General features: G+C 63.0%; 46 protein-coding genes, 4 tRNA genes and 1 pseudogene (1 of these 51 only partly in view). 35 read left to right on the plus strand and 16 right to left on the minus strand.

What is annotated here, in order from left to right:
- The 7 genes from EN862_RS21650 to EN862_RS21680 form a co-directional block, all read left to right on the plus strand.
- Positions 1-897: the 3' portion of a penicillin-binding protein 1A gene (locus EN862_RS21650; protein WP_127867914.1), read on the plus strand. It extends 1,560 nt beyond the left edge of the window; the window shows 897 of its 2,457 coding nt (coding positions 1,561-2,457); its start codon lies beyond the left edge, outside the window; its stop codon occupies positions 895-897.
- 184 nt (positions 898-1,081) lie between these two features.
- Positions 1,082-2,213, plus strand: a protein-coding gene (prfB, locus tag EN862_RS21655) for a peptide chain release factor 2 (RefSeq protein ID WP_127867915.1) whose coding sequence is annotated in 2 segments (ribosomal slippage) — positions 1,082-1,147 and positions 1,149-2,213 — 1,131 coding nt in all. Because the reading frame shifts where the segments join, the coding sequence is not laid out codon by codon here.
- 31 nt (positions 2,214-2,244) lie between these two features.
- The gene (locus tag EN862_RS21660) at positions 2,245-2,649 is read left to right on the plus strand and encodes a GFA family protein (RefSeq protein WP_127867916.1); all 405 of its coding nucleotides are present in this window, start codon (positions 2,245-2,247) and stop codon (positions 2,647-2,649) included.
- Between the two features lie 285 nt (positions 2,650-2,934).
- Positions 2,935-3,312 carry a hypothetical protein gene (locus EN862_RS21665; protein ID WP_127867917.1) on the plus strand — a complete coding sequence of 126 codons (378 nt, stop codon included), beginning with the start codon at positions 2,935-2,937 and terminating at the stop codon, positions 3,310-3,312.
- Positions 3,313-3,475: 163 nt separating this feature from the next.
- Positions 3,476-3,844 carry a GFA family protein gene (locus tag EN862_RS21670; RefSeq protein ID WP_127867918.1) on the plus strand — a complete coding sequence of 123 codons (369 nt, stop codon included), beginning with the start codon at positions 3,476-3,478 and terminating at the stop codon, positions 3,842-3,844.
- Positions 3,845-3,980: 136 nt separating this feature from the next.
- Complete coding sequence (locus EN862_RS21675; protein WP_127867919.1) at positions 3,981-4,631, plus strand: OmpA family protein; 651 nt, start codon at positions 3,981-3,983, stop codon at positions 4,629-4,631.
- 247 nt (positions 4,632-4,878) lie between these two features.
- A complete protein-coding gene (locus EN862_RS21680) occupies positions 4,879-5,487 on the plus strand; it encodes a hypothetical protein (protein ID WP_127867920.1) in 609 nt (202 codons plus the stop codon).
- Between the two features lie 81 nt (positions 5,488-5,568).
- On the opposite strand, the gene EN862_RS21685 is transcribed toward EN862_RS21680, so the two are convergent.
- The 7 genes from EN862_RS21685 to EN862_RS21720 form a co-directional block, all read right to left on the minus strand.
- Positions 5,569-7,107 (minus strand): DEAD/DEAH box helicase, encoded by a 1,539-nt coding sequence (locus tag EN862_RS21685; RefSeq protein ID WP_189401287.1) that lies wholly within the window; start codon positions 7,105-7,107, stop codon positions 5,569-5,571.
- Positions 7,108-7,400: 293 nt separating this feature from the next.
- A complete protein-coding gene (locus tag EN862_RS21690; RefSeq protein ID WP_127867922.1) occupies positions 7,401-8,174 on the minus strand; it encodes an NAD kinase in 774 nt (257 codons plus the stop codon).
- A gap of 432 nt (positions 8,175-8,606) precedes the next feature.
- Positions 8,607-9,365, minus strand: a complete 759-nt coding sequence (locus EN862_RS21700) for an MBL fold metallo-hydrolase (RefSeq protein WP_127867924.1) — start codon at positions 9,363-9,365, stop codon at positions 8,607-8,609.
- A 3-nt stretch (positions 9,366-9,368) separates the two neighbouring features.
- Complete coding sequence (locus EN862_RS21705; protein WP_127867925.1) at positions 9,369-10,433, minus strand: ABC transporter ATP-binding protein; 1,065 nt, start codon at positions 10,431-10,433, stop codon at positions 9,369-9,371.
- On the minus strand, positions 10,430-11,212 hold the full coding sequence (locus EN862_RS21710; RefSeq protein ID WP_127867926.1) for an ABC transporter permease: 783 nt from the start codon (positions 11,210-11,212) through the stop codon (positions 10,430-10,432). The genes EN862_RS21705 and EN862_RS21710 overlap by 4 nt, the downstream gene beginning before the upstream one ends.
- Before the next feature lie 2 nt (positions 11,213-11,214).
- Positions 11,215-12,060, minus strand: coding sequence for an ABC transporter permease (locus EN862_RS21715; RefSeq protein ID WP_127867927.1), 846 nt, complete (start codon positions 12,058-12,060; stop codon positions 11,215-11,217).
- Between the two features lie 8 nt (positions 12,061-12,068).
- Entirely contained in the window at positions 12,069-13,145 is a 1,077-nt protein-coding gene (locus EN862_RS21720) for a spermidine/putrescine ABC transporter substrate-binding protein (RefSeq protein ID WP_127867928.1), read from the minus strand.
- Positions 13,146-13,238: 93 nt separating this feature from the next.
- Here EN862_RS21720 and EN862_RS21725 point away from each other — a divergent pair, with 93 nt between their 5' ends.
- Complete coding sequence (locus EN862_RS21725) at positions 13,239-13,853, plus strand: TetR/AcrR family transcriptional regulator (RefSeq protein ID WP_127867929.1); 615 nt, start codon at positions 13,239-13,241, stop codon at positions 13,851-13,853.
- A 149-nt stretch (positions 13,854-14,002) separates the two neighbouring features.
- Here the strand turns inward: EN862_RS21725 and EN862_RS21730 are convergent, their stop codons facing one another.
- The gene (locus tag EN862_RS21730) at positions 14,003-14,365 is read right to left on the minus strand and encodes a hypothetical protein (protein ID WP_127867930.1); all 363 of its coding nucleotides are present in this window, start codon (positions 14,363-14,365) and stop codon (positions 14,003-14,005) included.
- Positions 14,366-14,559: 194 nt separating this feature from the next.
- Positions 14,560-14,635 (minus strand) — tRNA-Thr (locus tag EN862_RS21735).
- Positions 14,636-14,786: 151 nt separating this feature from the next.
- Between EN862_RS21735 and EN862_RS21740 the strand changes: the two genes are divergently transcribed.
- Both EN862_RS21740 and EN862_RS36955 read left to right on the plus strand, forming a co-directional pair.
- Positions 14,787-14,954: a hypothetical protein gene (locus tag EN862_RS21740; protein WP_127867931.1), complete on the plus strand. Its 168-nt coding sequence runs from the start codon at positions 14,787-14,789 to the stop codon at positions 14,952-14,954.
- A gap of 29 nt (positions 14,955-14,983) precedes the next feature.
- The gene (locus EN862_RS36955; protein WP_245519663.1) at positions 14,984-15,475 is read left to right on the plus strand and encodes a BA14K family protein; all 492 of its coding nucleotides are present in this window, start codon (positions 14,984-14,986) and stop codon (positions 15,473-15,475) included.
- Positions 15,476-15,530: 55 nt separating this feature from the next.
- Here the strand turns inward: EN862_RS36955 and EN862_RS21750 are convergent, their stop codons facing one another.
- On the minus strand, positions 15,531-15,896 hold the full coding sequence (locus EN862_RS21750) for a hypothetical protein (protein WP_245519664.1): 366 nt from the start codon (positions 15,894-15,896) through the stop codon (positions 15,531-15,533).
- A gap of 205 nt (positions 15,897-16,101) precedes the next feature.
- On the opposite strand from EN862_RS21750, the gene EN862_RS21755 reads away from it, so the two are divergent.
- Entirely contained in the window at positions 16,102-16,461 is a 360-nt protein-coding gene (locus EN862_RS21755; protein WP_127867933.1) for a hypothetical protein, read from the plus strand.
- On the opposite strand, the gene bhcR is transcribed toward EN862_RS21755, so the two are convergent.
- Entirely contained in the window at positions 16,458-17,279 is an 822-nt protein-coding gene (gene bhcR / locus EN862_RS21760; protein WP_127867934.1) for an HTH-type transcriptional regulator BhcR, read from the minus strand. The two genes, EN862_RS21755 and bhcR, sit on opposite strands and share 4 nt — an antisense overlap.
- 203 nt (positions 17,280-17,482) lie before the next feature.
- Here bhcR and gcl point away from each other — a divergent pair, with 203 nt between their 5' ends.
- The 3 genes and pseudogenes from gcl to EN862_RS21775 all read left to right on the plus strand — a co-directional run.
- Positions 17,483-19,264, plus strand: coding sequence for a glyoxylate carboligase (gene gcl / locus EN862_RS21765; RefSeq protein ID WP_127867935.1), 1,782 nt, complete (start codon positions 17,483-17,485; stop codon positions 19,262-19,264).
- 25 nt (positions 19,265-19,289) lie between these two features.
- On the plus strand, positions 19,290-20,087 hold the full coding sequence (gene otnI, locus EN862_RS21770) for a 2-oxo-tetronate isomerase (RefSeq protein ID WP_127867936.1): 798 nt from the start codon (positions 19,290-19,292) through the stop codon (positions 20,085-20,087).
- Positions 20,088-20,135: 48 nt separating this feature from the next.
- Positions 20,136-21,077 (plus strand): annotated as a pseudogene (locus tag EN862_RS21775) (2-hydroxy-3-oxopropionate reductase); the annotation flags it as partial.
- Positions 21,078-21,177: 100 nt separating this feature from the next.
- Here the strand turns inward: EN862_RS21775 and EN862_RS21780 are convergent.
- Complete coding sequence (locus EN862_RS21780; protein ID WP_127867938.1) at positions 21,178-22,041, minus strand: RNA methyltransferase; 864 nt, start codon at positions 22,039-22,041, stop codon at positions 21,178-21,180.
- 199 nt (positions 22,042-22,240) lie between these two features.
- Between EN862_RS21780 and EN862_RS21785 the strand changes: the two genes are divergently transcribed.
- A tRNA-Tyr gene (locus tag EN862_RS21785) sits at positions 22,241-22,325 on the plus strand.
- An 88-nt stretch (positions 22,326-22,413) separates the two neighbouring features.
- Positions 22,414-22,487 (plus strand) — tRNA-Gly (locus tag EN862_RS21790).
- Positions 22,488-22,560: 73 nt separating this feature from the next.
- On the opposite strand, the gene EN862_RS21795 is transcribed toward EN862_RS21790, so the two are convergent.
- Positions 22,561-23,016 (minus strand): YidB family protein, encoded by a 456-nt coding sequence (locus EN862_RS21795; protein ID WP_127867939.1) that lies wholly within the window; start codon positions 23,014-23,016, stop codon positions 22,561-22,563.
- Between the two features lie 127 nt (positions 23,017-23,143).
- On the opposite strand from EN862_RS21795, the gene EN862_RS21800 reads away from it, so the two are divergent.
- Together EN862_RS21800 and EN862_RS21805 are read left to right on the plus strand one after the other, a co-directional pair.
- Positions 23,144-23,401, plus strand: coding sequence for a GlsB/YeaQ/YmgE family stress response membrane protein (locus tag EN862_RS21800; protein WP_127867940.1), 258 nt, complete (start codon positions 23,144-23,146; stop codon positions 23,399-23,401).
- 120 nt (positions 23,402-23,521) lie between these two features.
- Entirely contained in the window at positions 23,522-24,328 is an 807-nt protein-coding gene (locus tag EN862_RS21805; protein WP_127867941.1) for a sulfotransferase family 2 domain-containing protein, read from the plus strand.
- A gap of 107 nt (positions 24,329-24,435) precedes the next feature.
- Here EN862_RS21805 and EN862_RS21810 read toward each other — a convergent pair whose 3' ends face one another.
- Complete coding sequence (locus tag EN862_RS21810) at positions 24,436-25,323, minus strand: DMT family transporter (protein WP_127867942.1); 888 nt, start codon at positions 25,321-25,323, stop codon at positions 24,436-24,438.
- Between the two features lie 227 nt (positions 25,324-25,550).
- On the opposite strand from EN862_RS21810, the gene tuf (EN862_RS21815) reads away from it, so the two are divergent.
- The 13 genes from tuf (EN862_RS21815) (at position 25,551) to EN862_RS21875 (ending at position 42,672) form a co-directional block, all read left to right on the plus strand.
- The gene (tuf, locus tag EN862_RS21815; protein WP_126082815.1) at positions 25,551-26,726 is read left to right on the plus strand and encodes an elongation factor Tu; all 1,176 of its coding nucleotides are present in this window, start codon (positions 25,551-25,553) and stop codon (positions 26,724-26,726) included.
- A 284-nt stretch (positions 26,727-27,010) separates the two neighbouring features.
- Positions 27,011-28,549 (plus strand): hypothetical protein, encoded by a 1,539-nt coding sequence (locus EN862_RS21820; protein WP_127868904.1) that lies wholly within the window; start codon positions 27,011-27,013, stop codon positions 28,547-28,549.
- A gap of 145 nt (positions 28,550-28,694) precedes the next feature.
- Complete coding sequence (locus EN862_RS21825) at positions 28,695-29,180, plus strand: group II truncated hemoglobin (RefSeq protein ID WP_127868903.1); 486 nt, start codon at positions 28,695-28,697, stop codon at positions 29,178-29,180.
- 146 nt (positions 29,181-29,326) lie between these two features.
- Positions 29,327-29,402, plus strand: a tRNA-Trp gene (locus EN862_RS21830).
- A gap of 348 nt (positions 29,403-29,750) precedes the next feature.
- Positions 29,751-29,954 (plus strand): preprotein translocase subunit SecE, encoded by a 204-nt coding sequence (secE, locus tag EN862_RS21835; protein ID WP_127868902.1) that lies wholly within the window; start codon positions 29,751-29,753, stop codon positions 29,952-29,954.
- Positions 29,955-29,981: 27 nt separating this feature from the next.
- A complete protein-coding gene (nusG, locus tag EN862_RS21840; RefSeq protein WP_095818149.1) occupies positions 29,982-30,509 on the plus strand; it encodes a transcription termination/antitermination protein NusG in 528 nt (175 codons plus the stop codon).
- Positions 30,510-30,693: 184 nt separating this feature from the next.
- Positions 30,694-31,122 (plus strand): 50S ribosomal protein L11, encoded by a 429-nt coding sequence (rplK, locus tag EN862_RS21845; protein WP_042642146.1) that lies wholly within the window; start codon positions 30,694-30,696, stop codon positions 31,120-31,122.
- Positions 31,123-31,126: 4 nt separating this feature from the next.
- Entirely contained in the window at positions 31,127-31,825 is a 699-nt protein-coding gene (gene rplA, locus EN862_RS21850; RefSeq protein WP_112131437.1) for a 50S ribosomal protein L1, read from the plus strand.
- Between the two features lie 409 nt (positions 31,826-32,234).
- Positions 32,235-32,753, plus strand: coding sequence for a 50S ribosomal protein L10 (gene rplJ, locus EN862_RS21855; RefSeq protein ID WP_127868901.1), 519 nt, complete (start codon positions 32,235-32,237; stop codon positions 32,751-32,753).
- A 54-nt stretch (positions 32,754-32,807) separates the two neighbouring features.
- Positions 32,808-33,188, plus strand: coding sequence for a 50S ribosomal protein L7/L12 (gene rplL, locus EN862_RS21860; RefSeq protein WP_042642152.1), 381 nt, complete (start codon positions 32,808-32,810; stop codon positions 33,186-33,188).
- Positions 33,189-33,451: 263 nt separating this feature from the next.
- Complete coding sequence (gene rpoB, locus EN862_RS21865; RefSeq protein WP_127868900.1) at positions 33,452-37,588, plus strand: DNA-directed RNA polymerase subunit beta; 4,137 nt, start codon at positions 33,452-33,454, stop codon at positions 37,586-37,588.
- A 129-nt stretch (positions 37,589-37,717) separates the two neighbouring features.
- On the plus strand, positions 37,718-41,914 hold the full coding sequence (gene rpoC / locus EN862_RS21870; RefSeq protein WP_042642156.1) for a DNA-directed RNA polymerase subunit beta': 4,197 nt from the start codon (positions 37,718-37,720) through the stop codon (positions 41,912-41,914).
- A 92-nt stretch (positions 41,915-42,006) separates the two neighbouring features.
- Entirely contained in the window at positions 42,007-42,672 is a 666-nt protein-coding gene (locus tag EN862_RS21875) for an O-methyltransferase (RefSeq protein ID WP_112131441.1), read from the plus strand.
- A gap of 297 nt (positions 42,673-42,969) precedes the next feature.
- Here the strand turns inward: EN862_RS21875 and EN862_RS21880 are convergent, their stop codons facing one another.
- Together EN862_RS21880 and EN862_RS21885 are read right to left on the minus strand one after the other, a co-directional pair.
- The gene (locus tag EN862_RS21880) at positions 42,970-43,899 is read right to left on the minus strand and encodes a Gfo/Idh/MocA family oxidoreductase (protein ID WP_127868899.1); all 930 of its coding nucleotides are present in this window, start codon (positions 43,897-43,899) and stop codon (positions 42,970-42,972) included.
- Between the two features lie 86 nt (positions 43,900-43,985).
- The gene (locus tag EN862_RS21885; RefSeq protein ID WP_040983044.1) at positions 43,986-44,267 is read right to left on the minus strand and encodes a hypothetical protein; all 282 of its coding nucleotides are present in this window, start codon (positions 44,265-44,267) and stop codon (positions 43,986-43,988) included.
- Positions 44,268-44,728: 461 nt separating this feature from the next.
- On the opposite strand from EN862_RS21885, the gene rpsL reads away from it, so the two are divergent.
- The 4 genes from rpsL to tuf (EN862_RS21910) all read left to right on the plus strand — a co-directional run.
- Positions 44,729-45,100, plus strand: coding sequence for a 30S ribosomal protein S12 (rpsL, locus tag EN862_RS21895; RefSeq protein ID WP_006202128.1), 372 nt, complete (start codon positions 44,729-44,731; stop codon positions 45,098-45,100).
- Positions 45,101-45,109: 9 nt separating this feature from the next.
- Positions 45,110-45,580 (plus strand): 30S ribosomal protein S7, encoded by a 471-nt coding sequence (gene rpsG, locus EN862_RS21900; protein ID WP_027170372.1) that lies wholly within the window; start codon positions 45,110-45,112, stop codon positions 45,578-45,580.
- 27 nt (positions 45,581-45,607) lie between these two features.
- Positions 45,608-47,698, plus strand: a complete 2,091-nt coding sequence (fusA, locus tag EN862_RS21905; RefSeq protein WP_127868898.1) for an elongation factor G — start codon at positions 45,608-45,610, stop codon at positions 47,696-47,698.
- Positions 47,699-47,763: 65 nt separating this feature from the next.
- Positions 47,764-48,932, plus strand: a 1,169-nt coding sequence (gene tuf, locus EN862_RS21910) for an elongation factor Tu (protein WP_127868916.1), incomplete at its 3' end; no start/stop codon positions are given.

Consider the following 48,932-nt stretch of genomic DNA (forward strand, 5'->3'; position numbering starts at 1 on the left):
GACGGCACGGTCGCTGGCCCCGCCACCTTGCGCTCCGGCATCGAGAAGTCGCGCAACCTGATGACGGTGCGGCTTGCCAACGACATGGGCATGAAGCTGGTCGTGGAATATGCCGAGCGCTTCGGCGTCTACGACCACCTGGCGCCCTATCTGCCGATGGCGCTGGGCTCCGGCGAGACGACCGTCATGCGCATGGTCTCGGCCTATTCGATCATGGCCAATGGCGGCAAATCGATCAAACCCTCGCTCATCGACCGCATCCAGGACCGGTACGGCAAGACGGTGTTCAAGCAGGATGAGCGCGGCTGCGAGGGCTGCAACGCCACCGAATGGAAGAACCAGCCCGAGCCGGAGCTGGTCGACAATTCCGAGCAGGTGCTCGATCCGATGACCGCCTACCAGATCACCTCGATGATGGAAGGCGTGGTCCAGCGCGGCACCGGCGCCACCATCGGCGAGCTCGGCCGCCACATCGCCGGCAAGACCGGCACCACCAATGACGAGAAGGACGCCTGGTTCATCGGCTTCACGCCAAACCTCGTCGTCGGTCTCTACATGGGCTACGACACGCCGCGCGGCCTCGGCAAGGGTGCCACGGGCGGCGGTCTCGCCGCGCCGATTTTCAAGGACTTCATGCGCGTGGCGCTCGACGGCAAGCCGAACACCGACTTCCAGGTTCCGGACGGCATGAAACTCATCGCCATCAACCGCAAGACCGGCATGCGCGCCGCCGAGGGCGACCCCAACACCATCGTCGAGGCGTTCAAGCCCGGTACCGGCCCGGCCGACAGCTATTGGGTGATCGGCATGGGCGCGGATGGCTCCAATGGTTCGGGTGGCGCGCTGTCGCCACAAGCCAACCAGGCCATCCAGGACGGCGGCGGCGGGCTCTACTGACGTCTCGATAGCTCTCGAATGGGCTGGCGTCTTATTCCTTGACCGTGACCTTTTCCGAAAACCGGATTCCACTTTTCGGGGTCACGGTTGAGCCGGCCCATTTCGCTTTACAGGCGGCGATGCCGTGCCTATGTATCGCGCCTAATCCGAAAAGACCGAAAAGAACAGGACCGAACGAAAAGCCATGCGCGCGGAAACGCAAAACATTGTCGACGAGATCAGGCAGGCGATAACCCTGCTGAGGAGGCATCTTTGACTGGGATCAGGCTGTAAAGCGGCTTGAGTACCTGAATTCGCGCGCCGAGGATTCTAGCCTCTGGAATGATCCGATCGAAGCGCAGAAGCTGATGCGGGAGCGCCAGGAGCTGGAGGACGGCATCGCCGCCGTCAAGGGAATGACACAGGCGCTGGACGACAATATCGGCCTGATCGAGCTCGGCGAGGAAGAGGGCGACGACGGCATCATCGCGGAAGCCGAGGCTGCGCTGCGCTCGATGCAAGGCGAGGCCAAGGCCCGGCAGGTCGAGACGCTGCTCTCCGGCGAAGCCGACGCCAACGACACCTATCTCGAAATCCATGCCGGCGCGGGCGGTACCGAAAGCCAGGACTGGGCCTCGATGCTGCTGCGCATGTACACGCGCTGGGCCGAGCGCCGCCGCTTCAAGGTCGAGGTGCTGGAAGTTCACGACGGCGAAGAGGCGGGCATCAAATCCGCAACCGTGCTGATCAAGGGTCACAACGCCTATGGCTGGCTGAAGACCGAGTCCGGCGTCCACCGCCTGGTGCGCATTTCGCCTTACGACAGCAATGCGCGGCGTCACACCTCCTTCTCTAGTGTCTGGGTCTATCCTGTCGTCGACGACAAAATAGAGATCGATGTCTCGGAATCTGACGTGCGCATCGATACCTATCGCTCCTCCGGTTCCGGCGGCCAGCACGTCAACACCACCGACTCGGCGGTCCGCATCACCCATCTCGCGACCGGCATCGCGGTTGCCTGCCAGGCCGAGCGCTCGCAGCACAAGAACCGCGCCAAGGCATGGGAAATGCTGCGCTCGCGCCTCTACGAGGAAGAGCTGAAGAAGCGCGAGGCGGTCGCCAACGCCACGGAGGCGTCGAAGAGCGACATCGGCTGGGGCCACCAGATCCGCTCCTACGTGCTGCAGCCCTATCAACTCGTGAAGGATCTGCGCACTGGGGTCGAAAGCACCTCGCCGTCGAGCGTGCTCGACGGCGACCTAGACGAGTTCATGGAAGCCTCGCTCTCGCATCGCATCGAGGGCGGCGCGGGCGAAGCGGTGGCGGACCTCGAGTAGGGTTCCCGGCGCTGCACGACGGAGGATGCCGGTGACGCGCAAACTTACCGGGAAGTGTTTCTGCGGCGCCGTCCGCTATGAAGTGGCGGACGAATTCGTCTATGCCGCGAACTGCCACTGCTCCAACTGCCGGCGCACGACGGGGTCGGCGTTCAAGCCCTTCGCCGGCATCGAGCGCGGCAAGTTCCGTCTCACCGCGGGCGATGACAGGCTGCTGATTTTCGGCGACGAAAGCGGCCATGACGCGCATTGCGGCCGATGCGGCTCGCTGCTCTATTCGCTGGTCCGCGACGGTGCCTATGTCCATGTCGCCATGGGAACCTTGGTCGACGATCCGAGCATACGGCCGACCGCGCACATCTTTGTCGGCTCCAAGGCGAAGTGGTTCACAATCGCCGACGACCTGCCGCAGTATGATGGGCATGTTCCCGGCTGAACGTCCGGAACCAGCTTGAGCCGTTTCCCGTTGTCGGGCACCGGCACCGTGCGGCTAACTGGTCGTTAGCCAGGCCGGCACACGGTTCTGGATGGCAGAGGCTGGTGCAAAACGCCGCATCGCCGGTTGCTTGCGTCAGTCGAGGAATCAGCCCAGTTTTCGCACTGGGGTTAAAAGCATTTATGGCCGGCTGCGGCTTATCTGCGACCGACGATCCGGCCACTGGGAAGATACGTTCCGGGAACGGGCAAGCGAAAACGCTTGATGCTCGAAAGGAACGCTTCGATGTCTGCTGCCATATCAAGATCGGCCCAAGCCGTTCGACCGGCTGGCCGACTTTTGTTCTCCCTGCTCGCAGTTGGGGCCATCTCGGTGCTGGCGCCGCCGGCCATCGCGCACGACGCCCAGCCGACGGCGGCCACGCCGCAAGGCTGGAAATACCCCTTTGCCTGCTGTGCCAACTTCGATTGCAAGGAAGTGCCGCAGTCATCGATCAGCGAGCGGCCCGAAGGCTATGTCATAAAAGGCACGGGCGAGGTGGTGGCCTACAGCGACAAGCGGGTCAAGAATTCGCCCGACGGCGAATATCACTGGTGCGCGCATCAGGCCGGGCTCGACGCCGGCAAGACCATCTGCCTGTTCGTGCCGCCGCCCTCTTACTAGCCTTCGAGCGCGCCAGCATCTCTGCCGAAGCTGCTGACAGACAGTTGTCAGGACTGCTTCTTTATGTTGCCTTGCCGCCGAGCAATTCCAGGAAAGTGCGTAGCGGCTTTCCGTTCGGAATTGCGTGCAATATGGGCGCGGCGGACAATGGAGAGGTGAGTTCATGACCATCAAAGGCAGTTGCCACTGCAAGGCGACAACCTTCGAGGTTGCCGAGGCGCCGCAGACGGGGACGCAATGCACATGCTCGTTCTGCTCGAAGCGCGGGTCGCTATGGGCCTACTATGTGCCGTCGCAATTCAAGCTCACAAGCCCGCCTCAGAACGTCTCCTTCTATCGCTGGGGCTCGAAGACCGTGAAGCATGGTTTCTGCGCCATTTGCGGTTGCGGCACCTTCACCGAGACGCCTGACTGGTCGACCGGAAAGCCGGATTTCGACAACCCGAAGATCAGCGTCAATTCGCGCCTGTTCGACGATTTCGACCTGGACAAGGTCGAGGTGGTGGTCATCGACGGCAAGAATCTGTGGTAGAGGCGAAGCGGGAACGGCCAGCGACTTTTGCGGCTGCATTCCCGTTCCGTTTTTCGCCGCATTTCATGCTACAAGGCTGCGGAAGGGCTGATTTGGCGTGGCCGCAAGGGCCGCGAGTTGGAGAGGGACCAATCTCATGAAGAAGACTGTGCTCGTCGTCGTGGCGACGGCTTTGCTGGTGAGCGCCTGCACCACCACCGATCCGTATACCGGCGACCAGAAGATCTCCAACACGGCGGCCGGCGCCGGCCTTGGCGCGCTGGCAGGCGCCAGCCTTGGTCTGCTGGCCGGCGGCAATGACCGCCGCAACGCCTTGATCGGCGCCGGCATCGGCGCGCTGGCCGGCGGCGCGATCGGCGCGACGATGGACCAGAACGAGGCCGAGCTTCGCCGTCAGTTGCAGGGCACCGGCGTCAGCGTCACCCGCAGCGGCGACCAGATCATCCTCAACATGCCGTCCGACATCACCTTCAACGTCGACCAGGACGCGGTGAAGCCGGGCTTCTATCCGGTGCTGAACTCCGTTGCGCTGGTGCTGAAGAAGTTCCGCCAGACGACGGTGGATGTCTTCGGCCACACCGATTCGACCGGCGGCGACCAGCACAATTTCGACCTGTCGCAGCGCCGCGCGCTTGCCGTCGCCAACTACCTGGCCGGCCAGGGCGTCGATCAGCGCCGCTTCGCCGTCACCGGCTTCGGCAAGACGCGCCCGATCGCATCCAATGCGACGGCCGCCGGCCGCGAGCAGAACCGGCGTGTCGAAATACAGCTGTCGCCGCTCACCTGAGAAAACTTGCCAGCAGCGAATTGCCACCAAGCAGAACGGCCCCGAGCGGGGCCGTTTTTTGTTGGCTCGGTCCGAAGATGGGCGAAGGTCTTAGGACATTAGCTTATTCTAATTGATACTTTCCAAATCCAGGGAAAGGACTACCATTCGGCTGTTCCAGAGGGGATGGGGCGGTTAAACCGGCCGCGCAATCGCATCTGCCGCCCCGGTCTTGCACGGCCAGATCAAGGGAATCTGGGAGGAATGCATGACAAGAACAGCTCGCATCGGACGCTGCGGCGCCCTCGTTTTGACTGGCCTTTTGGGCGCGTGGCTCGGAGCCGCCACGGCTCGGGCAGAGGATGCCAATAAGGCCGATATCGAAGCCCTGAAGAAATCCCTGGCCAAGTATGAAGATTACACGGCCGCCATCCGCGACCTCTATCTGTCGACCGAAGGCTGCGTCTACTACAACGGGGAAAAGATAGACGGCGCGATGTACTATCCTAAGGGCGCCATGGGCGTCCATTTCGTCAACGTCCCGAGCATCGGCAAGCCGCTCGATCCGATGAAGCCCAACGTCCTGATCTACGAGCCGACCAGGAAAGGTCTTAAACTGGTCGGCGTGGAATGGCTGGTGCCTTTGACGCCGGATGTGAAGGAGGTTCCGAAGCTGTTCGGCCAGAAATTCATGGGGCCGATGGAAGGACACTACCCGCTCATCCCGAGGGAGTTCGTTCATTACGACCTGCATGCCTGGCTGTTCAGGGACAATCCAAACGGCATGTTCACTCCGACCAACCCGAAGGTGACGTGCAACAAGGCCGAATTCCCGATGCTGGAGAAGCCGACCAAGATGATGCCTGGGCCGATGTAGGGCAGGGCGGGCAAAGCAGCGCAAAAAAGAAACGGCCCGGAGAACCGGGCCGTTTTCATGTCTGCTTCTAAAGATGGAAGCTCAGACCTTGGCGACGATCCGCATGAAGGCCGGCACATCGTCGCCGAAACCGACCGTGGCGTCGTCTTCCTCGCGATGGCGGCTGGGGCGGTCGCGCTGCGGACGAGCGTCGCCGCGCTGCTCGTGACGGTTGCCCGAACCCTTGCGCTCGTTCTCGGAACGGATCGCGTCCTTGCGGGCGCGGCGTTCGGCGATATCGGCCACTTCGGCAATGGTCTGTTCCTCGCGGGCGAGATCGGGCGCTTCGTCGCGCTTGGCGTGGCGGTCCTTCTTGCGCTCGCCGCGGTCCTTGCGGTCCTCGTCCTTGCGGCCGGCCCGGCGGGGGGCGCCGCGGCCACGGCGCGGCTCTTCCCCGCCTTCGCTTTCCGTCACGGTCGACAGGTCGCCGTCATGCCATTCGATCTTGGTGCCGATCAGCCTCTCGATGGCATCGACATATTTGGTGTCGGCGCGCGTGGCGATGGTGAAGGACTTGCCTGCACGTCCGGCGCGGCCGGTGCGGCCGATGCGGTGGACATAGTCCTCGGCATGGATCGGCACGTCGTAGTTGAAGACGTGGCTGACATCGGGAATGTCGAGGCCGCGCGCGGCGACGTCCGAGGCAACGAGGTAGCGCAGCTTGCCGTCGCGGAAATTGGCGAGCATCTGCATGCGGGCGCGCTGGTCCATGTCGCCATGCAGGGCGCCGGCGTCGAAATCATGCTTCAACAGCGAGCGGAACAACTCCGACACCTCGACCTTGCGATTGCAGAAGATGATGGCGTTCTTCAGGTCGGCGTCTTCGGCCTTGATCAGATTGCGCAGCGTCTCGCGCTTTTCCCAAGGCTTGTTGCCGGACTTCACCAGGCGCTGCGTGATGCTGGTCGCGGTGGACGCGGCCTTGGAAACCTCGACGCGCACCGGCGCGTGCAGGAATTTCTCGGTCAGCTTGGTGATCTCCGGCGGCATCGTCGCCGAGAAGAACAGCGTCTGGCGCGTGAACGGGATCATTTCGCAGATGCGCTCGATATCGGGAATGAAGCCCATGTCGAGCATGCGGTCGGCCTCGTCGATGACGAGGATCTCGACGCCGTTGAGCAGAAGCTTGCCGCGCTCGCGGTGATCGAGCAGGCGGCCCGGTGTCGCGATCAGCACATCGGCGCCACGTTCGAGCTTCTTGTCCTGCTCGTCGAAGGAGACACCGCCGATCAGAAGCGCGATGTTGAGCTTGTGGTTCTTGCCGTATTTGATGAAGTTTTCCTCGACCTGCGCGGCGAGCTCACGGGTCGGCTCGAGGATCAGCGTGCGCGGCATGCGCGCGCGGGCGCGCCCCTTTTCCAAGCGCGTCAGCATCGGCAGCACGAAGGAAGCGGTCTTGCCGGTGCCGGTCTGGGCGATGCCCAGCACATCCTTGCCGAGCAGCGCATGCGGGATGGCGCCAGCCTGGATCGGAGTCGGCTTGGTGTAGCCGGCATCTGAGACTGCGGAGAGGACTTTCGGCGACAGGCCGAGGTCCGAAAAGGTCAACGCTTCTTGAGCGGTCGTGGTGTCTGAGGACAAGTGTTTGATGTCTTTGGCTGGTTCGGGAAAATCGCAACATGTGTTGCGGCAGGCGCCGCGCGCTTGCAAGATCGCGGTTGCAGTTAGGCGCAAGTCCGCGATTTGTCAACAGAAACAGCCGGGAATCCCGGTGATTGTGAAGACGTAACCTTAATCGCGATGCTTAAAGCGCGTCGCGTCGAAACGGAATCAGGCTACGCGCTTTGAATCTTAGCTTGATGCATGTCGTGTTCCCAAAACCGCTGCGCACTTTGGGCGACATGCATTGATCGAAACAATATCGCCGCGCCGGCTCAGTAGCGGAACTGCTCGGCAAGGATGCGTTCGTTCCAGGAATGGTTGGGATCGAACAGCAAAGTTGCCGTCGCCGTCGGCGATTCCCGCACGGTGACGGAGGCCACCGCCTTGACCTCGGTATGGTCCGCGGCGGCATTCACCGGGCGCTTTTCGGCCTCCAGTATGTCGAAACGCACGGTCGCCTTGTTGGACAGCAGCGCCCCGCGCCAGCGACGCGGCCGAAAAGGGCTGACCGGCGTCAATGCCAGGAGCGGTGCATCGAGCGGCAGGATCGGCCCGTGCGCCGACAGATTATAGGCCGTGGAGCCGGCAGGGGTGGCGATCATGACGCCGTCGCAATTCAGCTCCTCCAGCCGCACCTGGCCATCGATGGTGATGCGGATCTTCGCCGTCTGGTAGGACTGGCGCCACAGCGCCACCTCGTTGATGGCCGGCGCCGCAACGGATTCGCCGTCATGTGTCACGGCGACCATTTCCAGCGGCCGGATCGTCTCGGCAACGGCGTTGGCGATGCGTTCATCGAGACCGCCGGCGCGATATTCGTTCATCAGGAAGCCGATGGTGCCGCGGTTCATGCCGTAGACCTTCTTGCCTGTGCTCATCGTCTCGCGCAGCGTCTGCAGTAGAAAACCGTCGCCGCCGAGCGCGATGATGATCTCCGCTTCAGCGACAGGCACCTGCCCATAACGCGCCGACAGGCTTTCCCGCGCGGCGAGGGCGTCGTCGGTGTCGGAAGAGACGAAGGCGAAACGGCTGGCGGCTTTGCTCATGGCTCCCGGAGGGCGACCGTCTGCGGGGCCGCGCCGGCGACGGCGTAGCATGCGTCGCCCATATCTGTGAAGGGTGCAGCGCTCGCCGGCGGGTGACACCCCGGCAGTCGCGCTTCGTGACAGAAGCGACATGAATGTGATGGCCACAATGGTTAAGAGGAAGCTTAAACACTCGTAAAGCCAGATCGATCATGTTAGCCGACAGTGGATGGGTTGGCGGGGGCTGGCCAGTCGAGAGACCTGTCTATTGCCGGTAACGCGTCTGATCATAGTCTTCCTGATGATGGGAAGCTTCGCGCTGATGTTCGCCGAACTCGTGCGTCATTCGGAAGAGATGAGCCAGCGGCCGCAGCCGGCAGTTTCCCGTTGCGGTGACGCCACGGGAACGCCTTGCCCGCAACGGGCGCTGTAGGCTCCGCTTCGCCTTATCGCTCAGCCGCCCTGCAAGTGGCAGCCCGCTTTGCGTTTGCCAGCGACATACTCGTCGATGAGTTGCCGGTATCGCACCTTGCCGAAGCTTGGGAAATGGCCGCCATGGACGATCGACACGTCGAGATCGCGCATGGCGAGCAGCGTTCCGACATAATCCTCAATGTCTGAGTGGTAGACGTCGTCGATCAGCGGCCCGTCATAGACGATGTCGCCCGAAAGCAGGATGCCAGTCTTCTTTTCATAGAGCGCGATGCCGCCAGGCGAATGTCCAGGCGTGTGGATGACCTCGAAGGCGCGGTCGCCGAGATCGACGACGTCGCCATGTCCGAGCAGCCGGCCGGCCGGCGCCGGCGGGATGCGATAGCGCGCCGTGTCCCAGCCCTGTGGCGAGCGATCGAACATCTTCTCATTGGCGTAACGGTCCGCGACCGTCCATTCGTTGCGTGGATCGGCGAGGATCGCCGCCTCGGCCGAGTGCACGCAGCGGTCCGGAAACTCGTGATGGCAGCCGATATGGTCGAAATGCGTGTGGCTGGCGACGCAGGTGAGCTTGCGCTCGCTGACAAGCGGCACGTGGCTCCTCAGGCTGAAATGGCCGAGGCCAGTGTCGAACAATAGGTCGCGGTCGCGGCCGCGCACATGCCAGATGTTGCAGCGGAAGAACGGCTTTATCCACGGCTCATGGATGAGCGTGACGTCGTCGCCCATGCGGATGGTTTCGTACCAGTCCGGAGCCTCGATGACCGGAAGCATGCTCATGGATCAGTCCGCCAGCAGGATGATGTCTTGAGCGTTGCATGAAACCGGGATCGTGTCGCCTGCCTGGACGGTGGCGGAAGCGGGCGCCTTGGCGATGAACTGCAGTACCGGATCCAGCATCGACGTGGCCAGCACGCGCTTGAAGCTGCCCTGGAAGACGACATCGCCGACCTTGCCGGCGCCGAGCGCGACATCGCCTTTCGCGTCGCCGAGAACCAGGTGCTCGGGCCGGATGGCGAGCGCTACCGGGGCGCCGGCAGGTGAGGCGCCCTGCAGCGAAAGCGAGCCCACTGCCGTCGAGACCATGACGATCCCGTCCCTCGCTTCGGTCACGGTGCCGGCAAGAATGGTGCTTTCGCCCATGAAGGTGGCGGAGAAGCGTGTCTTCGGCCGCGCATAGACGCGCTCGGGCGGGCCCTCATCCTCGATGCGGCCGTCATTCATCACCACGCAGTGGTCTGCCAGCGCCATCGCTTCTTCCTGGTCGTGGGTGACATGGACAAAGGCGGTGCCGACGCGCTTCTGGATCGCCTTCAGCTCATCCTGCATCTGCCGCCGCAGCTTGAGATCGAGCGCGCCGAGCGGCTCGTCGAGCAAAAGCACCGCCGGTTCGATGACCAGCGCACGGGCCAGCGCCACGCGCTGGCGCTGGCCGCCGGAGAGCTGATGCGGTTTCTTGTCGAAGGCGGCCGCCAAGCCGACAAGGGCAAGCGCATCGCGCGCCTTCGCCGCCCGCGTCGCGCCGTCGATCCCCCGCATGCGCAGGCCGAAACCGACATTGCCGCCGACGCTCATATGCGGGAACAGCGCATAATCCTGGAACACGGTGGTCGTCGGGCGCTTGGCCGGCGGCACGGCGGTGCAGTCCTGGCCACGAATGAAGACCTTGCCTTCGCTCGGCGTGACGAAGCCGCCAAGGATCGACAGCAGCGTCGTCTTGCCTGAGCCTGACGGCCCGAGCAGGATCGTGTAGCTGCCGGGGTCGATCGCCAGCGAGACGTCTTTCAGCACCGGCAGCTGGCCGAATCGGTGCGAGACGTTGCGGATGTCGACCAAAGGCGCGCTCATGCCGGCTTTCTCCGCAACAGCGTCAGTTCGAAAAACACTACCAGGACAATGGAGACGGCAAAGACCAGCGAGCCGACGGCATTGGTCTTGGGGTTGAGGCCGGAGCGCAAGAGGTTCCAGATTTCCACGGGCAGCGTCGTCTCGAAGCGGGTGAGCAGGAAGGAGATGACGAACTCGTCCCAGGAGAACGTCATCGACAGGAAGAAGCCGGCGAAGATCGCCGGCGCCATCACCGGCACGGTGATCAGGAGCAGCACCTTCCATTCGGCGGCGCCGAGGTCGCGCCCGGCGCGCTCGATGTTGATCTGGTGGTCGCCCATCTGGCTGTAGATGATGGCGAAGCAGAGCGGCAGGTTGATCACCACATGGCCGATGCCGGCCGCAAGCAGCGATTTCGGCACCCCGGCCCAGTTGAACAGCACCAAAAGCCCCATGCCGATGATCAGATAGCTGACGGTGAGCGGCAGCGTGATCAGCCCGCGCAGCAAGGCCGAGCCCGGCAGGACGAAGCGCGCGAAACCCCAGGCTGACAGAAATCCAAGCGTGACCGAGGCAAGCGAGGAGAGGACCGCCACCATTAGCGAATTGACCAGCGCTGAGGTGAGCCTCGCGTCTGAAAGCACCGCCTGGTACCAGCGCAGCGACGGTCCGGTGAAAGGCGGGATCGGGAAGGAGGTCGCCTGCAGCGAGAACAGCACCAGCACGACCACCGGCAGGAAGATGAAACCGTAGACGGCGATGGCGTAGAGCCAGGCGGCGAGGCGGACGGCGGCGCGCATGGTCAGGCCCGCTCGATCTTCAGCCAGCGCGCGCAGGCGAGGTAGGCGATGGTGACGACCGCCATCAGGATGATCGACAGCGCGGAGGCCAGCGGGAAGTCGCCGCGCCGGCCGATCTGCAACATGACCAGCTGCGGCATGACCAGCTCGTTGTTGCCGCCAAGGATCTGCGGCGTGATGTAGTCGCCGATGCAGAGCACGAATGTGAGGAAGGCGCCGACCATGATGCCGGGCAGAGTCAGCGGCAGCACGACATGCAGGAAGGTGCGCACCGGCCCGGCGCCGAGATCGGCGGCTGCCTTGCGGTAGCTCGGGCTGAGCTGCTTGAGATTGGCGAAAATCGTCAGCGTCAAAAGCATGACGAAGAAGTGCACGAAGCCGGTGACGGTGGCGAAACGCGTGTTGGCGAGCTGCAGCGGCTCGCCGATCAGGCCGATGCCGGTCAGCGCCCGGTTGATGACGCCGTTCTGCGCCAGCACCAGCAGCCAGGAGTAGGAGCGCACGACATAGGACGTCCAGAACGGCAGCACGGCCAGCATCAGCGCCAGCCGCTGCCAGCGTTCCGGCACCATCTCGGCGAGGATCCAGGCAAAGGGATAGGCGAGCAGGATAGAGATCACGGTGACGATGGCGGTGACCTCCAGTGAGTTCACCATCGCCCGCCAATAGGACGGATCGGTGAAGAACTGGCTGTAATTGGCCAAGGTGAAACCGCCGCCTTCATGCCCCGTGAGGCTGGAAAACCCCATGGCGATGAAGGGCAGCACGAAGAACGCACACGTCCACGCCAGCGCCGGCGTGACCAGCGCCCAGGGCAGGGCACGCGGGTTGCTTCCAGAAACGCTCATCGGCCGATTTACTGCGCCTGCAGCATCTCGGTCCACATGTCCTGCATCTTCTTGTCGAGGTCGGCGTTCGGCGCCGGATAGGCCTGGGCGCGGGCTAGGAAGCCGGGCTGCTCGTCGAAGCGCAGGATCTTCTTCTGCTCGTCGGTGAGCGCCGCGGTCTTGTTCGCCGGCATGCCCCAGTAGCAGGACGAGGTGGCAAGGCGTGCCTGGCCCTCAGGGCTCATGATGTACTGGATGAATTTCAGCGCCATGTCCTTATTCTTGGAATCCTTGAACATGGCGAGCGACTGCGACCAGAGCACAGCACCTTCCTTCGGGATCGAGAAGTCGAGCGCCGGGTTCTCCTTCGCAAGGCCGGCCGTCACCCACTCGCCACCGCCGACCAGGATATCGACCTCGCCGGTGGCGAGAGCGGTCTGGCTGGCGGTGACCTCGCCGACCAGCTTGGCGTTGGCCTTCATCTTGAGGAGCTCGGCCTTCAGCGCCGGCAGGTCGGCCTCGGTGAGATCGGCGGTCTTCTTGCCGATCGCCAAAGCCGCCATGCCGATCACCGGCAGGTAGTAATCGTAGATCGCGACCTTGCCCTTGTATTTGTCGCTGGTCAGCGAGGCCAGCGACTGCATGTCGGCCGGGTCGACCTTGGTCTTGTTGAAGCCGATCGTGTTGTAGCCGAACTTTTCGGTGATGCCGTAGCGCTTGCCGTCGACGATGGTCGACTTGTCCATCTTCACTTCCGGGAAAAGATCGGCGAAGGGCAATTTATCCACGGGCAGCGGCTCGAACAGGCCCTTTTCGACGCCGCGCGGCACGTCGATGGAATCGATCACCATCACGTCCCAGTCGCCGGGCTGCGACTGGTCGACGATGGCCAGCCCCGCGCCGGTGCCCTCGAACTCCTTGACGTTGACCTTGACGTCGTTGGCCTTCTCGAATGGCTCGAGCAGCGCCGGATCGGAATGGTCGCACCAGATCAGCGCGTTGAGATCGGCGGCCTCAGCGCCGCCGGCCGCAAGAAGCAGCGCGGCGGCCGCGCAAGCGGCTGAAAGATGAGACTTCAGGGCGGAAAGCGGATTCCGAGCGGTCATCGAGTGTTCTCCCTGCCTTGCTGGCTTGTTGGAAGAAAAGTTGAACCAATTCTAAAATTGAGTCAATTATGTTTTTGTGGCAGAGAGGCCGATATGAGCGGATTGCGCGAACGGCAGAAGGCGGACCGGCACCGCCGCATCATCGATGCGGCCACCGCGCTGTTTCGCGAGGCCGGCTATGAAGGCGCCAAGATCGAAGCGATCGCTGCGCAGGCCGAGGTCTCGATCGGTACCATCTACAATTACTACCAGAACAAGGGCGACATCCTCGGCGCCATCGTGTCGATGGAAGTCAACGAGGTGCTGAATGCCGGGCGAGGTGTGGTCGCCAGCCCGCCCGCCAATGTCGGTGACGCGCTGGATACGCTGATCGGCATCTATATCGAGCACTCGCTGAACTATCTCAGCAAGGAGATGTGGCGCCAGGCGATGGCGATCTCGACGCAACTGCCCGATAGCCCCTTCGGCCAGGCCTACACCGCGCTGGACCGGGAACTGACCAGGCAGATCAGCGCGCTGATCGCCCGCCTGCAGGAGATCGGCCTGGTGAGGGCCGACATCGACGGAACTGCGGTGGGCGAGCTGATCTTCAACAACATGAACATGATGTTCATCGAGTTCGTGAAGCGCAACGAGGCGAGGATACCGGAACTGAGGGCGGCGATACGAAGGCAGAATAGGGTGCTGGTGGCGGCGATTGGGGTGTGAGTGTATCGGGAGAAGGCGGGAAATGTAATCGTTTCCCTGCCACCAGGCGGTCGCCGGCAACCGGCCCCTTGAGTTGCGGCGCGAAATTCGCAACGAACCGCCCCCATCAGCTGCACTGTAGCCGTGGGGACGGCCGTTTTGCGTCTTGCCTACTTCTGAAGAACCAGCCCGCTTGCCTGAAGCAGCTGATCGAAGGTGCCGGTCTGGCACAGCGTCCGGGCGCCGGCATCTCCGGTCTGTGATACGACGATCGATCGGCCGGTCAACTCCCTAAAGGCCTCGGCGATCTGCGACCTATCCAGACCCGAGTAGCACAATGTCATCTTTTGCGAAGGATCCAGAACAAACCGCTCCGCACCAGGAGATTTCTTCCGCGCGGAGACCGCTTGGTTCGCCGACACGACGGTGGGGTAGCATTTCCAGAACAGAACCTCGCCGTTCTCCCCCTCCCAAAGCGTACACCCGCCTGAGCCGCAGTCGAGGACCCAGTGTTCAGTTTCACATACAGACATTTTCCGCTCCATATCACACAGAGAGCACTCGCTCACGGCGCAATTCCTATCAGCGGACCACTGGGAGACAATGAAATGGATCACATCGATTTAGGCTATACAGCCGGATGATCCGAAGTAGCCGATTGCGACTACAAGAGTTTTTGGAAGACGGCAATATGAGCGAGTCTTCGCATCGTCATCTGGGGTAATTCTGGTGCCCCCGGCAGGGATCGAACCCGCGACCTTCGGTTTACAAAACCGCTGCTCTACCAGCTGAGCTACAAGGGCACGGCGCTGCGGTAGCACATTTCGTGCGCCAGTAAAGACAAAACTCCGTTTTGGCTCGCTAATGGACGGCGCGGCTTGGCCGGCATGCTGAAAAGCAGCGCGCGGCTTCCTACATCTTGCTCAGGTGCAATCGCATCGAACGGGGTGCCGCATGATCAGATTCGTCATCATCCTGCCGCTCATCGTCGTGACCTGGCTTCTCCTGGTGAAGGTTGTCAGCGATCTGAAGAAGGCCAACATCGACTGGACCGGCGTCGCCACCATCGTCGGCTTCATCGTGCTCGCGTTTTGGCTGAGGCATGTCACGGGGATGGGATGAGGTGGTGAATGGTAAATAGTGGATGGTGAATGGCGGCGCCTTCCGGACCATTCACCATTCACCATTTTACCATTCACCCGCCTCAGGCGAGCGGTTTTCAGGCCCGCGAAAAATCTGAAAAAAATCTTCGAACCTTTTTCGGCGCCGCGACGACCCATGGTCAAGAGGCGGATGGTTCGCCTCTCCAACGAAACCAGGAGATCGTCATGTTCAAGCGCACCATCGTTTCCGGCCTCATCGCCACCACCGTCGCCGCCGGCTCGCTCGTCGGCACCGTCCAGCCTTCGGCTGCTCACAACCATCACAATCGCGAGCTCGGCATCGGTATTGCCGCCGGCGTCGGCGGCTTCGTCCTCGGCAGCCTGCTCTCCCAGCAGCAGCCGCGCCCGGTCTATGTCGAGGAAGGCGGCTACGAAGGTTCCTGGCATGTTCGCCGCTGCATGGCCCGCTACGGCAGCTATGACCCGGATACGAACACCTATATCGGCTACGACGGCTACCCGCACTATTGCCATCTGTAAGAGAAGGCGGACCAGGAAAGAGGGGCTGCACGCGGCCCCTCCCACCTCGACCGATTTAGGCATTGGGCTTCAGCTCCGGCATCGCCAGTCCCGCCGCCTTGCAGGCGCCGCTGACCGAGGCATCGTTTATCGCGACGAGCTCGAAGCTGTTTCCGGCATCGGGGTAGATCTTGCCGATGAAAGGTTCATTGCCGGCGGCAGCGCCCTTGTCGTCGACATAACCGCACGCCACGATCTCATGGCGGCCGCTTATTGTGCGTTCTCCGGCAAGCAAAGGTCCAAACTTGGCGGCGACAGGGTTCTTCAAATGCTGGCGGACGCCGACGGTGATGATCTCCTCCAGGGCCAGCGAAATCGGAACGGGATCGACCACCGGGTTGCCGCTGGGGCCAGCGATGGGCTCGACCGGTGCCGTCGCCACGCATCCGCAAAGGGAAGCGACGGATAGAAGGAAGACTGTTTTCCGCATCCGTGCCCTTTCGCATGCATCCCGACGGCCCGGCAAGGCGGTCAAGTCCGTCGTCCGGCCTGGCTATTGCCCGGTCGCCTCCTGCAGGCAACCAGCGATGTACAGCGATTTTGCAAGCGTTTAGTCTGGCTTTCACGTCAGGCGAGGGAAGGGTGGCATGGACGAGCAGGATCGCAAGGAAGAACGGGTCGAACCGGTTTTCCGCAACGGCACCATCACCATCGTCGGCATCCTGCTTGCGTTTTCGCTAGGCTTCATCACGCATTGGGCGGCCAACCCGATTCCATGGCAGACCTACCATCTGATTGCCGTCCTGCCGATCCTGGTCGGGATCGCGCTGCAGATTCGGGCGCTTGCCATTCTGCTCGACATCAAATCCCTGCAGCGAACCATTCATGACCGCGCCAGTCGGATATTCATCGCCGGCCTCATCTTGGCGGCCTGCGGCGTCGGGCTGGCGATCCTGCTTGATTTCTTCGACGTAGCGGCCAAGAGCGCGTTGCCGGGCGCGTCCTAATACGCTTTCACGCCGCCGATCATCTTTGTCACCTCGACAGCCGCGTCGCGAACCAGCGGGCCGATCTCGGCCAGCCGTTCGGGCGTGACCCGGACCGTCGGGCCGGACACCGAAACGCCGCCGATCGGCTCGCCATATTCGTCGAAGATGGCTGCCGCCACGCAGCGCATGCCGGGATGGCGCTCCTCGTCGTCGACCGACCAGCCGCGATGCTTGATGGTCGCCAGATCATGGGCCAGCGCCGAGATGTCGGACAGCGTCTTGTCGGTGTAGCGCTGCAAACCCGCCTTGCGAAGGATGGCGGCGACCCGCTCCGGCTCGAGATGCGCCAGCACCGCCTTGCCGATGCCGGATGCATGGAAGGGGCTGCGCGTGCCCGGCCGAAAGAAGGCGCGGATCGCCTGATGCGTCTCGACCTGGCTGACAAAGACGACGCAATCATCCTCGGCGACACCCAGATTGGCGGTTTCGCCGGTCTTCTCCATCAGTTCCTGCATGACGATGCGGGCACGGTCGACCAGCTTGCGGCGGCGCAGGAAGGCGGCGCCCATGCGGTAGGTTTCGACGCCGACAGACCAAAGCTGGTCGGTCGTGTCGAACTCGACCATGCCGTGGTTTTCCAGTGTCGTCAGCATGCGATAGGCGGTGGACGCCGCAATGCCGCTTTGCGCGGCGATTTCGCTCAGCGACAGGCCGCTCGCCTCGGCAACGATCGCGAGGATCCGCAGCGCCCGGTCGAGCGACTGCACCGACGCTGCTTCGGAAGGACCGTTGAAGGCGCGCGGCCGGCCACGCTGGCGTTTTTCCGTCGTTTCCATAGGCGGCATTCTCGCCGATTTCTGTTTGGACGCAATGAAAAAGTTTTTCAGTCGTCGTCGAGACGGATTTTCTGGAAAACGAAAAGTGAAGCGAAATCAGTCCGTAATATCCGTTTTCTAGAAATGAAAAAATATTCTGAAAAAGTTGAAAAATCAAAGACGCGCTGTCACTATCAAGCCAACCAACGTAATGGAGGCTTGTCATGGCCAGGATGCGCGCTGTCGACGCTGCAGTTCTCGTTCTCGAAAAGGAAGGCATCACAAATGCCTTTGGCGTGCCGGGCGCGGCGATCAATCCGCTCTATTCGGCGCTGAAGGCGCGCGGCACCATCCGCCATGTGCTTGCCCGCCACGTCGAGGGCGCCTCGCATATGGCCGAAGGCTATACCCGCGCCAAGGCCGGCAATATCGGGCTCTGCATCGGCACGTCCGGTCCGGCCGGCACCGACATGATCACCGGCCTCTACTCGGCGTCCGCGGACTCCATCCCGATCCTCTGCATCACCGGCCAGGCGCCGCGCGCCCGGCTGAACAAGGAGGATTTCCAAGCCGTCGACATCGCTTCGATCGCGGCACCGGTCGCCAAATGGGCGGTCACCGTCATGGAACCTTACCTGGTGCCGATGGCGCTGCAGAAGGCGTTCCACCTGATGCGCTCCTCGCGGCCCGGGCCGGTGCTGGTCGACCTGCCGCTCGACGTTCAGCTTGCCGAGATCGAGTTCGACATCGACGCCTATGAGCCGCTCGCTCCGTTCAAGCCGGCGATGACGCGCGCCCAGGCCGAGAAGGCGCTGGCGATGCTCAACGAAGCGGAAAAGCCGCTGATCGTCGCCGGCGGCGGCATCATCAATGCCGATGCGTCCGATCTCCTGATCGAGTTCGCCGAAGTCACCGGCGTGCCGGTCATCCCGACGCTGATGGGCTGGGGCGCGATCCCCGACGACCACCGGCTGATGGCCGGCATGTGTGGGCTGCAGACCTCGCACCGCTACGGCAATGCGACGATGCTTGCCGCCGACTTCGTCTTCGGCATCGGCAACCGCTGGGCCAACCGCCACACCGGCTCGATCGACGTCTACACCAAGGGGAAAAAGTTCATCCATGTCGACATCGAGCCCACCCAGATCGGCCGCGTCTTCGCGCCGGATCTCGGCCTCGTCTCGGATGCGGGCGCGGCGCTGAAGATCCTGCTCGACGTCGCAACCGAATGGCGCACCGCCGGCAAGCTGCGCGACTGGACGGGCTGGGCCAAGGAATGCCAGCAGCGCAAGAAGACGATGAAGCGCAAGACGCATTTCGAGCAGGTGCCGCTGAAGCCGCAGCGCGTCTATGAGGAGATGAACAAGGCGTTCGCCCGCGACACCACCTATGTTACCACGATCGGTCTGTCGCAGATCGCCGGCGCGCAGTTCCTGCATGTCTACAAGCCGCGCAACTGGATCAATTGTGGCCAGGCCGGACCGCTCGGCTGGACCCTGCCGGCAGCGCTCGGCGTGCGGGCCGCCGATCCGGACCGCGATATCGTCGCGCTTTCCGGCGACTATGATTTCCAGTTCATGATCGAGGAACTGGCCGTCGGCGCGCAGCACAAGCTGCCCTACATCCACGTCGTCGTGAACAACGCCTATCTCGGCCTGATCCGCCAGGCGCAGCGCGGCTTCTCGATGGATTACGAGGTGAGCCTCGCCTTCGAGAACGTGAACCGCGCAGGCGATCCGGATGCGGGCTACGGCGTCGACCATGTCGCGGTCGCCGAGGCGATGGGCTGCAAGGCGGTCAGGGTGAGAAAGCCCGAGGAGTTCGCCGGCGCCTTCAAGGAGGCGCAACGGCTGATGAAGGAGCACCAGGTTCCGGTGGTGTTGGAATTCATCCTCGAGCGCGTCACCAACATTTCCATGGGCACGGAAATCGACAAGATCACCGAATTCGAGGAGCTTGCCGAGAGCCATGAGGATGCCCCCACGGCCATCGTGATGCTCGACTAAGGATCTGCGGAGAGAGGAGAAAAGAATGCCGCGTTTTTCAGCCAATCTTTCGATGCTCTTCGGTGAGCATGATTTCCTCGACCGTTTCGATGCCGCCGCCCGCGCCGGCTTCAAGGGCATCGAATATATCGGTCCCTATCATCACGCGCCGGACGTCGTTGCGGCGCGCTTGAAGAAAAACGGCTTGACCCAGGTTCTCTTCAACCTGCCGGCCGGCGACTGGGCCAAGGGCGAGCGCGGCGTCGCCGTGCTGCCCGACCGCGTGCCGGAATTCCGCCAGGGCGTCGCCAAGGCGATCAGCTACGCCCATGCGCTGGGCTGCGAGCAGGTCAACTGCCTTGCCGGCATCGCGCCGCAGGGCGCCGACCGCACGGTGCTGGAAAATGTCTTTGCCGAAAACCTGGCCTTCGCGGCCGAGAAGCTGGAACAGGCCGGCATCAGGCTGCTGATCGAGCCGATCAACACCCGCGACATCCCAGGCTTCTTCCTGAACTATTCCGACCAGGCCCTGGCGCTGATCGACCGCATCGGCTCGAAGAACCTGTTCCTGCAATACGACATCTATCACATGCAGATCATGGAGGGGGATCTCGCCCGTACCATCGAGGCGAACCTCGGCCGCATCGCGCATATCCAGCTTGCGGATAATCCCGGCCGTCACGAGCCGGGGACGGGCGAGATCAACTATCCTTTCCTCTACGACCACATCGACCGGCTCGGCTATTCCGGCTGGATCGGCGCCGAATACAAGCCGATGGCCAGCACCGAAGCCGGGCTCGGCTGGTTCAGCGCGTTCGCCGGGCAGGGCAGCGCGGCGGCTTAAGAGCTTCCTTCTCCCCGTCACTATACGGGGAGAAGGTGCCGACAGGCGGATGAGGGGCAGCGCAGACCTCTCGGCAATTCGAGCTGGGAATTTCAGGAGCAAACAATGGAAACCATCGGCTTCATCGGCCTCGGCATCATGGGCGCGCCGATGGCGGGGCACCTCCTCGTCGCCGGCTACAAGGTCGTCGCCAGCGACCATCGCTCCAAGCCACCGGCCGATCTTACCGCCAAGGGGCTGAAGACCGTCACCGGCCACAATGCGGTTGCCGAGGCCGCCGACATCATCATCACCATGGTGCCGGACACGCCGCAGGTGGCCGACGTGCTGTTCGGCGAAAACGGCGTCGCCTCGGGTCTGTCCAAGGGCAAGCTCGTCGTCGACATGAGCTCGATCTCGCCGATCGCCACCAAGGAGTTCGCGAAAAAGATCAACGATCTCGGCTGCGACTATCTCGACGCTCCGGTGTCCGGCGGCGAGGTCGGCGCCAAGGCGGCATCGCTGACGATCATGGTCGGCGGCGACGAAAAGCCCTTCGAGCGCGCCCGGCCGGTGTTCGAGAAGATGGGCAAGAACATCACTTTGGTCGGACCGAACGGCGTCGGCCAGACCACCAAGGTCGCCAACCAGATCGTCGTGGCCCTCACCATCGAAGCCGTCGGCGAAGCCCTGGTTTTCGCCTCGAAGGCCGGTGCCGACCCCGCAAAAGTCAGGCAGGCGTTGATGGGCGGGCTTGCGGCTTCGCGCATCCTCGAAGTGCATGGCGAGCGCATGATCAAGCGCACCTTCGCGCCTGGCTTCCGCATCGAGCTGCACCAGAAGGATCTTAACCTCGCGCTGGAAGGCGCGAAAGCGCTCGGTGTCTCGCTGCCCAACACCTCGACCACGCAGCAGCTCTTCAATTCCTGCGCCGCCAATGGCGCCGCCAAGGAAGATCATTCGGCGCTGGTGAGGGCGCTGGAGCGGATGGCGGGCCACGAAATAGCTTAGAGAAGCGAATAGCGAATAGGGAGTAGCGAATAGGGGATAGGGAGTAGCGGTTAGGGGTTGCAGGCCTACGGGGCGCCGTGTTCCCGCTATTCGCTATTCGCTATTCGCTATTCGCTATGAATTTCCTCGCCGCGTAAAGGCTCACCGCCGCCGCATTCGACACGTTGAGCGAGTGGATGGCGCCTGGCATGTCGAGGCGGGCAAGTGCGGTCACCGTCTCGCGCGTCTTCTGGCGCAGGCCCTTGCCTTCCGCGCCCAGCACCAGCGCAATTTTCTCGCCGTCGAAAGTGTTTTCCAGCTCGGCAGGCCCTTCGGAATCGAGCCCGATGGTCTGGAACCCTGCCTCGTGCAGTTGGCCGAGCGCATCGGCGAGGTTCTTCACCTCGATCTGGTCGATATGTTCCAGGGCGCCGGATGCGGATTTCGCCAGAACGCCGGATTCCTGCGGGCTATGACGGGCCGTGGTGATCAGCGCGCCGGCGCCGAAGGCGACCGCGGAGCGCAGGATCGCGCCGACATTGTGCGGGTCCGTCACCTGGTCGAGCACCAGCACCAGCCTCGTATCCCCAAGCGCGTCGAGACGCTTGGGCTTGAGCGGCTCCGCTTCGATCAGCACGCCCTGATGCACGGCGTCCGACCCGGTGATCCTGTCGATGTCCTTCGGCTCGACCAGCTCGGCCTTGAAGGGAAGGGCGGCAAGCTCGCCGATCGAGAGCCGCTCGGCCGCGTTGCGGGTCACCAGCATCTTTTTGATCTTGCGGCGCGGATTGTCGAGCGCGGCCCGCACCGTGTGCAACCCATAAAGCCGCACCAGTCCATCGCTGGGCGCTTCGCCAGGCGGGACAGGCTGGCGCGGCCGGAACGCCGGCGCGCCGCCCGCCTTCTGGTCGCGGTGCGCGCGCCGCAGCTTGGCGTAGTGGGTGTCCTTGCGCGTGCCCGGCTTGTTGCTTTTTTCGTCGCTCATGCGGGCTTCTATAGCCGCCTCGTCCGGCTAAGGATATGGGCCGCGACGATTGATGTAAAACATCCTCGAAAAACCCTGGCCGCGCCGGTTGACACCCACCGGCCTTGCCGCCATAAGGCGCTTCGCTGATTTCGGAGAAGATCTAACTCGGGCTCCGGATCAGCGCGAATGCCTCGTTGCATGGCTCCGGCGGCAGACTGGAGAGGTGCCCGAGTGGTTAAAGGGGACGGACTGTAAATCCGTTGGCTTAGCCTACGTTGGTTCGAATCCAACCCTCTCCACCACTGCCGGCCCGGAAGCCCTGAAACGAAAAGTCTCAGACCAAAAAGTGCATGGCGCTTTTCGGGTGCATCCGGTACCTCAGTGCAAGGCGCGGGTATAGCTCAGTGGTAGAGCAGCAGCCTTCCAAGCTGAATATGCGGGTTCGATTCCCGCTACCCGCTCCAGATTGTTTCTCTGCTGTCTGACAAGGAAACGCCGCGCACCATGGCGCGCGGCGCGTTCTCATCCGTTGAGCCCTTAGCTGTTGAAGGCCGAAGCGACCTGATGGTTTTGCGGGATCTGGCCGTTCGGCGTCAGCTTGTCGACGATGCCGGGCAGCGCCGTGGAGAGTTGCTGCAGCAGCTCCTGCTCGCTCATGCCGGTGCGCTGGGCGATCTCGCGGATCACCGCCGGACCGAGCGCCGAGCCGAGATCGCCCGGGTTGATCGGCTGGTTCTGGCCCGTCCCGACCCAGGAGTCGGCGACGTTGCCGTGTCCGGCGTCCCTGAGCTTGCCGAGCAGGCCGCCGAGACCGCCGAGCAGGCCGCCATCGGCCGAAGCGCCGGTGTCGGCAGGAGTCGGCGCAGGAGCCTGCGGCGCGGCCGGTTCTTCGCTTCTGCCGCTCAGCATCTTGCCGACCAAAAGCGCACCGAGCGCGATCATCAGGGGTTTGGTGATATTGCCGCCGGGAACAGCATTGTCGAAAAGGCCCATCGTGGATCTCCTTGTCCAGCCAAGTCCGCCGGCGCCAGAATGGCGCAAACGGGCGGAATTTCAAGCTGTCTTGAGCTTTTGACAATCATATGACCATGATGGCGGGGCGGGGAATTTGGAGGGAATTATGGGCATCATCAGCTGGATCATTCTCGGCATCATCGCCGGGTTCATCGGCAGCAAGATCGTCAACAAGACCGGCCAGGGCATGGTCATGGATATCGTGCTCGGCATCGTCGGCGCCATCGTCGGCGGCGTGATCTTCAGCGCCTTCGGCGCGCAGGGCGTCACCGGCCTCAACATCTGGAGCCTGATCGTGGCCGTGGTGGGCTCGGTCGTCGTGCTCTGGGCCTATCACCAGATCAGTGGCAAGCGCACGCTGTAGATCTATAGGCGAGAAAGTCCGCGGCCCGGCAGGCCGCGTGGCGATGATTGGGTTTCGCGCCGGTCGCCGCGCGTGATCGCGCGGCGCATTGGCGCTGGGTCGGCGCGAGGCACACCTGCAATGGCGGTCCAGATTCAAGGACTTCCCGTCACCTATTATCCTGTCCCGAAAAGCGGCACCAGCAGCGTCAAATACGCGCTGATGGCGCTCAGCGGTGGGCAGGCGCCTCTCGCTGATCCGGACAATGAAGTCCACGGTCGTCTCTTCACCAGCTGGGTCGATCCGTTTGTGCCGGTCTATGACGGGCTGGGCGGCAAGTTCACCATCGTCCGCGATCCGCTGGAACGGCTTCTCTCGGCCTATTCCAGCAGGATATTGGACGTAAACGTTCTGACGCGGTCGTCGGCAAAGGCCGAAATGCTCGAGGCTTTCGGACTGCCGACCGATCCGGACCTCGACACCTTCATCCTCAACGTCGAAAAATACAGCGCGTCCTCGTGGGAAATCCAGTTCCACGTCGCCTCGCCGCGCCATTTCCTCGGCTCCAGTCTTTTCCTGTTCGAGCACGTCTTCAGGTTTGAAGAGATGGACAAGGTCGAGGCATTCCTGTCGTCGGTCAGCGGCAGGAAAATCTCCATGCCGAGGCTGCAGGCGGCGAGGACGAGGATCAGCCCTTCAGACCTGTCACCTGTCGCGATGGCGAAAGCGATGCGCTTTTGCCGATACGACTATGCGTTCCTCGTCGACTATTACGATCCGGCAAGATGGGGAGGAATCCCCAAGGGCGCTCCCGAGGATCCGTCCTCGCTCCACGTCGCGTGCGATTTCACCGTGCCTCGCGACGGCCGCCTCATATACCCGCGCACGCTGCGCAACCTCAGGGATTTCCTGGCCAGGCGCCCGCTGGCAATGCGCGTGGGTCGCTAAAGCAATTCCAGGAAAAGTGTGAGCGGTTAGGCTCAGCGCCTTCGCCGTAGCCCTCCGTCCGGAATTGCGTAAAAACAAGCACTATCCCAATCGCGGATCGCGTGGCTTCAGGCGACGATCGCCATGCGCCGGCGCCTTTCGTCGAGCGAGACGATCGCCAGGCCGCTGGCGATGACCAGCAGGATGCCGCAGACGGCGAGCGCGTTGGGAAACTGCCCGAACACCAGCAGCCCCGAAATGACTGCCCAGACGGTGAAGCAGTAATAGAAGGGCGCCACCGCGCTTGTCGGCCCGACGCGGTAGGCCATGAAGATGAAGAAATGGCCGAAGATCAGGAACAGGCCGGCACCCGCGATCAGCAGCAGATGGCGTCCTTCGGGCATCACCCATTGCTCGGAGACGAGATGCGCCGCGCCTGAGCCGACCAGCACCACCAGGACGGCGGAGATGGCGACGATCATGCCGGGCACCTCGGCACCCACTTTGCGGCCGGCTATATCGCGCACCGCCGCGAAGGCCGCATTGCCGAGCGCCAGCAGCGCATAGACCGAAATGCCCTGCATGGTCGGCTGCGCCACCATGAGCGCTCCGACAAAGCCAAGGCCGATCAGCGCCACGCGCGTGGCGCCGATCTTTTCGCCGAACAGCATCGAGGAGCCGACCAGCACGATGAGCGGCGTGATCTGGCCCAGCGCGGTGGAATCCGCGATCTGCATGTTGGCCAGGGCGACGACATAGCAGAGGATCGCCAAGAGCTCGAACAGGTTGCGGCGCAGCACCTTGCGCTCGAAAAGCAGCGGGATCTGCCGGGCGTAACCAAGCATCAGGAGCAGCGGCACGCCCCACAGCGTCGCGGCGGTACCTCGCAGCAGGAGCACCTCATAGGGCGGCAGACCTGCGGTCGCGAGCTTCATCATCGTGTCGTTGACGAGGTAGGATCCCGTCGCGAGGATCATGAACAGCGGGCCGCGGATATTGGATGGAATGAACTGCATGCGGCCGACAAGATCAGAGCGGCGCCACGGCGGCAATGGGCCAGCCGGGCGCCTTTGATTTTACGCGCGGCAGCCCTATATCCGCCCACATCCCACTGAAATCGACCATTGGTTCGGGTCGAGCGGGAATCCGCTCAGCCACAAGGCACTTGTGTTTTTCGGCCGTTGTCGCTAATCGCCCCGCATTCGACTGAACTGAAGGTCAAGGCCGTCCAAGGAAAGAGACTATGGCAAAAGGTAAATTCGAGCGCACCAAGCCGCATGTGAACATTGGCACGATCGGCCACGTCGATCATGGCAAGACGTCGCTGACGGCGGCGATCACGAAGTATTTTGGCGAATACAAGCGCTATGACCAGATCGACGCAGCACCCGAAGAGAAGGCGCGCGGCATCACCATCTCGACGGCGCATGTCGAGTATGAGACGGCCAACCGTCACTATGCCCATGTCGACTGCCCCGGCCACGCCGACTATGTGAAGAACATGATCACCGGTGCCGCCCAGATGGACGGCGCGATCCTGGTCGTGTCGGCCGCCGATGGCCCGATGCCGCAGACCCGCGAGCACATCCTGCTCGCCCGCCAGGTCGGCGTGCCCTCGATCGTTGTGTTCCTCAACAAGGTCGATCAGGTCGACGACGCCGAGCTGCTCGAGCTGGTCGAGCTCGAGGTTCGCGAGCTTTTGTCGAAGAACGAGTTCCCCGGCGACGACATTCCGATCGTCAAGGGCTCGGCTCTGGCCGCGCTTGAGGATTCCAACAAGACCATCGGCGAGGACGCCATCCGCGAGCTGATGGCCCAGGTCGACGCCTACATCCCGACGCCTGTTCGTCCGCTGGACAAGCCGTTCCTGATGCCGATCGAGGACGTGTTCTCGATCTCGGGCCGCGGCACGGTGGTGACCGGCCGCGTCGAGCGCGGCGTGGTCAAGGTCGGCGAGGAACTGGAAATCGTCGGCATCCGTCCGACCACCAAGACGACCTGCACGGGCGTGGAGATGTTCCGCAAGCTGCTCGACCAGGGTCAGGCCGGCGACAACATCGGCGCGCTGCTGCGAGGCATCGACCGTGAAGGCGTCGAGCGCGGCCAGGTTCTGGCCAAGCCCGGCTCGGTGAAGCCGCACAAGAAGTTCGTGGCCGAAGCCTACATCCTGACCAAGGACGAGGGTGGCCGTCACACGCCGTTCTTCACCAACTACCGTCCGCAGTTCTACTTCCGCACGACGGACGTGACCGGCATCGTGACGCTGCCGGCCGGCACCGAGATGGTGATGCCCGGCGACAACATCACCGTCGACGTCGAGCTGATCGTGCCGATCGCGATGGAAGAGAAGCTGCGCTTCGCCATCCGTGAAGGCGGCCGCACCGTCGGTGCCGGCATCGTCGTCACCATCAAGGAATAATCGATCCGGCTTTTGCCGGTCGACAAGGAAAGGGCGGTCTTCGGGCCGCCCTTTTTTCGTCTTGGAAACAGTAACGCGCGGCTCTTTTTCAATTCTGTTGCAAGCATCGTCGCCGCCACTAGTATGGCTTGTACCCAAGGGGCTTGCCAGGCGTGGTTTCCGCATTCCGTTCAAAGATCATACGGTGCTGGCGCGGATTGGTGCCGCTAGGGCTGGCCGCTGCCCTGACGCTGGCCGCCTTCGGCGCCGCCGCGAAGGAAGATCCGCCCGATTACGGCCCGACGATGCGCTTCGTCGTGGTGCGCAGCAGCGCGCAGGGTTGCGCGCCGAATTGCCCGGAATGGATTTCCGCCGAAGGCACGATCGAGGCCGGCACGCCAGCGCTGTTCAGGCGCTTGCTGAACACGCTCGGTGGGCGGCAACTGCCGATCGTCGTCAATTCTCCCGGCGGCAATGTCGATGCCGCGCTCCAGCTTGGCCGCATGATCCGCAAGAACAAGCTCGATATCGCGGTCGGCATCACGGAGTTTTCCGGCTGCTCGCCGGGGATGAAGAACTGCCGGGGCAAAGACGCCGAGCAGCAGCCCTATTCCGGAGTCGCTTACGACAGCGGCGCGATGTGCAATTCGGCCTGTCCGCTGATGTTTGCCGGCGGCATCCGCCGCATCGTCGGCGAATGGGCCTATCTCGGTGTCCACCAGATCACCACCACCTTCCGGCGTGAGCAGCTACTCTACCGCACGACCTACCGGATGGTGAACGGTAAGAAGAAGATCATCAGCACCAGGATCGTCAGCCGCAAGAATGCCGGCAGCTACAAGACCTATGAGATGAGCAAGGCGGTCGAGAAGCGGCTCTCGGCCTATCTGAAGGAGATGGGCGTCGACCAGGGCATGCTGGATGTGATGAAGGCGACGCCCGCCAGCGATATCAGGCAGATCGAGCCCGACGACATGCTCGAGATGAAGCTCGTCACCAGCCTCGATTCGCTCGATCTGCTGACCGAAAAGACCATGTGCCGGCGCAATCCCGTGCCGGCGAATTGCCGCGAGGTGCCGTCGAACGGCAAGCCGGCTGAGGTCGCGAACGTTGAAGCCGCGCCTTTGCCCGCTGCTCCGGCCCCGGCGCCCGGGCCGCAGATCCAGGAACAGGAGATGCGCTTCGTTGTCGTCCGCGGCAGCAATCCGCTTTGCAATCCCGATTGTCCGGAATGGATTTCGGCGGAAGGCACGATCGCCGCTGGCACGGCCGGCAAGCTTCGCCAACTGCTCGACACGATCGGCGGGCGCAGGTTGCCGATGGTCGTCAACTCGCCAGGCGGCGATGTGCAGGCAGCGCTTGCCGCAGGCCGCCTGATCCGTGAGCGCGGGTTGGATGTTGCGGTCGCCCGAACGGACTTTCTCGATTGCGATCCGGGCAAGGCGGGTTGCGAACCGACCGAGGGCCTCTACAGCGGTCTCACCATCGATGCAGGCGCCCAATGCGACGCCGCCTGCGCGGTGATGATCGCCGGCGGCATAAGGCGCCTTGTCGGTGCCGATGCGCATTTTTTGGTGGATTCCATGGGCATGGAAGAGAAGGTCAGGGCGTATCTCGGCGAGATGGCGATCGGCTCGGGCTTTTTCGCCGCCATGCAGTCGGCGCAGTTTTCCAAGCACAGGGAACTCAGCCAGGGCGAACTGCGCGAATTCGGGCTCACGACCGGACCGCAATCGGTGGATGCGCTGACCGGGGCGACCATCTGCAAATCATCGCCGAAGCCGGACAATTGCCGAGTGCTGCCCGCTGCCAACGCCGAGGCCGAGGCGCCGGCGAAACTTTAGAGCAATTCCAGGAAAAGTGTTTGCGGTTTTCCGTTCGGAATTGCGTAGACAAGGAGATAGCCCGCACTGGCCATCGAGGCAGGTTGAGCCGGGCAGGGCGGCGCCGCTATCCTCCTCGCGCGATTTGCGGAACGGAGGATCGGCGATGAGCGCGGAAATCCCGACTTTGTACGAATGGGCCGGAGGCGGCGAGGCGCTCAACAGGCTGACACGCACTTTCTACGGCAAAGTGGCCCTGGATCCGATTGTCGGCCCTGTGTTCAAGACCATGTCGCCGGATCATCCGGCGCACGTCGCCGCCTTCATCGGTGAGGTCTTCGGCGGGCCGAAAACTTATAGCGAGGAGTTTGGCGGCCACCGCGAGATGGTGATGCATCATCTCGGCAAGCACCTCACCGAGGAGCAGCGCCGCCGCTGGATCAACCTGCTAGCCGACTCGGCCGATGAAGTCGGCCTGCCCGATGATCCGGAATTCCGTTCCGCTTTCATGGGCTACGTCGAATGGGGATCGCGGCTGGCGAAGATGAACTCGAATCTGGGCGAGACTTGCGATCCCGAGACGGAGCCGATGCCGGCCTGGGGCTGGGGCGTGCCGGGTGGACCATACAAGCCGCCGGCCGGAAAGTCGTAGGCCCAGGCGCGTTTTCTGGCAACGCAATCCGTCGCGGGCGAAAATGCATGCATGAAATCCGGCAAAGCTTTGAAAACGGCAGGTCGGTGCTCTTTACAGAGGGCCCGGAAGCTTTTAGGAAGCGCCTGCGCCGAACAAGCGCATGCACGGGCATAGCTCAGTTGGTAGAGCGGCGGTCTCCAAAACCGCAGGTCGTAGGTTCGAGCCCTGCTGCCCGTGCCATTTCCAAACGGCATATCGAAGGCCTCCGCTGTTGAAAATCGGCGGGCGGCTTGCCATATGGCGGGAATTGGGGCATAAGCCCCGCATAGCCGGGACGGGACGACTGGATGGTTCCGAGGCGGCGTTAGGACATAAAGCGGACCCTTGCCACTTGCGTGGATTAAGAATCGGTTTTATGTAGACAGAACAGACACGCGACGCGTGGAGCTGGGAAGCCGGCTTTACGCGTCTGATTTGCGTGGGTGAAATAGCGGCGCTGATTCGCGCCGCATAGCGCCCAGGCGGCACGTCCCGGCCAGCGGGATCATCCAGGAGGCCCGGCCAACGGGTCTTGAAAACAGGCAGCACATGGCTTCGAAAACCACTAATCCCTTCACCTTTCTCCAGCAGGTTCGCGCGGAGACGGCAAAGGTGACATGGCCGTCGCGGCGCGAAACCATGATCTCGACCGTGATGGTCCTGGTTTTCGCGGTGATCGCGATGCTCTTCTTTTTCGCGGCCGATATAGCCATGGGCTACGCGATCGAGTGGATCCTGGGTCTCGGGCATTAATTCGGCGGTTTACGGAGAGGTCGTGAAATGACTGCGCGGTGGTATATCGTCCACGCCTATTCGAACTTCGAGAAGAAGGTCGCCGAGGATATCGAGAACAAGGCCAAGCAGAAGGGCCTGGCCGGCGAGATCGAGCAGATCGTGGTGCCGACCGAGAAGGTCGTCGAGATCCGCCGCGGTCGCAAGGTCGATGCCGAGCGCAAGTTCTTCCCGGGCTATGTGCTCCTGAAGGCCAACCTGACCGACGCCGTGTTCTCGCTGGTCAAGAACACGCCCAAGGTCACCGGCTTCCTGGGCGACTCCAAGCCCGTGCCGATCACCGAGACCGAGGCGCAGCGCATCCTGAACCAGGTTCAGGAAGGTGTCGAGCGGCCGAAGCCCTCGGTCACCTTCGAGATTGGCGAGGCGATCCGCGTTTCGGACGGTCCGTTCGCGTCGTTCAACGGCGTCGTCCAGGAAGTGGACGAGGAGCGCGCCCGCCTCAAGGTGGAAGTTTCGATCTTCGGGCGCGCCGTGCCCGTCGATCTGGAGTTCGGACAGGTCGAAAAGGGCTGATCCGATTAGCCGCGCCGCAAGGCGTCGGCAAACCCGCGCCCGCAGGGCGACGGCGCGGTGCCAAAAGCGCCGCATGAACGGGTGGGAGGCGAGGGCGGCATAGCCGGCCGTCGGAACCGCACCACCAGACTGCAACCGCCGGTGTCCCGCTAATGGGCCGGCATGAGAAAAGGCAGGAATAGAGATGGCTAAGAAAGTTGCAGGCCAGCTCAAGCTCCAGGTTGCCGCGGGCTCGGCCACGCCGTCGCCCCCGATCGGCCCGGCGCTTGGTCAGCGCGGCATCAACATCATGGAATTCTGCAAGGCGTTCAACGCGCAGACGCAGGAGCTCGAGAAGGGATCGCCGATCCCGGTCGTCATCACCTACTACCAGGACAAGTCGTTCACCTTCGTCATGAAGACGCCGCCGGTGAGCTACTTCCTGAAGAAGGCCGCCAACCTGAAGTCGGGCTCCAAGGAGCCGGGCAAGACCAAGGTCGGCACGATCAGCCGCGACAAGGTGCGCGCGATCGCCGAGCAGAAGATGAAGGACCTGAACGCAAACGACGTCGAGGCGGCCATGCGCATGGTCGAGGGCTCCGCCCGCTCGATGGGCCTGGAAGTGGTGGGCTAAGATCATGGCAAAGATTGCAAAGCGTGTTGCCAAGAGCCGCGAAGGCATCGATCCGAACAAGGCTTATGCGCTCTCCGAGGCGCTGCAGCTGCTCAAGGACCGGTCCAAGGTGAAGTTCGACGAGACCGTCGAGATCTCGATGAATCTCGGCGTCGATCCGCGCCATGCCGACCAGATGGTCCGCGGCGTGGTCAACCTGCCGAACGGCACCGGCCGCTCGGTGCGTGTCGCCGTGTTCGCCCGTGGCGACAAGGCCGAGGAAGCCAAGGCCGCCGGCGCCGATATCGTTGGCGCCGAGGACCTTGTCGAGATCGTCCAGAAGGGCACGATCGATTTCGATCGCTGCATCGCCACGCCGGACATGATGCCGCTGGTCGGCCGTCTGGGTAAGGTGCTCGGCCCGCGCGGCATGATGCCGAACCCGAAGGTCGGCACCGTGACCACCGATGTCGCCGCGGCCGTCAAGGCTTCGAAGGGCGGCGCCGTCGAGTTCCGCGTCGAGAAGGCCGGCATCGTCCAGGCCGGCGTTGGCAAGGTCTCATTCGACGTCAAGGCGCTGGAAGAGAATGTCCGGGCTTTCGCCGATGCGGTGAACAAGGCCAAGCCGGCCGGCGCCAAGGGCAACTACGTCAAGAAGGTGTCGGTCACCTCGACGATGGGCCCCGGCCTCAAGCTGGACATCGCGACGCTCGCCGCGTCGTAAGTGTCATTCGGTCGGTTTAGGCCGATCGCTAGAGCATGATCCCGAAAAGAAAGATCATGCTCCAGCAAAGAAGAATTCCGGACCGCCGATCCGTCGGCGGCTCGGTACCCCGGAAGCCGGAAGGTTTCCGGATATCCTGTCCGAGATTGCAGGCGGCCCAAAAGCCTTAATTCACTTGGGCCTGCATGAGACGGGTGAAGACCCGACAAAGGAGCAAGTGCTCCAATGAAAGGTTCGAACCGTGTTTGCCTTTTGTCAGCGCATCGCCGGCTTCGCCGTCGGTGTGGCGAGAAAGGGGGCAGGATCCTCGAGCGTCGTTCGGGAGATCCGTTTTTGGATGGCCCGGCCGGCAAAAGGCAACCCGACTTCTGACCTCGAGAATGAGGCAGGGGTCAACTGGAGATAGGCAGTGGACAGAGCGGAAAAGCGCGAACTCGTCACGGGCCTGAATGATGCGTTCTCGAACGCGGGTTCAGTCGTCGTGGCCCACTACGCCGGTATCACCGTGGCGCAAATGAACGACCTTCGGTCGAAGATGCGCGCTGCCGGCGGCACCGTCAAAGTCGCGAAGAACCGTCTCGCCAAGATCGCTCTTCAGGGCACGGACTCCGCATCGATCATCGATCTGTTCAAGGGACAGACGCTGGTCGCTTATTCGGAGGATCCGATTGCGGCGCCGAAGGTCGCGTCCGAATTCGCTAAGGGGAATGACAAGCTGGTCATTCTCGGCGGCGCGATGGGCTCGACCTCGCTCAACGCCGATGGTGTCAAGGCACTCGCCACGATGCCGTCGCTCGACGAGCTGCGCGCCAAGCTGGTTGGCATGATCGCCACGCCGGCAACCCGGATCGCCCAGATCGTCAATGCGCCCGCGGCTTCGGTCGCGCGTGTCATCGGCGCTTACGCCCGGAAGGACGAGGCGGCATGAGGCCGTTCCTCGCTGTCAACAACACACGTTCGAACCAATTGAAGGAATATACAAATGGCTGATCTCGCGAAGATCGTAGACGACCTTTCGAGCCTGACCGTCCTCGAGGCGGCTGAGCTGTCGAAGCTCCTGGAAGAGAAGTGGGGCGTTTCGGCCGCCGCTCCGGTGGCTGTTGCCGCCGCCGCCGGTGGTGCTGCCGCTGCTGCTGCTCCGGCTGAAGAGAAGACGGAATTCGACGTCGTTCTCGCCGATGCCGGCGCCCAGAAGATCAACGTCATCAAGGAAGTCCGCGCCATCACCGGCCTTGGCCTCAAGGAAGCCAAGGACCTGGTCGAAGCGGCTCCGAAGCCGGTCAAGGAAGGCGTTTCCAAGGCCGACGCCGACAAGTTCAAGGCTCAGCTGGAAGCAGCTGGCGCCAAGGTCGAGCTGAAGTAACAGGCGAGGGCGGACGGTCTCGCGCCGTCCGCCCCCTCCCTTGGGTTGAGGGAGGGTGTTGTTGCGCGAGGCGTTTGAAAACCTCTTTCCTGAGGGCCGAAAAGCGGCCTTCCGGAAACGGGTTTTCTCCCGTTTTAGCCGGCTGCCGCCAAGCTGTTGGCAGTGAACGGCAAAGAACAGATAGGGGCAGCCGCCGAGGCCGCCCGTTGGTGCAAGGCGAGCCGCGGCGAGGTTCGTCCCGAGTTTAGAGCTAAGGAGCGACGATGGCCCAGACCCAGACTTTCAATGGCCGCAGACGCGTACGCAAGTTCTTCGGAAAGATCCCGGAAGTTGCGGAGATGCCGAACCTGATCGAGGTTCAGAAGGCATCCTATGACCAGTTCCTGATGGTGGACGAGCCCAAGGGCGGCCGTCCGGACGAAGGGCTGCAGGCCGTTTTCAAGTCGGTCTTCCCGATCTCCGACTTTTCCGGCTCCTCCATGCTGGAGTTCGTGAAGTACGAGTTCGAGGCACCGAAATTCGACGTTGACGAATGCCGTCAGCGCGACCTGACCTATGCTGCGCCGCTCAAGGTGACGCTGCGTCTCATCGTGTTCGATATCGACGAGGATACCGGCGCGAAGTCGATCAAGGACATCAAGGAGCAGGACGTTTATATGGGCGATATGCCGCTCATGACGTCGAACGGCACCTTCATCGTCAACGGCACCGAGCGTGTCATCGTCTCGCAGATGCACCGCTCGCCGGGCGTCTTCTTCGACCATGACAAGGGCAAATCGCACTCGTCGGGCAAGCTGCTGTTTGCCGCGCGCGTCATCCCCTATCGCGGCTCGTGGCTCGACATCGAGTTCGATAGCAAGGACGTCGTGCACGCCCGCATCGACCGCCGCCGCAAGATCCCGGTGACGTCGCTTCTGATGGCGCTCGGCATGGACGGCGAGGAGATCCTCTCGACCTTCTACAACAAGATCACCTACAAGCGCTCCGGCGACCACTGGCGCATTCCGTTCAACGTCGAGCGGTTCCGCGGCCTCAAGGCCGTTGGCGACCTGGTTGACGCCGACACGGGCGAAGTCGTTGTCGAGGCCGGCAAGAAGATCACCGCCCGCCAGGCCCGCCAGCTTGGCGAGAAGGGCCTCAAGGCCATCAAGGCGACCGACGAGGACCTGCTCGGCAACTACCTTGCCGAGGACATCGTCAACTACGCCACCGGCGAGATCTTCCTCGAGGCCGGCGACGAGATCGACGACAAGACGCTGAAGGTGCTGCTCGGCACCGGCGAGGACGAGATCCAGATCCTGGACATCGACCACGTCAATGTCGGCGCCTACATCCGCAACACGCTGGCCGTCGACAAGAACGAAAGCCGCCAGGACGCGCTGTTCGACATCTACCGCGTCATGCGTCCGGGCGAGCCGCCGACGCTCGAGACCGCCGAAGCCATGTTCAACTCGCTGTTCTTCGACAGCGAGCGCTATGACCTGTCGGCTGTCGGCCGCGTCAAGATGAACATGCGCCTCGAGCTCAAGGCCGAGGACACCGTGCGCGTGCTGCGCAAGGAAGACATCCTGGCCGTGGTCAAGACGCTGGTGGAACTGCGCGACGGCAAGGGCGAGATCGACGACATCGACAATCTCGGCAACCGCCGCGTGCGCTCGGTCGGCGAGCTCATGGAGAACCAGTACCGCGTCGGCCTGCTGCGCATGGAGCGCGCGATCAAGGAACGCATGTCCTCGATCGAGATCGACACGGTCATGCCGCAGGACCTGATCAACGCCAAGCCGGCGGCCGCCGCCGTGCGCGAGTTCTTCGGTTCCTCGCAGCTGTCGCAGTTCATGGACCAGACCAACCCGCTGTCGGAGATCACCCACAAGCGTCGCCTTTCGGCGCTTGGACCGGGCGGTCTGACCCGCGAGCGCGCCGGCTTCGAGGTGCGCGACGTGCACCCGACGCATTACGGCCGCATCTGCCCGATCGAGACGCCGGAAGGTCCGAATATCGGTCTGATCAACTCGCTCGCCACTTTCGCACGCGTCAACAAGTACGGCTTCATCGAAAGCCCATACCGCAAGATCGTGAACGGCAAGCTGACCAACGAGGTTGTCTACCTGTCGGCGATGGAAGAGGCCAAGCACTATGTCGCGCAGGCCAACGCCGAGCTCGACAAGAACGGCAGCTTCGTCGACGAGTTCGTCATTTGCCGTAACGCCGGCGAAGTGATGATGGCGCCGCGCGAAAACGTCGACCTGATGGACGTCTCGCCGAAGCAGATGGTCTCTGTTGCGGCGGCGCTTATCCCGTTCCTCGAGAACGACGACGCCAACCGCGCGCTGATGGGCTCGAACATGCAGCGTCAGGCCGTGCCGCTGGTGCGCGCCGAGGCGCCGTTCGTCGGCACCGGCATGGAGCCGGTCGTCGCCCGTGACTCTGGCGCCGCCATCGGCGCCCGCCGCGGCGGCGTGGTCGACCAGGTCGACGCGACCCGTATCGTCATCCGCGCCACGGAAGACCTCGATCCCGGCAAGTCCGGCGTCGACATCTACCGGCTGATGAAGTTCCAGCGTTCGAACCAGAACACCTGCATCAACCAGCGTCCGCTGGTGCGCATGGGCGACCGCGTCAACAAGGGCGACATCATCGCCGACGGTCCGTCGACCGAGCTCGGCGATCTGGCGCTCGGCCGCAACGTGCTGGTCGCGTTCATGCCGTGGAACGGCTACAACTACGAGGACTCGATCCTGCTCTCCGAGCGCATCGTGGCCGATGACGTCTTCACCTCGATCCACATCGAGGAGTTCGAGGTCATGGCGCGCGACACCAAGCTCGGGCCGGAGGAAATCACGCGCGACATTCCGAACGTTTCGGAAGAAGCGCTGAAGAACCTCGACGAGGCCGGCATCGTCTATATCGGTGCCGAAGTGCAGCCGGGCGATATCCTGGTCGGCAAGATCACGCCGAAGGGCGAAAGCCCGATGACGCCGGAAGAAAAGCTTCTGCGCGCCATCTTCGGCGAGAAGGCCTCGGACGTTCGCGACACCTCCATGCGCATGCCTCCGGGCACCTTCGGCACAGTCGTCGAAGTGCGCGTCTTCAACCGCCACGGCGTGGAGAAGGACGAGCGCGCGATGGCGATCGAGCGCGAGGAGATCGAGCGCCTGGCCAAGGACCGCGACGACGAGCAGGCGATCCTCGACCGCAACGTCTATGCGCGTCTTTCCGACACGCTGGTCGGCAAGGAAGCGATCGCCGGACCGAAGGGCTTCAAGAAGGGTTCGAAGCTGTCGAAGGATACGCTCGACGAGTATCCGCGTTCGCAGTGGTGGCAGTTCGCCGTGGAGAACGAGAAGCTCCAGGGCGAGCTCGAGGCTCTGCGCGGCCAGTATGATGAGTCCAAGAAGGCGCTCGAGCAGCGCTTCATGGACAAGGTCGAGAAGGTGCAGCGCGGCGACGAAATGCCTCCGGGCGTCATGAAGATGGTCAAGGTCTTCGTGGCGGTGAAGCGCAAGATGCAGCCGGGCGACAAGATGGCCGGCCGTCACGGCAACAAGGGTGTCGTGTCGCGCATCGTTCCGGTCGAGGACATGCCTTTCCTCGAGGACGGCACGCATGCCGATATCGTGCTCAACCCGCTGGGTGTGCCTAGCCGCATGAATGTCGGCCAGATCCTGGAAACGCATCTGGGCTGGGCTTGCGCAGGCATGGGCAGGAAGATCGGCGAGCTGATCGACGCGTATAAGGGCGGCGGCGACATCAAGCCGCTGCGCAAGACGCTGGAAAGCTTCATGCCGGCCAACGACCGCAACGAGCCGATCCGCGAATATGACGACGAGAGCATCGTTCGCCTGAGCGAGCAGATGCGCCGCGGCGTCTCCATCGCGACACCGGTGTTCGACGGCGCGCACGAGGTCGACATCAACACCATGCTGGAGCAGGCAGGCCTGCACACCAGCGGTCAGTCGCAGCTCTATGACGGCCGCACCGGCGAGCCGTTCGATCGCAAGGTGACGATGGGCTATATCTATATGCTCAAGCTGCACCACCTGGTGGACGACAAGATCCACGCGCGTTCGATCGGTCCGTACTCGCTCGTCACCCAGCAGCCGCTGGGCGGCAAGGCGCAGTTCGGCGGCCAGCGCTTCGGCGAAATGGAGGTCTGGGCGCTCGAAGCCTACGGCGCCGCCTACACGCTGCAGGAAATGCTGACGGTGAAGTCGGACGACGTGGCCGGCCGCACCAAGGTCTACGAAGCGATCGTGCGCGGCGACGACACGTTCGAGGCGGGCATTCCGGAGAGCTTCAACGTTCTCGTCAAGGAAATGCGCTCGCTCGGCCTCAATGTGGAGCTGGAGAACACCCAGGTCGAAGAGACCCAGACGCGTCTTCCCGACGCAGCCGAGTAAGGCAATGGCGCGCCGCTCCAGGATGCGGCGCGCCCTTGAAATTTTTCGGTCGGGCAACCGGCCAGTCTGCGGACATTTCGTCCGCGATCGATTGAAGGGGTTATCGAGGACCCCGAAAAGGAGAACGGCATGAACCAAGAGGTCATGAATCTCTTCAACCCGCAGGCGCCTGCGCAGGTGTTCGATTCCATCCGGATCTCGCTTGCCAGCCCAGAGAAGATTCTGTCCTGGTCGTTCGGCGAGATCAAGAAGCCGGAGACCATCAACTACCGCACCTTCAAGCCGGAGCGTGACGGCCTGTTCTGCGCGCGTATTTTTGGCCCGATCAAGGACTATGAATGCCTGTGCGGCAAGTACAAGCGCATGAAGTACAAGGGCGTCATCTGCGAAAAGTGCGGCGTCGAAGTCACGCTGTCGCGCGTTCGCCGCGAGCGCATGGGCCATATCGAGCTCGCCGCGCCCGTCGCCCATATCTGGTTCCTGAAGTCGCTGCCCTCGCGCATCGGCACGCTGCTCGACATGACCCTCAAGGACATCGAGCGTGTGCTCTACTTCGAGAACTACATCGTCACCGAGCCGGGCCTCACCGCGCTGAAGGAGAACCAGCTCCTCAGCGAGGAAGAGTACATGCTCGCCGTCGACGAGTATGGCGAGGATTCTTTCACCGCCATGATCGGCGCCGAGGCCATCCATGACCTCCTGGCCGGCATGGACCTTGAGAAGATCGCCGGCGACCTGCGTTCGGAGCTGGCTTCGACCACCTCCGAGCTGAAGCAGAAGAAGTATCTGAAGCGGCTCAAGGTCGTCGAGAACTTCATGGAATCCGGCAACCGTCCGGAATGGATGATCATGAAGGTGGTTCCGGTGATCCCGCCGGACCTGCGCCCGCTGGTTCCCCTGGACGGCGGCCGCTTCGCCACGTCGGATCTGAACGATCTCTATCGCCGCGTCATCAACCGCAACAACCGCCTGAAGCGGCTGATCGAGCTGCGTGCGCCCGGCATCATCGTGCGCAATGAAAAGCGCATGCTGCAGGAAGCCGTCGACGCGCTGTTCGACAACGGCCGTCGCGGCCGCGTCATCACCGGCGCCAACAAGCGTCCGCTGAAGTCGCTGTCCGACATGCTCAAGGGCAAGCAGGGCCGGTTCCGCCAGAACCTGCTCGGCAAGCGCGTCGACTATTCCGGCCGCTCGGTCATCGTGACCGGTCCGGAGCTGAAGCTGCATCAGTGCGGCCTGCCGAAGAAGATGGCGCTCGAGCTGTTCAAGCCCTTCATCTACGCCCGCCTCGACGCCAAGGGTTTCTCCTCGACCGTCAAGCAGGCGAAGAAGCTGGTCGAGAAGGAGCGTCCGGAGGTTTGGGATATCCTCGACGAGGTCATCCGCGAGCATCCGGTGCTGTTGAACCGCGCGCCGACGCTGCACCGCCTCGGCATCCAGGCGTTCGAGCCGACCCTGATCGAAGGCAAGGCGATCCAGCTGCATCCGCTGGTCTGCACCGCCTTCAACGCGGACTTCGACGGTGACCAGATGGCGGTCCACGTGCCGCTGTCGCTGGAAGCGCAGCTCGAAGCCCGCGTGCTGATGATGTCGACCAACAACATCCTGCACCCGGCCTCCGGCGCGCCGATCATCGTGCCGTCGCAGGACATGGTTCTCGGTCTCTACTATCTCTCGATCGTCAACCAGAACGAGCCGGGCGAAGGCATGGTGTTTGCCGACATGGGCGAGCTCCAGCATGCGCTGGAGACCAAGGCAGTGACGCTGCACGCCAAGATCAAGGGCCGCTTCCGCACGGTCGACGCCGAAGGTAACGTCGTGTCGAAGATCTACGACACCACGCCCGGCCGCATGATCATCGGCGAGCTTCTGCCGAAGAACGTCAACGTGCCGTATGAGACCGCCAACCAGGAGATGACCAAGAAGAACATCTCCAAGATGATCGACACCGTCTACCGCCACTGCGGTCAGAAAGAGACGGTCATCTTCTGCGACCGCATCATGGCGCTTGGCTTTGCCCATGCTTGCCGTGCCGGCATTTCGTTCGGCAAGGACGACATGCTGATCCCGGATACCAAGCTGAAGCTGGTCTCCGAGACCGAGGCTTTGGCCAAGGAGTACGAGCAGCAGTACAATGACGGCCTGATCACGCAGGGCGAGAAGTACAACAAGGTCGTCGACGCCTGGGCCAAGTGCTCGGAAAAGGTCGCCGACGAGATGATGGCGCGCATCAAGGCGGTGGAATTCGAGGACAACGGCCGTCAGAAGCCGATGAATTCGATCTACATGATGTCGCATTCGGGTGCGCGCGGTTCGCCCACCCAGATGCGTCAGCTTGCCGGCATGCGCGGCCTGATGGCCAAGCCGTCGGGTGAAATCATCGAGACGCCGATCATCTCGAACTTCAAGGAAGGCCTCACCGTGCTCGAGTACTTCAACTCGACCCACGGCGCCCGCAAGGGTCTGGCCGACACCGCCTTGAAGACCGCGAACTCGGGCTACCTCACCCGCCGTCTCGTCGACGTGGCGCAGGACTGCATCGTCAACTCCGTGGATTGCGGCACCGACAAGGGCCTCACCATGCAGCCGATCGTCGATGCCGGCCAGATCGTCGCCTCGGTCGGCCAGCGCGTGCTGGGCCGTACCGCGCTCGACGACATCAACCATCCGGTCACCGGCGATCTGCTGGTCAAGGCCGGCAAGCTGATGGACGAGCGCGATGTCGAGCAGATCGAAAAGGCCGGCGTGCAGTCGGTCCGCATCCGCTCGGCGCTGACCTGCGAGGTCAGGACCGGCGTGTGCGCCGTCTGCTACGGTCGCGACCTGGCCCGCGGCACGCCCGTCAACCAGGGCGAGGCTGTCGGCGTCATCGCGGCGCAGTCGATCGGCGAGCCGGGCACCCAGCTCACCATGCGTACCTTCCACATGGGCGGCACGGCGCAGGTGGTGGATAGCTCGTTCCTTGAAGCCTCCTATGAGGGCAAGGTGCAGATCCGCAACCGCAACGTGGTGCGCAACTCGGAAGGCCAGCAGATGGTCATGGGCCGCAACATGGCGGTGCTCATCCTCGATGAGACCGGCAAGGAGCGCGCCACGCACCGCGTCGCCTATGGTTCGCGCATCTTCGTGGACGATGGCGACAAGGTGAAGCGCGGCCAGCGTATCGCCGAGTGGGATCCCTATACCCGCCCGATCCTCACCGAAATCGAGGGCAGGGTGGCGTTCGAGGACCTGGTCGACGGCATCTCAGTTCAAGAAACTGCCGACGAGTCGACCGGCATCACCAAGCGTGAGGTGATCGACTGGCGTTCGACGCCGCGCGGCAGCGACCTGAAGCCGGCGATCGTCATCCAGGACGCCAAGGGCAAGGTCGGCAAGCTGTCGAAGGGCGGCGATGCACGCTTCCTGCTCTCGGTCGAGGCCATCCTGTCGGTCGAGCCGGGCGCCCATGTGAAGCCGGGCGACGTGCTGGCGCGTATCCCGATGGAAAGCGCCAAGACCAAGGACATCACTGGTGGTCTGCCGCGTGTTGCGGAACTGTTCGAGGCTCGCCGTCCGAAGGATCACGCCATCATCGCCGAGATCGATGGCACGATCCGCTTCGGCCGCGACTACAAGAACAAGCGCCGCATCATCATCGAGCCGCATGACTCGACGCTGGAGCCGGTGGAGTACCTGATCCCGAAGGGCAAGCCGTTCCACCTCCAGGACGGCGACGTCATCGAGAAGGGCGACTACATCCTCGACGGCAATCCGGCGCCGCACGACATCCTGGCGATCAAGGGCGTGGAGGCGCTTGCGTCCTACCTCGTCAACGAGATCCAGGAGGTCTACCGCCTGCAGGGCGTGTCGATCAACGACAAGCACATCGAGGTGATCGTTCGCCAGATGCTGCAGAAGGTCGAGATCACCACGCAGGGCGACTCGACCTACATCCCGGGCGACCATGTCGACGTGATCGAGCTGGAAGAGGTCAACGAGCGCCTGATCGAGGACGGCAAGAAGCCGGCCGAAGGTCAGCCGGTGCTGCTCGGCATCACCAAGGCCTCGCTGCAGACGCCGTCCTTCATCTCGGCCGCTTCCTTCCAGGAGACGACCAGGGTGCTCACCGAGGCAGCAGTTGCCGGCAAGACCGACATGCTGCAGGGCCTGAAGGAGAACGTCATCGTCGGCCGTCTGATCCCGGCCGGCACCGGCGGCACGATGAGCCAGATCCGGCGCATCGCCACCTCGCGCGACGAGCTTATCATCGACGAGCGCCGCAAGGCCTCCGGTGTCGAGGTCGCCGACCCGATGCTGACCGACATGGTCAACGCCGCGCAGTAAGCGGCGTGATATGAAAAACGTAGAGAAGGGGCCCACGCGGCCCCTTCTTGCATTTTGGCTTCGAACGAGGACTTCACGAACGAGGAAGAGCTATGAGCAGCAAGACCTGGACGGCAGTCGACGACTATATCGTTTCCTCGCTTTTCCAAGCGGATCCCGTGCTGGACGCGGTGCTTAAGGCCAACCGCGACCAGGGCCTGCCGGCGATCGACGTCTCGGCCGCGCAAGGTAAATTGCTGTCGCTGCTGGTGCGCATCCGCGGCGCGAAAAAGGTGCTAGAGGTCGGCACGCTCGGCGGCTACTCGACCATCTGGATGGCAAGGGGACTGCCGGCCGACGGCAAGGTGGTGACGCTGGAGCTCGAACCGCACCACGCCAAGGTCGCGCGTTCGAATTTCGAGCGGGCAGGGGTTTCCGGCAAGGTCGACCTACGGATCGGTCCCGCGCTTCAGTCGCTCGCCGCGCTGGTCAGCGAAAACGCCGACCCGTTCGACCTGATCTTCATCGACGCCGACAAGCCCAACAATCCGAACTATCTCGACTGGGCGATGAAGCTGTCGCGCCCGGGCACGGTCATCGTCTGCGACAACGTCATCCGCGACGGCGCGGTCGTGAAAAAGAACAGCGGCGACGTCAATGTCGAAGGCGCCCGCGCCGCGTTTTCGTTCATCGGCGGCGAGAAGCGGCTGGACGGCACCGCCATCCAGACGGTTGGCGCCAAGGGTTATGACGGATTTGCAATTGCGATCGTCGAGTGACGGCACATCGTGAATGATGATGATATCAGGTCAACTCGGTCATGCTCACTTGTCATCGGCTTTTCGTTTGACGACCGGCTTCCCCCAATCCGTCGCTGCTTCGCAGCGCCACCTTTCCCCCCCCTCCGGAGGGAAAGGAAGGGAGCCTTGCTGGACGAGCGTTGGGGGCAAAAAGCTTGGCCCTTTCCTCTACCCCGTCGATCGGGGGAGAGGTGGCTCGGCGAAGCCGAGACGGAGTGGGGGTCGACGTGGCGCGAGCGTGCATTCCAGCAGGTCTGCGATCCCCCGCGTGCACACTCAGTCGAAGAACGCCTCGACCACATTGCGCTTGCCCAGCATGAAGGCGTCGGCAACGTGCTGCAGCGGCGCGAGGTCGACGTCTGAAGTACCTGCCCGAACGATCTCGGCGAAACGTTTGTAGAGCATCGGGTATTCGGCTTCCGGCTCGTCATGGACGATCTCGTCGTCGAGGGCGAGCTTGGCGCCGCCGCCGGACAGCACCATCTTGCCCTTGTCGGTTTCAGCCAGAATGTCCCAGCTCTGCGGGCCGGTCTGCAGCCAGTCGAGTTCCATCGTCACCGGCAGGCCGTTCGAGGTGCGGAAGGCGACATGCGCGGCGACCGGAGCCGCGCGGTTTTCCGGAAAGTCGAGCACGGCCGAGGTGATGAACATCGGCGGCAGGATGTGGGTGGCAATCGACAGCGCGTTGATGCCCGGATCGAAGACGCCGAAGCCGCCCGGTTCCCAAATCCATTCCTGGTTCGGATGCCAGCGGCGCACATCTTCCTTCCAGTTGATGGCAGCGGAAGTGAGCTTGGCCGAAGCCAGGAAACTACGCGCGGCCCCGACCGCCGGCGCATAGCGCGAATGCCAGCTGGCGAAGAGCGAGACGCCGTTCTTGTCGGCCAGCGCCTTGAGGTGCTCGACCTCGCTCACCGTGGCGCCCGGCGGCTTTTCGAGGAACACATGCTTCTTCGCTTCCAGCGCGGTGCGCGCCGCATCGTAGCGGAACTGCGGCGGCATGCAGAGCGAGACCGCATCGAGGCCGGGTTCGGCTGCAAGCATCGCCTCGATTGTCGGGTAGTTCGGAATGCCGTCGACCTTGCCGTGGCGGCTAGCCGCGGCGGCAAGCTGGTAATCGCCGTCCTTGGCGACCGCGGGCAGGTGCTGGTCGCGCACGATCTTGCCCACGCCGACGATGCCGAGCTTGATGGGATTGCTGGTCATGGGAACTCCGGAAGCAAAGAATGGCTGTCTAATAGGGAAGCGTTGGGGGGCAGAGCGGGGAAGGGACGTTGCGCACGGCAGCGAGGTCAGAACGGCTCGTCGAAAGTGACGATCGAGACCTCGCCTTCCAGCGCGCCCTGATAGGCCGACAAATGCGGCTCCTCGTCGGGCTCGCCTTCCATGTCGCCAATCTGGTCGAGCTCGGCCTCCGCGAATCCTTCCGCGGCAAGTGATTCGAGCGCGCGACGCACGGCAGAATCATCGTCGGGCGCGACGAGCATCACATGCACGCCTTCCGGCTTGCCTCCTTTCTTGCGCCAGACTCGTCCGGTGATGATGGTGACCGGCCGTTCTTCATTGTCGTTCACGGGCTGATTCCTCGTTTGCCGGCGGAAAATCCGGTTCAAGGCGCCTTTTGGCACGAAGCAGATCGGGAAGACAGCCGCAAGCCGGTCACTTTCTTCCTCGCTCTTGAAAAAAGGCGCAATAAAATTACATGCGTTTTGCGCATGGCTGCCAAGCCTCGAATTGACCGCAATATTTGCCGTTGCGGGGTTGACGGGCAATGGCCTTACGAGTAGAAGCCGCGACGTCAGAACCGATGTGAGACCAGCCTTTCCGAGGCGACACGCTTTGGAGTTTGTCTCAAACAGGGTTCGTTTTACGAGCGAAAAGACATTTCCGGCGCGCATGAAGCGGCTTCCGCTTCCTCTGCAATTTGTTCGGGCAGGACCGCGAGGCGCGGTGTGTTGCCCGAATTCGCGTATGGAAATGACGCTTTGAGCGGCCCTGACAGGGCAGACACGGAATTGAGAGACAAGAGGGTTTAATGCCTACCGTCAACCAGCTGATCCGCAAGCCGCGCCTGGCGCCGGTGAAGCGCAACAAGGTCCCGGCCATGCAGCAGAACCCGCAGAAGCGGGGCGTCTGCACGCGCGTCTACACCACGACGCCGAAGAAGCCGAACTCGGCGCTGCGCAAGGTGGCCAAGATTCGCCTGACCAACGGTTTTGAGGTGATCGGCTACATCCCCGGCGAAGGCCACAACCTTCAGGAACACTCGGTGGTCATGATCCGCGGCGGCCGCGTCAAGGATCTGCCGGGCGTCCGCTACCACATCATCCGCGGCGTGCTCGACACGCAGGGTGTGAAGAACCGCAAGCAGCGTCGTTCGAAATACGGCGCCAAGCGTCCGAAGTAAGGGTTTCCCATGTCCCGTCGTCACAGTGCAGAAAAGCGTGAGATCAATCCGGATCCCAAGTTCGGCGATCTGATCGTCACCAAGTTCATGAACGCCGTCATGTATGACGGCAAGAAGTCGGTTGCCGAGACCATCGTCTATGGCGCGCTGGACCAGGTCCAGGCCAAGACCAAGCAGGAGCCGGTCACCGTCTTCCACCAGGCGCTCGACAATGTCGCGCCGCATGTGGAAGTGCGCTCGCGTCGCGTCGGCGGCGCCACCTACCAGGTTCCGGTCGATGTGCGCCCCGAGCGCCGTCAGGCGCTGGCCATCCGCTGGCTGATCGCCGCGGCCCGCAACCGCAACGAGACCACCATGGTCGACCGCCTCTCGGGCGAGCTGATGGACGCGGCCAACAACCGCGGCACCGCCGTCAAGAAGCGTGAAGACACCCACAAGATGGCGGAAGCCAACCGCGCCTTCGCGCATTACCGCTGGTAACGCGAAAGAGACTGAGAGGCACCTCCCATGGCCCGCGAATACAAGATCGAAGACTACCGCAATTTCGGTATCATGGCGCATATCGACGCCGGCAAGACGACGACGACCGAGCGCGTCCTGTACTACACGGGCAAGTCGCACAAGATCGGCGAAGTCCATGACGGCGCTGCCACCATGGACTGGATGGAGCAGGAGCAGGAACGCGGCATCACCATCACGTCGGCCGCGACCACGACCTTCTGGAAGGGTCGTGACGGCAAGATGCGCCGCTTCAACATCATCGACACTCCCGGACACGTCGACTTCACCATCGAAGTCGAGCGTTCGCTGCGCGTGCTCGACGGCGCCATCGCGCTGCTCGACGCCAACGCCGGCGTGGAGCCGCAGACGGAGACCGTGTGGCGCCAGGCCGACAAGTACCACGTGCCGCGCATGATCTTCTGCAACAAGATGGACAAGATCGGCGCCGACTTCTACCGCTCGGTGGAAATGATCGGTTCGCGCCTCGGCGCTCAGGCCGTCGTCATGCAGCTGCCGATCGGCGCCGAGACCGAGTTCAAGGGCGTCGTCGACCTCGTCGAGATGAACGCGCTTGTTTGGCGCGATGAAACCCTGGGCGCCGCCTGGGACGTCGTCGAGATCCCGGCCGACCTCAAGGAAAAGGCCGCTCAGTTCCGCGAGAAGATGATCGAAGCCGCCGTCGAGATGGACGAGACCGCGCTCGAGAATTACCTCGAAGGCAACATGCCGTCGAATGACGAGATCCGCGCGCTGATCCGCAAGGGCACCATCGCGGTCAAGTTCTTCCCGATGTTCTGCGGTTCGGCCTTCAAGAACAAGGGCGTGCAGCCGCTGCTAGACGCCGTCGTCGAATACCTGCCGTCGCCGATCGACGTGCCGGCCATCAAGGGTGTCGACGCCAAGACCGACGCCGAGATCGAGCGTCACGCCGATGACAACGAGCCGCTGTCGATGCTGGCGTTCAAGATCATGAACGACCCGTTCGTCGGTTCGCTGACCTTCGCCCGCATCTATTCGGGCAAGCTCACCAAGGGCACCTCGCTCGACAACACGGTGAAGGGCAAGAAGGAACGCATCGGCCGCATGCTGCAGATGCATGCGAACTCACGCGCCGACATCGAGGAAGCCTATGCCGGCGACATCGTTGCGCTGGCCGGCCTCAAGGACACGACCACCGGCGACACGCTCTGCGATCCGCTGCACCCGGTCATCCTCGAGCGCATGGAATTCCCCGATCCGGTCATCCAGATCGCCATCGAGCCGAAGACCAAGAACGACCAGGAAAAGATGGGCCTCGCGCTGCATCGCCTGGCGGCTGAGGATCCGTCCTTCCGCGTCAAGACCGACGAGGAAAGCGGTCAGACCATCATCGCCGGCATGGGCGAGTTGCATCTCGACATCATCGTCGACCGCATGCGCCGCGAGTTCAAGGTGGAAGCCAACGTCGGCGCGCCGCAGGTGGCCTATCGTGAGACGATCACCCGCACGCACGAACAGGATTACACGCACAAGAAGCAGACCGGCGGTACCGGCCAGTTCGCTCGCGTCAAGATCCTGTTTGAGCCGAACACCGAGAGCGAAGAGTTCGTGTTCGAGTCCAAGATCGTCGGCGGTGCGGTTCCGAAGGAGTACATCCCGGGCGTCGAGAAGGGCATCAACAGCGTCATGGGTTCCGGCCCGTTCGCCGGCTTCCCGATGATCGGCGTCAAGGCGACCCTGATCGACGGCGCCTTCCACGACGTCGACTCCTCGGTGCTGGCGTTCGAAATCGCTTCTCGCGCCTGCTTCAAGGAAGCTGCTCCGCGCCTCGGCGTGCAACTGCTCGAGCCGATCATGAAGGTCGAGGTCGTGACGCCGGAAGATTATGTCGGCGGCGTTATCGGCGACCTCAATGGCCGTCGTGGCCAGATCCAGGGCCAGGAAGCGCGCGGCGTTGCCGTCGTCATCAACGCGATGGTGCCGCTGGCGAACATGTTCAAGTACGTCGACAATCTGCGTTCGATGTCGCAGGGCCGCGCCCAGTACACGATGCAGTTCGACCACTACGAGCCGGTTCCGACCGCGGTCGCCCAGGAAGTTCAGAAGAAATACGCGTAACTCGAGCGGGTTGCACGAGACCTTAATTCAAGGCCCGCACGGGCAGGCAGGAATGGAGAGATCACATGGCAAAAGGTAAATTCGAGCGCACCAAGCCGCATGTGAACATTGGCACGATCGGCCACGTCGATCATGGCAAGACGTCGCTGACGGCGGCGATCACGAAGTATTTTGGCGAATACAAGCGCTATGACCAGATCGACGCGGCCCCCGAAGAGAAGGCGCGCGGCATCACGATCTCGACGGCGCATGTCGAGTATGAGACGGCCAACCGTCACTATGCCCACGTCGACTGCCCCGGCCACGCCGACTATGTGAAGAACATGATCACCGGTGCCGCCCAGATGGACGGCGCGATCCTGGTCGTGTCGGCCGCCGATGGCCCGATGCCGCAGACCCGCGAGCACATCCTGCTCGCCCGCCAGGTCGGCGTGCCCTCGATCGTTGTGTTCCTCAACAAGGTCGATCAGGTCGACGACGCCGAGCTGCTCGAGCTGGTCGAGCTCGAGGTTCGCGAGCTTTTGTCGAAGAACGAGTTCCCCGGCGACGACATTCCGATCGTCAAGGGCTCGGCTCTGGCCGCGCTTGAGGATTCCAACAAGACCATCGGCGAGGACGCCATCCGCGAGCTGATGGCCCAGGTCGACGCCTACATCCCGACGCCTGTTCGTCCGCTGGACAAGCCGTTCCTGATGCCGATCGAGGACGTGTTCTCGATCTCGGGCCGCGGCACGGTGGTGACCGGCCGCGTCGAGCGCGGCGTGGTCAAGGTCGGCGAGGAACTGGAAATCGTCGGCATCCGTCCGACCACCAAGACGACCTGCACGGGCGTGGAGATGTTCCGCAAGCTGCTCGACCAGGGTCAGGCCGGCGACAACATCGGCGCGCTGCTGCGAGGCATCGACCGTGAAGGCGTCGAGCGCGGCCAGGTTCTGGCCAAGCCCGGCTCGGTGAAGCCGCACAAGAAGTTCGTGGCCGAAGCCTACATCCTGACCAAGGACGAGGGTGGCCGTCACACGCCGTTCTTCACCAACTACCGTCCGCAGTTCTACTTCCGCACGACGGACGTGACCGGCATCGTGACGCTGCCGGCCGGCACCGAGATGGTGATGCCCGGCGACAACATCACCGTCGACGTCGAGCTGATCGTGCCGATCGCGATGGAAGAGAAGCTGCGCTTCGCCATCCGTGAAGGCGGCCGCACCGTCGGTGCCGGCATCGTCGTCACCATCAA

It is taken from the genome of Mesorhizobium sp. M2E.F.Ca.ET.219.01.1.1 (assembly GCF_004016445.2).
Classification (GTDB): Bacteria; Pseudomonadota; Alphaproteobacteria; order Rhizobiales; family Rhizobiaceae; genus Mesorhizobium.

Excerpts from the sequence above, each read along its gene's own strand:
- EN862_RS21665 (WP_127867917.1), top strand. The coding sequence starts at position 2,935 with ATGTCTGCTGCCATATCAAGATCGGCCCAAGCCGTTCGACCGGCTGGC.
- EN862_RS21670 (WP_127867918.1), top strand. The coding sequence starts at position 3,476 with ATGACCATCAAAGGCAGTTGCCACTGCAAGGCGACAACCTTCGAGGTT.
- EN862_RS21675 (WP_127867919.1), top strand. The coding sequence starts at position 3,981 with ATGAAGAAGACTGTGCTCGTCGTCGTGGCGACGGCTTTGCTGGTGAGC.
- EN862_RS21680 (WP_127867920.1), top strand. The coding sequence starts at position 4,879 with ATGACAAGAACAGCTCGCATCGGACGCTGCGGCGCCCTCGTTTTGACT.
- EN862_RS21690 (WP_127867922.1), bottom strand. The coding sequence starts at position 8,174 with ATGAGCAAAGCCGCCAGCCGTTTCGCCTTCGTCTCTTCCGACACCGAC.
- EN862_RS21700 (WP_127867924.1), bottom strand. The coding sequence starts at position 9,365 with ATGAGCATGCTTCCGGTCATCGAGGCTCCGGACTGGTACGAAACCATC.
- EN862_RS21705 (WP_127867925.1), bottom strand. The coding sequence starts at position 10,433 with ATGAGCGCGCCTTTGGTCGACATCCGCAACGTCTCGCACCGATTCGGC.
- EN862_RS21710 (WP_127867926.1), bottom strand. The coding sequence starts at position 11,212 with ATGCGCGCCGCCGTCCGCCTCGCCGCCTGGCTCTACGCCATCGCCGTC.
- EN862_RS21715 (WP_127867927.1), bottom strand. The coding sequence starts at position 12,060 with ATGAGCGTTTCTGGAAGCAACCCGCGTGCCCTGCCCTGGGCGCTGGTC.
- EN862_RS21720 (WP_127867928.1), bottom strand. The coding sequence starts at position 13,145 with ATGACCGCTCGGAATCCGCTTTCCGCCCTGAAGTCTCATCTTTCAGCC.
- EN862_RS21725 (WP_127867929.1), top strand. The coding sequence starts at position 13,239 with ATGAGCGGATTGCGCGAACGGCAGAAGGCGGACCGGCACCGCCGCATC.
- EN862_RS21730 (WP_127867930.1), bottom strand. The coding sequence starts at position 14,365 with ATGTCTGTATGTGAAACTGAACACTGGGTCCTCGACTGCGGCTCAGGC.
- EN862_RS21740 (WP_127867931.1), top strand. The coding sequence starts at position 14,787 with ATGATCAGATTCGTCATCATCCTGCCGCTCATCGTCGTGACCTGGCTT.
- EN862_RS36955 (WP_245519663.1), top strand. The coding sequence starts at position 14,984 with ATGGCGGCGCCTTCCGGACCATTCACCATTCACCATTTTACCATTCAC.
- EN862_RS21755 (WP_127867933.1), top strand. The coding sequence starts at position 16,102 with ATGGACGAGCAGGATCGCAAGGAAGAACGGGTCGAACCGGTTTTCCGC.
- bhcR (WP_127867934.1), bottom strand. The coding sequence starts at position 17,279 with ATGGAAACGACGGAAAAACGCCAGCGTGGCCGGCCGCGCGCCTTCAAC.
- gcl (WP_127867935.1), top strand. The coding sequence starts at position 17,483 with ATGGCCAGGATGCGCGCTGTCGACGCTGCAGTTCTCGTTCTCGAAAAG.
- otnI (WP_127867936.1), top strand. The coding sequence starts at position 19,290 with ATGCCGCGTTTTTCAGCCAATCTTTCGATGCTCTTCGGTGAGCATGAT.
- EN862_RS21780 (WP_127867938.1), bottom strand. The coding sequence starts at position 22,041 with ATGAGCGACGAAAAAAGCAACAAGCCGGGCACGCGCAAGGACACCCAC.
- EN862_RS21795 (WP_127867939.1), bottom strand. The coding sequence starts at position 23,016 with ATGGGCCTTTTCGACAATGCTGTTCCCGGCGGCAATATCACCAAACCC.
- EN862_RS21800 (WP_127867940.1), top strand. The coding sequence starts at position 23,144 with ATGGGCATCATCAGCTGGATCATTCTCGGCATCATCGCCGGGTTCATC.
- EN862_RS21805 (WP_127867941.1), top strand. The coding sequence starts at position 23,522 with ATGGCGGTCCAGATTCAAGGACTTCCCGTCACCTATTATCCTGTCCCG.
- EN862_RS21810 (WP_127867942.1), bottom strand. The coding sequence starts at position 25,323 with ATGCAGTTCATTCCATCCAATATCCGCGGCCCGCTGTTCATGATCCTC.
- tuf (WP_126082815.1), top strand. The coding sequence starts at position 25,551 with ATGGCAAAAGGTAAATTCGAGCGCACCAAGCCGCATGTGAACATTGGC.
- EN862_RS21820 (WP_127868904.1), top strand. The coding sequence starts at position 27,011 with ATGCGCTTCGTCGTGGTGCGCAGCAGCGCGCAGGGTTGCGCGCCGAAT.
- EN862_RS21825 (WP_127868903.1), top strand. The coding sequence starts at position 28,695 with ATGAGCGCGGAAATCCCGACTTTGTACGAATGGGCCGGAGGCGGCGAG.
- secE (WP_127868902.1), top strand. The coding sequence starts at position 29,751 with ATGGCTTCGAAAACCACTAATCCCTTCACCTTTCTCCAGCAGGTTCGC.
- nusG (WP_095818149.1), top strand. The coding sequence starts at position 29,982 with ATGACTGCGCGGTGGTATATCGTCCACGCCTATTCGAACTTCGAGAAG.
- rplK (WP_042642146.1), top strand. The coding sequence starts at position 30,694 with ATGGCTAAGAAAGTTGCAGGCCAGCTCAAGCTCCAGGTTGCCGCGGGC.
- rplA (WP_112131437.1), top strand. The coding sequence starts at position 31,127 with ATGGCAAAGATTGCAAAGCGTGTTGCCAAGAGCCGCGAAGGCATCGAT.
- rplL (WP_042642152.1), top strand. The coding sequence starts at position 32,808 with ATGGCTGATCTCGCGAAGATCGTAGACGACCTTTCGAGCCTGACCGTC.
- rpoB (WP_127868900.1), top strand. The coding sequence starts at position 33,452 with ATGGCCCAGACCCAGACTTTCAATGGCCGCAGACGCGTACGCAAGTTC.
- rpoC (WP_042642156.1), top strand. The coding sequence starts at position 37,718 with ATGAACCAAGAGGTCATGAATCTCTTCAACCCGCAGGCGCCTGCGCAG.
- EN862_RS21875 (WP_112131441.1), top strand. The coding sequence starts at position 42,007 with ATGAGCAGCAAGACCTGGACGGCAGTCGACGACTATATCGTTTCCTCG.
- EN862_RS21880 (WP_127868899.1), bottom strand. The coding sequence starts at position 43,899 with ATGACCAGCAATCCCATCAAGCTCGGCATCGTCGGCGTGGGCAAGATC.
- rpsL (WP_006202128.1), top strand. The coding sequence starts at position 44,729 with ATGCCTACCGTCAACCAGCTGATCCGCAAGCCGCGCCTGGCGCCGGTG.
- rpsG (WP_027170372.1), top strand. The coding sequence starts at position 45,110 with ATGTCCCGTCGTCACAGTGCAGAAAAGCGTGAGATCAATCCGGATCCC.
- fusA (WP_127868898.1), top strand. The coding sequence starts at position 45,608 with ATGGCCCGCGAATACAAGATCGAAGACTACCGCAATTTCGGTATCATG.